Here is a 57671-nt window from a genome sequence, read left to right as displayed (position 1 = left end):
TTGATCTCCAGCGCAGTTGAGGTCCTAGTCTCGGGGCATGATCAACGCTAGAGGTTCAGCGGTATCCCCGCCGGCGGCGCCCCGGATTTTCTCACCACCGCTCAGGGTCGCGATCGTCGGAGCGGGGCCGGCGGGAATCCACGCTGCCGGCGCTCTCGCTGAACTGGCTCCTGGCACCAAGATAGACATGTTCGAGCGTCTACCGACGCCGTACGGACTCGTGCGCTACGGTCTCGCCCCAGGGCACGCCGAGTCCGAAAAGTTCGTCGCTTCTCTGCACACCGTGCTGGTCGCCAGTGACTTCCGGCTGTTCTGCAACGTAGAGATCGGAAAGGACCTTTCCGTCGAGGACCTACGTTCTTCCTACGACGCGGTGATCATTGCAACCGGTGCGCCGCGGGATGCACTACTCGACATTCCAGGCGTCGAGCTTCCCGGTTCATTCGGGGCCGCCGATTTTGTCGGTTGGTACAACGATCACCCCGACGCCCCCCAACATTGGCCCTTGCACGCCGAGTCGGTGGCAGTGATCGGCGGCGGCAATGTCGCGCTCGATGTCACGCGGATGCTCCTCGTAGAGGCGCAATCGCTGCAGGCCACGGACGTCTCCGACGAAGTTCGGGAAGGGATCGCCGGCAGTCGCGTTCGTGAGGTACACATCTTTGTCCGGCGCGGACCCGCCGACGCTCGCTTCTCCCCGAACGAGTTGCGCGCTCTCGGTGAACTACCCGGCGTAGATGTTGTCGTCGATGCTGCCGATGTCGCGCCGGACCGGCATATCGAGCGGATGACAAAACAGTTGGTGCACACCCGACTGGCAGTCGAGACACTCCGTGGTTTCGCGGACACTGCACCTGCCGACCGAACTGCCCAGCGTCGAGTTCACCTGCACTTCTACCGAAAGCCCGTGGAGATTCTCGGTAACGGGAAAGTCGAGGCACTCCGCGTCGAGCGGACTGACCCCGACGGCTACGGTCACGTCACCGCTTCGGGTGTCTGTACCGACTATCCGGTTCAAGCTGTGTACCGGGCAATCGGATTTCTCGGCACGCCACTTGCCGGGGTGCCCTTCGATCACGGGCGCGGCATAGTTTCGCACCGGAGCGGCGCGGTGGTCGACGAGAGCGGTCTACCGATCGCGGGCTTGTTCGTGACCGGTTGGATGAAGCGCGGTGCCGCGGGGCTGATCGGTGCGGCGCGGCCAGACGCTCGCCAAACAGTCGAAACGATGCTGCGCCAACTTGATTCGTTCGGCGGGCGTCGGGTAGATCGCAACCGGATCGAGGAGGTCCTCGCGGCCGGCGATCTGTTTCCCGTCGATTGGGAAGGATGGCTTCGTATCGATGCCGCCGAGAAGGACCTCGGTGTCGAGCACGGACGTCCACGCGTCAAGATCGGTGACCGCGAAGAACTCGTTCGTATCGGCACGAAGTCGGCAGTTCACGCCGAATAGATTCGCTGGGGTCAGAGGTACCGCCGGGGTTACGCTGAAATGAGTCGCCTCGATTCATCGTGCTCGAGGTGCGGAGCAGAACTCATGAATGAACGTGGTGCGCAGGCCAGTGACGCGACAGTCGCGAGCGGGCCCCTGACCGAACGGGGCACCGTCACCGAGTTGCGCCTGTCCGCACTGCCGGTAGTACGCGGCGAATCGAACGATGCCGACGGTCTCGGGCGCCTGGTCGGGGACTGGGAGGCGGGACGAACCCCGTCCGACCTGAGTGAATATCTGCCCGATCCAGCCAAGATTCGTCGGGGCGCGCTGATCGAACTGGTCGGAATCGACATGGAGTACCGCTGGCTGAAGAATGACGGTCCGAAACGACTCACGGAGTATTGCGCCGAGTACCCGGAATTGCTCGAAGAGCCACTACCGGCCGAGCTTCTGTACGAGGAGTTCCGGCTGCGGAAGCAGGGCGGGGAGGACGTCGTAGCGGCCGAGTACCTCAGCGAGTTCCCTTTGCAGGCAGAGGGTTTCGAGCGGTTGTTCGACCGTGATTCGATGGCCGGCCGCGAAGACGTGATGATGTTGGGGCTCTCGGGTTTCGACGAGTTCGAGATCGGGCAGCGCCTCGATGATTTCGAACTGGTGTTGGAACTCGGGCACGGTGCATTCGCCCGAGTGTTCCTGGCACGGCAACTGTCGATGCAGCGGTGGGTTGCGTTGAAAATCTCGCGCAACGTCGGAGTCGAGCCGCAGACTCTCGCCCAACTCGACCATCCCAACATCGTTCGCGTCTTCGATCAACGGCTGCTCGAGGAACGCGCACTGCGAGTTCTGTTCATGGAATACGTGCCAGGCGGGACCTTGCTCGACGTGGTCAAACTTGTCCGCGTGACACCGCAGGCTCAGCGGTCCGGACAACTACTTCTCGACGCCATCGATCAGACCCTGGCGAAAAAGGGGGAGATGAAACCGAGCGAGACGAGTTTACGGAACGAGATCGCAGCGATGTCGTGGCCGGAGACCGTGGCCTGGATGGGAATGAGACTGGCCGACGCCCTCGAGTACGCGCGTGAGCACGGCGTACTACATCGGGACATCAAGCCGGCGAACGTACTTCTCAGTGTCGAAGGCATTCCCAAACTCGCTGACTTCAACGTCAGTTCGAGCGAGGAGGTCTCGACCGAGGACGCTGCCTGTTTTGTCGGAGGCTCGCTCGCCTACATGTCTCCAGAGCAGTTGGAGGCCTGTGCCGTGGGGTCTCCCGGCACACTCGACACCCGTAGCGACATCTATGCACTCGGTGTGATGCTGTGGGAACTCCTCACCGGGAGTAGGCCTTTCACGGACGACGGCACGGGGGAGAACCCACCGTCGCCCAAGAAGGCGCTCGAGGCACGTCGGCGTGGGGTGGATCCCGCGGCCGAGGCCCGGTTACCGGACGACTGCCCGCCGGCGCTGCGCCGAGTACTGGTGAAGTCTCTTTCGCCCGAGAGAGACGGAAGGTGGTCTGGCGGACGAAAGCTTGCCCGTCAGTTCGCACTGTGTCTGGACCGGTCTGCCCGGAACCTGGTGGACCCACCGGAAGGGAGCCCGCGTTCGACGTTGTGGAAGTGGGCACTGCCGATTCTTCTGGCCGCGATCGGAATTCCGAATCTCCTGGCGGCGGGCTACAACTACTACTACAACAAGATGCTGATCATTTCGGGACTCTCGCCCCAGGCTCAGCAGCACCTCGAGCAGGTTCATCTGGTCATCGGGGTGGCCGCGTTCTCACTCGGTGCCGCGGCGATCCTGTATTGGTGCCGGCTTGCGCTCACTGTGCCTCACGGACTGCGTCACGGTCAGACGTACAGCGCGGAGGTCTTGAACAAAGCCCGTACCGCGACGCTGAACGTCGGACACCGCGCGGTGGTGATCGCATTCGGTCTGTGGGTCCTGGCCGGTATCGCATATCCAGTTGCGTTGCAGATTGCCGCCGGAGGTATTCCGCAACGAGCATACGTGCACCTGATGTCGTCGCTGGCAGTGTGCGGCGCCGTCGCAGTCGCGTATCCGTTCTTCATCCTGACGTACTACTCGGTTCGATGTCTGTATCCGATCTTGTTGTCACACGGCGAGTTACGAAGCGACGACGGACGCGATATTCGCTCGTTGGGTCGGAGCAGCACGCGTTACCTCGCAGTCGCGGCGTCGGTTCCACTGGTGGGAATCGCGGGACTCAGTTTTGTCGGTTCCGGGGCCGGGGAGGAACTCAACGCAACCGTCCGTGCGCTGTGTCTGGGCGGGATCGCGGGCTTCATCGTTGTGTATCAACTGTTTCGACGGATCGAAAGTGATCTCCGAGCACTGCTGCGCGTTGTGTCTCTCGAGGTGTCGGCGTCTCCGTAATTGCCTGACAACCGCACCCGGGTTGGCCTATTTGGCAGTGCTCTTGCGCGGTCGGCTGCGACGAACTGCTTTGGTGGGCGGCGGAGACTTCTCTTCTGATTCTTCCTGAGGGTCGTCGCGCCAGTGAATCTCGATTTCTATCTCGACCTCGTTGCCGTCGACTTCGATCTCGAGTTCCCACCGAACCTGTTCCGGAACACTGATTTCGATCGAGTCCCCACCCGACCCCAGTTCCACTTCCGATCCACTGGCGAGGGCCTGGCCGAGGGCGATGAGTCGGTCGGCGACTTCCTGCCGTGAGAGTTGTGACTTCCTCTTGATCTCCAATTTGGGCACGATCACTCCTGACCTCGGCGGATTCTCCCCTTCACCGTAGTTGGAACAAACGGAAGATTGTTACCTTTGGACGATGTCGACCCGCTACCACGTCACCTCCGCCTTGAACCGTGCGTCGATCCAGCGGTATGGATTGGACTGGCGCCGAATGGGCTCGGCTCGCGGAATCGCAGGAAGTCTACGAGCAGAGCAGGAGGGATGCTTCCTCGCCAGCGACGAGGGCGAACGGGACTGGTTTGTCAGAATGAACAACACCGGCGGCGCGGTTGACGTATGGGAAGTCGACGGTATCGACGCTGCATCTCTTGTTCAGTCGCCGGAGGGGCACTACTACTTCCCCGGCGTCATCGCCGCCGCTGAACTGCGACTGGCGCAACAAGACCTACCCCCAGTTCATCTCCCATGATTCCCGGGCCCGTTCGTCCTGTTCGGAGCGCTGACGAATCGGTCGGCAAATCCGCGTAGGCGAGGATTTTCGCGAAAGTCTGGGTTCAGTCCAGAAGATTGCGCAATAGTGGAAAGGTGCCTTCGACGCCGGATTATGCAGCCCAACTGCGTAACGCTGAGCTTCGCGTGACTCGTCCCAGGGTCACGGTGCTCGAGGTTGTGCATGCACGCCCACACGCAGCCACCGAGACTGTCTTCGATGCTGTGCGGGCTGTTCTGCCGGGGGTGTCGCGGCAGGCGGTCTACGACGTGTTGCACGCTCTCACCGACGCCGGGCTGATCAGGCGGATCCAACCGTCCGGATCGGTGGCGCTGTACGAGTCTCGCGTCGGTGACAACCACCATCACGTCGTCTGCCGGTCCTGTGGGGTCGTTGCAGATGTCGACTGTGCAGTCGGAGAGGCACCGTGCTTGACGCCGTCAGCGCACAACGGCTTCGTCCTCGATGAAGCCGAGGTCATCTACTGGGGCCTGTGTGCCGACTGTTCGACAACTCAGAGTTTGCGATCACACCCGTGATCGAAGTCCGTTCTACTCGCTCATGGAGGGATTACCGTGTCCGATAGTTGCCCGGTTGCTCACGATGGAAACACCGCGAGCACCAGCGAAAGTGAAAACCCCGCGATCCCGTCTCCGACACCGACCGGGAATCGTCCGAGAACCAACCGGGACTGGTGGCCGAATCAGCCGGATCTCTCTGTCTTGCATTCACATTCGTCGAAGTCGAATCCCATGGGTGCCGACTTCGACTACGCCCAGGAATTCGCCAAACTCGATGTCGAGGCGCTCAAGCGCGACGTCATCGCGCTGATGACGGCGTCGCAGGATTGGTGGCCGGCCGACTACGGACACTACGGCGGACTCTTCGTGCGTATGAGCTGGCATGCTGCCGGCACCTATCGCATCGCAGACGGCCGCGGCGGTGGCGGTCAGGGCGCTCAGCGTTTCGCCCCGCTCAACAGTTGGCCGGACAACGCCAGCCTCGACAAGGCACGTCGCCTGCTCTGGCCGGTCAAGCAGAAGTATGGAAAGCAGGTTTCCTGGGCCGACCTGCTGGTGTTCGCAGGCAACTGCGCTCTGGAGTCGATGGGGTTCAAGACCTTCGGCTTCGGCTTCGGCCGAGAAGACATCTGGGAGCCCGAGGAGATCTACTGGGGTCCTGAGGACACCTGGCTCGGCGACGAGCGCTACAGCGGAGACCGTGAGCTGTCCGGACCGCTCGGCGCAGTTCAGATGGGCCTGATCTACGTCAATCCCGAAGGACCCAACGGACAACCGGACCCGGTAGCGGCCGCCCGCGACATCCGAGAAACCTTCGCTCGCATGGCGATGAACGACGTGGAAACGGCCGCGCTGATCGCCGGCGGCCACACCTTCGGCAAGACACACGGTGCCGGTCCGGCCGACCTCGTCGGACCCGAACCGGAAGGCGCACCCGTCGAGCAACAGGGACTGGGCTGGAAGAGCGCCTTCGGTACGGGCGTGGGTAAGGACGCGATCACCAGTGGTCTCGAGGTCGTGTGGACTCCCACTCCGACGAAGTGGGACAACACTTTCCTGGAGATTCTGTACGGATACGACTGGGAGCTGACCAAGAGCCCGGCGGGTGCGTGGCAGTGGATCCCGAAGGATGGCGCGGGGGCCGGCACGATCCCGGATCCGTTCGATTCGACGGCCGGACGTACTCCGACGATGCTGACCACCGACCTCTCCCTACGCCTGGATCCGACGTACGAGAAAATCACACGGCGTTGGCTCGATCATCCCGAAGAATTCGCTGAAGAGTTCGCCAAGGCTTGGTACAAGCTCCTGCATCGCGACATGGGACCGGTCACGCGTTACCTGGGACCGTGGGTTCCCGAACCGCAGTTGTGGCAGGACCCGGTTCCCTTGGCCGATGATCAACTGATCGGGGACGAGGACATCGCGATCCTCAAGAGTCGACTTCTCGATTCCGGGCTGTCCGTCTCACAGTTGGTGTCGACCGCGTGGGCGTCGGCTGCGAGCTTCCGCAGCACTGACATGCGCGGCGGCGCCAACGGTGCTCGAATTCGCCTGGAGCCGCAGAAGAACTGGGAAGTCAACGAGCCCGCAGCCCTCTCCGCGGTGCTTCAGACCATCGAGCGAGTTCAGCAGGAATTCAACCAGGCTGGTGGAGCCAAGGTTTCACTTGCCGACCTGATCGTTCTGGGTGGTACAGCGGCAGTCGAGCAGGCCGCGAAGAACGCCGGACAAGACATCACGGTCTCGTTCACGCCGGGACGTACGGATGCAACTCAGGAGCAGACAGACGTCGACTCGTTCGAGGTACTCGAACCCCGGGCCGACGGATTCCGGAACTACCTCAAGGGAGGGGAGAAGATTCCGGCAGAGATTCTGTTGGTCGACCGCGCGTACATGCTGTCGCTGACCCCGCCCGAGGTGACAGTTCTGGTCGGCGGACTTCGCGCGCTGAACGCGAACTTCGGCAAGACCGGCCACGGGGTGTTCACCGACCGTCCCGAGACGTTGACCAACGATTTCTTCGTCAACCTTCTCGACATGGGTACCGAGTGGAAGCCGTCGAAGACGGAAGAGAACGTCTACGACGGGGTTGATCGGGCGACTGGAGATCCGAAGTACACGGCAACTGCGGTCGACCTTGTTTTCGGATCGAATTCGCAACTGCGCGCACTCTCCGAGGTGTACGCCAGCGAAGACGCGAAGCAGAAGTTCGCCGAGGACTTCGCTGCCGCCTGGACCAAGGTGATGGACCTCGACAGGTTCGACGTCAACTGATTCAGCAGATTAGCCGACGGCGCCCCGCGAGCTTTGTTCTCGCGGGGCGCCGCCGTTTCCCGCACGATAGCGTGGTCATGTGGCCGATCAATTTGCGCTGGTACCAGCGGTGTACGTGATGTTTCGTCGAAGCAACCCGGCGCAACGGCCGGAGGTGCTGTTGCAGTTGCGTGAGGGCACCGGTTTCATGGACGGATACTGGGCTCACGCTGCTGCGGGACACGTCGAACTGGGGGAGTCGGCACTCGATGCGGCTGTCAGGGAGGCCGCGGAAGAACTTGGCGTGGAGCTGCTTTCCTCGGAACTGAAGCCACTCACCGTGTTGCATCGCCGACATGCGGAAGGGTCGACCCGGTGGATCATCGAGTGGACTTCTTCTACGAATGCCGCACGTGGTCGGGTGAACCACGCCGGATGGAGCCGTTGAAATCTGCAGATCTGCGGTGGTGGCCGGTTGACGAACTCCCGGAGAAGTTGGTCGACCACGAGCGTTTCGTGATCGAAGCCCACCACGCCGGTCAGCTCGCACCCATCCACAGTTACGGGTTCTGACCGAGCGAGGATCCAATTCAGGCTTCGCTCGCAACGATGACCGGGCAGTGAGCTTTTCGAATCATTGCACTGCTCGTGGTGCCGAGAGCGGTGTCGTCGAACGAACCTCGGCCGCGCCGGCCCACGACGAGAAGCCGTGCCTCGGTGGAGAGTTGTTCCAGAATGGCAACCGAGGGGCCGTCGTACTCGATCTGTCGGATGGTGACGCCGGGGTAGAGCGTGGCCCAACCTGACAGTTGCCACGTCAGCGGCGTCGAATGCTGGGGCGCGTGCCCGGCTGCGAAGTTTCGACTCAGCTCGGCCTCGGGCGGGGCGGCGTGCACGACGACCAGTTCGGTGCTCGCCGCCTCGGCTTCCTTGAATGCAATGGCCAGAGCGCTTTCGCTGTAGGCGCTTCCGTCCAAACCGACGACAACGGGAAGATCAGCCGTAGCCTGGCTTTCACACGAAGTTCCGACTGTTGCGAATGAACATGCCGGGGCGGGTGCAGTGAGATCGTCCTGTGGTGTGACGATCAACGGGTTGACGATCAAGGCAGCCTCGGACGTCAACGCGGTGAGGATTGCGGTGTTCTCCCCGGAGATCAGATCGGTCCGGATCCGAAGATCTGGCGACACCGACTCTGCGATCTGAATGGCTTCCATGAACAGGCCGGTCGGTGATGCCGAGGTATTCGGATCGCCAGTATTCGGAGCTACGAAAACTATTCGCATCCAGAGACTGTGGCGATGCGCGAACTCGGCCGCCCACGTGATCACGTCGGTGCGCAGCGGGGATCCATCGATGCACACGACGACCGCTCCGTCTGCGGACCACTCCGAGGTGAAGACGTCAGTCGAAAGTTGGGAGGTCATTCCGAGCTCCTCGCGTTATGTCTGTCGAAGGTTCTGCTGAATGCGAACTGGCTTGCAGGACAGTGCCGAACAGCAATCCTGCAACTACTATCGAGCAAGCGGCAGTTGTCAGTGGCAACCACACGAGCGTCGTGACTGCGAACATGAGGAAGAGCAACGGCATCAGGAGATGGCCGGGTTTCGCTCGGCGTTCAACCTGCTGACTTTCTGCCCAAGCTCGATACTTCGTGCCGTCATTCATGTCGTTTCACCTCTGTGCTTACCGTGGAAACCGGCTTGTGACCAAGCAGTCCGACGTGCGCCTCGTCGCGCATCCTCTCGACCATGTGGGGGTAGTGCAGTTCGAATGCAGGCCGCTCACTGCGGATTCGGGGGAGTTCGGTGAAGTTGTGTCGTGGTGGAGGGCAGGACGTCGCCCATTCGAGTGAGTTTCCGAATCCCCAGGGATCGTCGACCGTCACGATCCTGCCGTACCGATAGCTCTTGAAAACGTTCCAGATGAACGGAATCGTCGAGGCTCCGAGCACAAACGCGCCGACGGTCGAGATCGTGTTGAGAAGAGTGAAATTGTCAGACGGCAGGTAATCCGCGTACCGCCGAGGCATACCCTGAGCGCCGAGCCAATGCTGGACGAGAAATGTCGCGTGAAAGCCGATCAGAGTCAACCAGAAATGGATCTTGGCGAGCTTCTCGTCCAACATCCGGCCGGTCATTTTCGGGAACCAGAAATAGATTCCGGCGTATGTCGCGAACGCGATTGTTCCGAAGAGGACGTAGTGGAAATGCGCGACAACAAAGTACGAGTCGGTGACATGAAAGTCCAGGGGCGGGCTTGCGAGAATTACGCCGGAGAGTCCGCCGAACAGGAATGTGACCAGGAAGCCGACGGAGAACAGCATCGGCGATTCGAAAGTCAACTGCCCCTTCCACATCGTGCCGATCCAGTTGAAGAACTTGACTCCGGTGGGAACTGCGATCAAGAAGGTCATGAACGAGAAGTAGGGGAGGAGAACGGCGCCGGTTGCGTACATGTGGTGCGCCCACACAGCGATCGACAGAGCTGCAATTCCCAGTGTTGCGTAGACCAATCCGGTGTATCCGAAGATCGGCTTGCGGCTGAAGACAGGGAAGATCTCGGAGACTATGCCAAAGAACGGAAGCGCCAGAATGTAGACCTCGGGATGGCCGAAGAACCAGAACAGGTGCTGCCACAACATGACTCCACCTGTCGCGGGGTCGAACAAATGCGCTCCCAGGTGCCGGTCCACCCACAGCCCGATCAAGGCAGCAGCGAGCAGCGGAAAAACGAGGAGGATCAGCATGCTGGCGACCAGCGCATTCCACGTGAAGATCGGCATGCGGAACATCGTCATCCCGGGGGCCCGTAGGCAGACGATCGTCGAAACGATGTTGACTGCGCCGAGGATGGTGCCGACGCCGCCGAGAGTAAGCCCGATGATCCACAGGTCGGCACCCATACCGGGGGAGTGGAGTTCGCTGGTGAGTGGCACGTAAGCGGTCCAGCCGAAATCTGCTGCACCACCGGGTGTTACGAACCCGGCGGAGGCGATCAGGCCGCCGAAGAGATACAACCAGTAGCTGAACGCATTGAGCCGCGGGAAACACACGTCCGGCGAGCCGATCTGCAGCGGCATGAGGTAGTTGGCGAATCCGAAGAAGACCGGGGTCGCGTACAGCAAGAGCATGATCGTGCCGTGCATGGTGAACAACTGGTTGTACTGCTCGTTTGACAGGAATTGCATTCCCGGGACAGTCAATTCCATGCGCATGAGCAGCGCCATCAGTCCGCCGATCAGGAAGAAGGCAAACGATGTCACGATGTACATCAGCCCGATCATCTTGTGATCGGTGGTCCTCAGGATCTCGACCAGTTTCGAACCCTTCGGAGCGGTCCGGGGAGTTGCGCCGACGTGGATATCGACCTCGTCGACCGGCCGGGGCGCGAGATCAACCACGACGGCCGCCTGTGCGCATCGACGTGACGAAATACCGAGAATTCTTGGGACTGTGGAACATAAACGCAATGATCGCGGCGGCCACGACCTCGGACGAGGGGAAAAGGTCCCGAGGATCGGACAGGGCGGCATGGCGTAGATCACGTGGTCCGGTACGGTCGAAAGACAATTGTCCTTGCGGATGGAAAGCGAGTTGTCATGGCATGTCGTATCAGTGAATTGGTGCTCGGTTGCCGGGATCCTGAGGTTCTGGGGCGGTTCTGGTGCGAGGTCCTGGACTTCGTCGTGCTCGATCGAATGCACGACGGTTCTCTGGAGATCGGCCCGCGCGAAGGGTTCGGCGGTCCGCAGCCGACGATCATCCTCAGTCGCAGAGACGAACCGGAGAAGGGTAAGCCCCGCCTGCATATCGACGTCAACGCCACCGACCGCGATCAGGAAGCCGAACTGGAACGCCTATTGGGTCTTGGTGCGCGGCCGGCCGACATCGGCCAGACGGGGCAGGAACAATGGCATGTCCTGGCCGATCCAGAAGGTAACGAGTTCTGCCTGCTCAAGGCCCAACTGGATCCGCTCTGGCGCTCAACGGTGCTGGATTGACAACGGACTTCGCCTGGGGCTCAGCGGAACTCGCCACACTAATTCGGTGACGCCGTTCTCGCTGGTGATGTTGCTCGAGCCGCCGCACTGACGAGCGCGGGTCGCCAGGTTGTCGAGACCGTGGATTCTGGTTGCCTGGTCGATTCCCACACCGTCGTCGACGATGCTGATGACAAGATCTTCCGTTGCCCGGATGGTGACGTCGATGGCGTTGGCATGGGCGTGCCGCAGAGCATTGCTCAACCCTTCTCGCACAACGGCTTCGGCGTGCGGGGCGAGTCGAGCCGGGACGGAACTGTCGATGGTCCCCTCGAAAGTGACGCTGGGAGTGATCGACGAGTGACCGGACAGACCGTTGACGGCGTCGAGTAATCGGCGTCGCAGGCTTGTGGGAGTCGACATCTCACTCGTGTGGAGGTCGAAGACTGCGGTGCGGATTTCGCGGACCGTTCGATCGAGTTGATCAACGGAGTTGTCCAACACCGTGCGAATGGTTTCCTCGTCGCCGGGACGTTGCAATGCCCCCTGCAAACTCAATCCGGTGGCGAACAACTGCTGAATGACGTGGTCGTGAAGATCACGCGCGATTCGGTCTCGATCTTCGAGGACGTCGACCAGTCGCTCTTTTCGTTGCTGTTCGGCGAATTCGACAGTGACAGCGGCGATGTCGGCCATTGCCGTCAGCTGCTCGATCTCATCGACGCCCCACGGACGATCGCTGCGGCGTGACGCGAAGAGGACGCCGCCGCCGAACGAGGTTCCCGACAATGGGAGTGCGACGACGGATTCCTCGCTGGAAACATGCAGTGCCGGAACAGCACTGGCGCTGGGGGCGGAAATCGTTCGCCGGCTGCGGGCAGCTTCGTCGATCACGGTTCCGGAAAGATCGAGAACTGTGCCGTCCGAGACGGTCATCCCGCGAGTCCGGGATTCTGCGACGTGAACACCCGGCCCTTCGCCGAGGTCGTAGCGAACTATGCACACCAGATTGCCGTCGGTGAGACGGCGCGTCGTGCGAACCAGTTCGGCCAGTGTCTCGTCGCGAGATCCTCCACTGAGCAGGCGTGCGTTTACGGCGGCGACGGCCTTGAGCCACGCTTCCCGCGTTTGGGATTCCTCGAACAGACGCGCATTGTCGATGGCGATGCTCGCAGCGTTTGCCAGAATCTGGAGTACGGCCTCGTCACGGTCGTCGAATGCAGTCCGTTCCGAGCTGTCCGCGAGGTAGATGCTGCCGAACACCTCGCCCCTGACGAAGATCGGAACACCGAGAAACGTGTCCATCGGTGGGTGATTGGTTGGAAACCCCGCCGAGGACGGGTGTGAGGCGATTCGGTCGGTTCGAACCGGACAAGGTTCTTGAACGACCAGGCCCAGCAGTCCGTGACCTTCGGGAAGATGCCCGATCTTGGCAACCTGCCCCTGATTCAAACCGGAATGGATGAAGCGCGACAAGCGGCCGTCGGGAGACTTCACGCCGAGCGCACCGTAGTCCGCTTCGAGCACATGTCTTGCGACGTCGACTATCTGTTGCAGCGTTTCGTCGAGTTGGAGGGTGGACCCGACTGTCAATACGGCACTGAGCAGCTTGGGAATTGCAGTCGGGTTGAGGGCAGTCTGCTCTGCGTTTCCGGCGATGTCGCCGAAAAGGCTGAGCATGAGCGCGTCGCGGCTACCTGGCATGGTGTGTGCCTGTAGTGGCGGAGAATGGTGAACCGGACGGCGTCAGTAGGTGTGTGGTCGCCTGTCCCGATGGATCCGGGTAAGCAGTGCCCGCACGAAGCTTGGTCGCCAGAACTGCAGCCTGCGTTCGACGTTCGAGACCCAGTTTTTCGAGGATGCGTGAGACGTAGTTCTTGACTGTTTTCTCCGAGAGTTCCGCGTGCGTGCTGATCTCTCGATTGCTCAGCCCCTTGCCGATCAACTCGAAGATCAACAGTTCCTGATCGGTCAACAGTGCTGCCGCAGTGCCCGACTCCTGCTCGGATCGGATGCGCCGGACCAAACCGACCACCGCCTGAGTGTTCAACAGCGATTTGCCGGTGGCGACCGTATGGATCGCGGATACCAGGTCGTGGCCGCGGATGTTCTTGAGGACGAATCCGCGTGCGCCGGCGATCAGGGCGTCGAGTAGGGCGTCGTCGTCGGAGTACGACGTGAGCATCAACGTGGCCGCTTCCGGACAGGTCGACGCCAGTTCCCGGCACAGTTCCACACCGTTGCCGTCGGGAAGTCTGACGTCCATGACGACCACGTCGGGTCGGCATTCGGGTATTCCGTCCGAAGCTTCGCGAACACACGACGCCTCGCCCACAACGTTGAGTCCCGATACCTGATTCAACAGGTCTGCCAATCCACGACGGACGATCTCGTGGTCGTCGACCAGATAGATGCCGATCGTCACGGTGGTCACCTCTTCCAGCTCGCGCCTGCCATCGATGTTACCGGACGGTAATGTACTGGCAAGGACGGGTTGTTCGTCAAACGGTCGACAAAAAACCCGCGTCGAACGGTGCGAGACCGAGTGTCGATTGCACAGAGTCAAAGGTCCCGATCGCGACGAGATATGGATCACCGAGGTTCGGCTAGGCGATCAGTGTGAAGTGAATGTGATTGCGCCGGTGCCGTTTCGATCGTTTCAGTCCGTAGGCGCGAGTTCGACCGAAACGTAAACTCCCTTGCCTTTTCGATGTGCGAGGGCTTCGCCAGGACGATCGATACCGTCCAGTTGGAGAACGATGGGGCCTTGTTCCGGATAGAAATTGCGCCACCAGCTTTTCTTGTCCGGCATGGCAACTCCGATCGTCACATGGTCGCCTTTTCTTTTGTAGGACACGGGCGCGCTGAAGGTACGTCCCGATTTGCGGCCGACGTAGGTGATGACGGTCATTGAACGGCCGAGTAATTTGCCCACGATCGGAGCGCCGATCAGTGGTTGGACCACTACGTTGACGGCGGCGGATACACGTTGGAAAGTGTTCACAAGAAGCCCTTTCGCTTCGGATGCTGCACGGATTCGAACGCTGCACGGAAATGGTGCGTGCTGTAGTTCTATCCTGCTCGACGGTGATTGTCGCGTGGCAGAAATTGGTACAAACCGGTGCGCCGAAGCGAGTAGCGTGGGGGTACGTCGAGGGTCATTCGTATATGCGCGGTCAAGCCATGTCGTCCTCGACGCCAACCCGGTCTGTGGTCGAACGGCCGAGAACTGGAGCGCCTGTATGGCGTCGAACCCGTCCGATGTGTCGAATGCACCAGGGCAAGCCGAGTCGACAGACGCGGATCAGAAAACGCCGTCCATTTGCCCTGCGTGTCAGCACAGTATGGAATCCCACGATCCGCTCGGCGTTCGGTTCTGCGCAGTGACAGCCGGCCGCGGTCTCGATCGAAAGTGCATCTGCGCTGCCGATCGTGAGGAGATGCAGCACTATTCGCGATACTGAGCTTTCGGGCTGAACAGCGCCGGAGATCCTTCAATTCGCAACGACTGAACCGCTATTGACGGCGGTACAAACGCGGTCTAGATTAATCGAATCAAATTCGATTAATTGCGGAGGTGCTGGAAGTGGAGGCCGAACTTCTGTTCGTCGGAGGCACGATTCGTACGGGGGATTCGGCCCGCGGTGTCAGTGACGCATTGGCCGTTGCAGGCGGCAGAGTTGTTGCTTTGGGGGATGCGGCCAGGGCGTTGGAGTCGGCCCGTACGGAAGTTGTCGACTTGGCAGGGGGAGCGCTTCTACCGTCGTTCGGCGACGGCCATGTTCACCCGTTGATGGCTGGCCTGGAAATGCGCGGCGCCAAGATTCGTGATTGCGACAGCATCGACGAGGTGGTGCGGGAAGTGCGTCGCTGGGCGGACGCGAATCCGGACGCCGAGTGCATCTTCGGAGAGGGCGTCTCTCCCACTCTGGCGCCGGGCGGACTGTTCGACGCCCACTGGCTCGACGATGTAGTGCGGGACAGGCCGGTCGTCTTGCGCACGATGGACTATCACACCGCGTGGGTCAACAGCGCCGCGCTTCGGAGCGCCGGTCTGACGCGCGATACCCCGGATCCGGTCGGCGGGGAAATTGTGCGAACAGCTGACGGCGAGTTGCTGGGGACGCTGCGTGAATGGGGAGCGATCAACCCGGTACTGGCTCTTCTTCCCGAAGTGACACTTCACGACGGAGTCGATTCGCTTGCTGCGGCATCGAAAATGCTTGCGGCAGCGGGTATCACTTGGGTTCAGGATGCATGGACCGAGTTGGACGATGTCGAGATCTGGTTGGCCACCGCTGAAAGCGGGCGCCTGTCGACGCGAGTGAATCTTGCCTTCCGAGCAACACCTGAGAGCTGGAAAGCCGACCTACCGGCGTTTGTCGAGGCTCGGCAGAAAGTTGCAGAACGGGGCGGTGACACAGTCAGAGCCGAAACGGTGAAATTCTTCGCCGACGGTGTCATCGAGGCGGGCACGGCAGCGCTCCTTGCGCCGTACTCGGACTGCCCGCATTCGCACGGAATCAGTAACTGGACGACGGATGAACTCGGTCGGGTTGCAGCTGAAGTGGACCGGTTGGGCTTTCAGATCCATATCCATGCCATCGGTGATGCAGGTGTACGCATGGCGCTCGACGCGATCGAATACGTCGATCGCTGTAATGGCCCGCGTGATCGGCGCGCCACGATCGCGCATCTGCAATTGGTTGACGGCGACGACCTCGACCGGTTCGAATCATTGGGCGTGATTGCCAATTTCCAGCCGCTCTGGGCTCAGCTCGATCCTCTGATGACGGAACTGACCATTCCGCGTATCGGCGTCGACCGCGGTGAGCTGCAATATCGCATCGGAAGTCTCGCCGAGCGAGGCGCGCGAGTGGCATTCGGCAGCGATTGGCCCATCACGGCCCACGAACCGATCAAGGGAATTGCCACCGCAATTCACCGCCAGACGTCTGCAGGAGTTCCGAGCGAAGGATGGCTGCCTCGTGAACGCGTCGGCCTCGACTGGGCCCTCGCGACATATTCGGCCGGTATCGCCTATCAAGGGTTCGAAGAGAACTCGTGGGGTCGCCTCCTTCCGGGCATGCGAGCCGACATGATCCAGCTGCCCGTCGATCCCCGCCACCTTGCTTCGTCCAAGGAGCTCAGTGACCTGGTCGTGTCCCGAACCTGGTTGGCGGGTAAGCGCGTTCATTGACCTCCCGGCCGGATTCGCGACGGCTACTCGTGCACCTCATGCAAGAGGCGTCGAAAACCTGAAAGCAATGCCGTCCAGCCGAGTTCGAAGGCTTGCTCGGCCCTGGCCGGTCCCCTCGGTGCCGCGGCAAGTGCCCGAGTCAGGGCGTCGTCGGGTGTTGTCGCGTCCGCTTCGATCATGACCTCCGGTGCGGCCGCATCCAGTGCCGCTCCGAGCAGAAAATTCTCCGATGCAGTGATGACGGCCAAGATGTGGTCGTCCGGGAATCCCGCCTCGCACAGACCCGCAGCGGGAGCGCGGTACACCGACAGTGACGTGGGGTCGCGCACCGTCTCCGTGGCGAGGAGGCGGATGGAAGTGGGGTGGCGACTGAACGCGGCTCGATACGACCTCGCCCACTCGGAGAACGCTTCGTCCCATGGCAAGCGCTCAAACGACGACCCGTCGATTTCACGTACGACGCGATCACGAACCAGGTCTACGACCGCGGCGCGGCCCTTGGCGTGGTGATAGATCGACGAGACTTGAACATTCAGGTGTTTCGCCAGGTCAGGCATCGTGAAGTCGCCGTCGCGGTCGACTAGTTCCAGTGCAGCCTTTGCGATCCGTTCGCGGTCCAGGCGTGCGATACGAGGTCTACCCACGGTCCCACCTCTCTAATCGAAGTTGATTCGATTATGCCCTTGTGGCGCCGGTCACAAGGATCTATCATAATCGAAACTGATTCGATTAATCCGGTCGGTGATTCCCGTTCGTGTTTTCTCCTCGTCATGCCCCTTCCTTCACTGGAGAAGTGCCTCATGAAGAAATCTGAAACCTCGCCCACCGTGCAGCTGCAAGGAGGCGTCCTGGGCACTGCCGGGATCGTCTTCTTCGTCGTGGCCGCCGCGGCTCCATTGCTGGTGATGGCAGGGGTCGCGCCGCTGGCCTTGAACATTGCAGGCATCGGGGCTCCGGGCGGATACATCTTGGCGGGGCTCGCGTTGGGAGTGTTCGCAATCGGTTTCACTGCGATGAGCAAGTACATCCACAATGCAGGCGCCTTCTACGCCTACATTTCAGTTGGACTCGGGCCTCGCTGGGGGCTCGCCGCAGCAGTACTCGCGTTGGTGTCCTACAACGCTCTCGAGATCGGAATCTTCGGGGCTCTAGGATATTTCGCCCAAACCACTATGGCGGACCTGGTCGGGGTAGATCTGCCGTGGGGATTGTGGTCGCTGTTGGGTGTTGGATTGGTGTGGTTCCTCGGATCTCGATCGGTACACCTCGGGGCGCGATTTTTGATCCTTTTGCTGACCGCGGAGACAGGGATTCTGGTTCTGCTCGCAGGAGCGGTCCTCTTTCAAGGCGGAGCCGTCGGAATCGATGTCGAATCCTTTGCTCCTTCCAATGTTTTCAGTCCAGGCCTCGGCGGGGTGTTGACTCTGGCCTTCGCTGCGTTCATCGGATTCGAAGCCACCGCCCTGTATCGGGAGGAAGCTAAAGATCCCGCTCGGACGGTTCCGCGGGCAACGTACATTGCCGTCGCGTTCCTCGGACTCTTCTACGCATTCATGGTGTGGATCATCATTCAGGCGTACGGCCCGGATCAGGCTCTCGCGCTTGCTGCTTCCGATCCCGCCGGCATGTACTTCAACGCGATCGAGCAGTACGTCGGCGGTTGGGCGAGCACCTTGATGGAACTGTTGATCATCACGAGCATTTTCGCCAGTCTGCTCGCGTTCCACAACGCGATCACCCGCTACGTCTTTGCGCTCTCGCGTGAACGCGTGCTGCCCCGAGCGTTGGGCAAACTACATCCGGTCTACAAGTCGCCCTACGTTGCCAGCGCAGTCCAGAGTTTCCTCGCGATGGTGGTGATCGTCGTGTTCGTGATCATCGGCGCAGACCCGTACCTCGAACTCCTGCTGTGGGTGAACTCGCCAGGCATTGTCGGCATCGTCGTGCTTCAGGTCATGGCGGCCGCGGCTGTCATCGCATTCTTCTGGAAAGATCGCCGTGGGCATTCGGTGTGGAGAGTCTTGATCGCGCCCGCATCCGCTCTCCTGATGTTGGTCTACGCAACGTATTTGATCGTTGATCAGATGGAGCTGATCACTGCCGCCGGCACGGCAGTGAACGTGGTGCTCGTTGCCGTCACACCGGTCAGCTTGGCTGTCGGCTGGCTACTCGGCTCCCGACTCGAACGACGTGACCCGGCGCAGTTCGCACGGCTGGGAACTACCGACGTCGATGCCGGTCCTTCGGCCTGACTCGGCTTTTACTCCACCAGTGGTGTTCTCCTATTTGTTCGTCTTCGGGAGGCCAGGGGGATTGACCAGCGACTTGTCGACTGCCTCGTTGGTGATCTTCCACCGCTCGAGAACTTGCTCGTATGTGCCGTTTTCGATGAGATGATCTATCGCTTCGCTGATCGGTTGTACCAAGCCGTTGTCTTTCTTGACCAGTACACCGATCTGGCCCAACGCGGCCTCACCGGCCCCGGAGAACTGACCGATCACTTCGTTCTCGCCAGTCTGTGCAGCGTGAAACTGCGATGACGGGTTGGGGCCGAAGTAAGCATCGATTCGACCGGAAGACAGCGGCAGGTAGTAGTCAGTGGTCTTCTGGTACACGGTGATTTCAGCGGGAGCACGCCCGGCCGCGACGTTGTCCTCGTTCCACTTCACAAGCAATGCCTCCTGATTGGTGGCAGCGCCGACTCCGATCTTCAGTCCGGCGATGTCTTCCGGCTTCTCGAGTGAGAGATTCTTGTCCTTTCTGACTTCGAATGCGAGAGTATCGAGGCGGTACGTCGCGAAGTCGTACTTCTCTTTACGCTCTTCGGTGACCGTCACGTTGGAGATGAACGCATCTGCATCTCCCGAATCGATCCGCACTGAATTCTGGGCCCAATCCGCGACCTGAAGGTCGATTTTCAACCCGAGCACCTCTGCGATCAAATACGCGAAGTCGGTCTCGGAACCGATGACCGTCTTGTCGTCGTCGGCATAGAAGCGCAACGGCGGCGCGGTTCCAGCGTTGCCGGTGATTCGGATCGTGCCTCGGTCGCGGAACTCCTGAGGGACCTTCGCTGCGATCGAATCAACCTTGTCGGTACTGATGCGGTTCTGCTCGGCCGACAAGTTGATACCGGATGTTGTTGCACCGGAATGTTGCTCGGTCGATTCTTCATCTGGGCTTCCGCAAGCGGTGCCAAGGAGGGCAACTGTGGCCAGGGCAGAGATCAGAAGTGTCGCGGTGCGAGGACGGGTGAACATCGGGTTCCTTCCGAGAAAAGGGTTTGTCGAAGCAGGTTGTCGAGTTGAGGAAGTGTGAACTAGCTCTTCCACGCATCCACGAAGTCCACCGAGTAGAGATCGGCTTGGATGCGCAGGTCGTGAACCGCGGGAGTCGTCGCGTAGATCAACGAAGAGGCGTGCAACGGGATCGCCAGTGCCTGATCGGCAATCAGCTCCTGAATCTCCTTCAACACTTCGTTTCTCGCATCGATGTCAACGGTCTGAGATTGTTTGACCAGCAACGCATTCAGCTCGGGAGTCGAGGCGATGCCTTTGGTCGAGCCGAGAGTGGGACTGAACACCAGCAGTACGTCACCGTCGGCGCGCAAGCTCTGGAAGTAGATCGATTCCCACGTGCCGTCGGTTCTCGCGGCGTTGTCCTCGGCAGTCGAGCGAGGTTGCAAGTTCACCGTGACTCCGATGTCGCGCAGCTGAGATTGGATCAGTTCGAACTGCGATTGTGGGAGGTGGTTGCGGTAGGCCAATTCCACGGTCAGTTTCTCACCATCCTTGGTTCGGAATCCGTCACCGCCGACTGTCCATCCACTGGCGTCCAGCAGTGACTTCGCACCCGACGGATCATAGGTGTACTCGGACGAGAGATCGGTGTAGCCGGGCGCTTTCACAGACAGGATGCTGCGTGCTTTCTCGTCACTCGGTGTGTAGGTGGTGTCGATGATCTGTTGGGTATCGATGCCCTTCACCAAAGCACGCCGCACGTTCAGGTCCGCAAGTACCGGCGCGAACGTGGGGTTGAGCAAGAGCGAGTCGTTGATGCCGGCAGCAATGGACGGGATGACAGTGAGTCCGGCGCTTTGTGCGCGGTCGACGTCTGTGCTCGGAATGTCGATCGCGGCGTCCAGTTGTCCTGACGTCAAACCGCCGATTCGCACCGAGGATTCGGGGATCACCAAAAAGGTGATCGAATCCAGATATGCCTCTCCCTTGTTCTTGTTGAGTGAGGATCCCCAGTGGTACCCGTCCCGGCGGGCGAGTACGACCTTCGCGTTGGTCTCCAGTTCTTTCTGTACGAACGGACCAGAAGCGATAACGCCCTGGGCGCAGCGTTCTTCGGGCGTCTTCTTCAAGGATTCCGGTGCGATGATGGCGAGCGTGTCGGAGCGGGCGGCTTGAAGGAATCCTGCCGATGGTTCCGAGAAATCGAGTGCGACAGTCGAGGGGTCGAGTACCTCGGCCCCGATGAAGGTCGCGAGATGAGATTTTGCAGTGGTTGCGAAGCCGCTGTCTCCCAGTCTTTTCTGGCTCTCGAAGTTATCTGCCACGACCTGTGCATCCAGACGTTCGCCGTTGCTGAAGGTAACTCCGTCCTGGAGAGTGAAGACGAATCGTCGACCGTCGTTCTGGACCTCCCAGGACGTCGCCAACCAAGGCACGATCTCCCCGGTGTCGAGATTCTGGTCGACGAGTTTGTCGTAGAGGGGATGGAACGCCGTGGCGGTTTGACCGTTCAGGGTCTTGTCGATGCACGGTGGAAACGTATTGATGGCAAAGGTCAGATCGCCCCCGGACGCGGGCTCGGAGTCCGCGCTGGCAGTTGGTGTTGCAGTGCTGCAACCAGCCGCAACTGCAAGCGTCGACGCCAGGATGGCGACTCGGATCGGTGTGGATGAAAGCCGCGACGTCGTCATGGACTGAGTTCCGTTCATCGTGTGGAAGTGCGAGTGGAATCGAAGATGTTGGACCGCAAGGTCGTTCCGGTGTATTCGCGCCGGAACACGCCCCGATCTTGCAGAAGTGGCACAACGGAACTGGCGAAGTCGTCGAGCCCCCTGGGGAAGTGGGTAGCCGTCAGGATGAAACCGTCAGCTGCTCCCGATTCGAAGAGATGGGTCAACTCGTCCGCTATCTCTTGCGGCGAGCCGACAATCTCGGGAGTGAGATCGTTACGCGCGAACAACTGTGCGGCTTCGGCGATAGTGAGATCCTGGGCGTCGATCAGCCGCGCCAGACGACGCGACGGACCTTTTCCCTGATCGACGACGTCGTTGATCGGAGTTGTCGGATCGAACTGCGACAGATCGAGTCCGGCGGAGTGGGAGACCCACTCGATTGCTGCATCCGGATGGATCAGGGATCGCAGATACTCCTGCCGTTCCTTCGCGATGCTCGTCGTCTCGCCGACTATCGGTTGCACGGCGGCGACGAGGCGCACCGAATCAGGGTCGCGTCCAGCCTCTTCCGCGTAGCCGCGAATTGCCTGGCGCTTCGCTCGAAGATCTTCCTCCAACGGGTCGATCGCAAAGACCAGATCTGCCCACCGCCCACCGAACTCGCGCCCTCGCGCCGATTCACCTGCCTGGATGAAGACCGGGCGGCCCTGAGGTGATTGTGGCAAGGTGAGTGGACCCTGCACCGACAAGTATTTGCCCTTGTAGTCGGCCGCGTGAATCTTGCTTGTGTCTGCGTAGATTCCGCTGTCGCGATCGGCCAACACGGCGTCGCCGTCCCACGATGACCAGAGTGCGGTGGTCGCTTCGAGAACCTCGTCGCCGCGCTCGTACAGTTCTTCTCTCGGAAGCCGATCGACTTCGGGAAAGTTGTCGTTTGCCGGACCGGGCGCCGTCATCACGATGTTCCAGGCCGCGCGCCCACCGCTGAGTATGTCGAGGCTGCCCAGAGTTCGCGCCAGGTTGTACGGGCTGTTGAAGCTTGCCGAAAGGGTTACGCCGAGACCGATACGATTTGTTACGCCGGCCACCACTGCAGCCAACTGCGTCGGATCATGTTGAAAGCCGGTCAGCAGACCGTATTTGGTGTGGCCGTCGACGTAGTGCACACGCTCAGGTATCAGTACCAGGTCGAATTTCGCTCGTTCCGCGGCTTGCGCGTATCGCTCGTAGAGCGCTCTGTCCTCGAAGGCATTCTCCGAGTACGAATGTCGCCACATTCCGGCACTGTGCATACTCGGAAACACCATGTAGGCGCCGAGGATCATCTGTCGTGTCATCGCTGGTCCGGATTCCTTGGTGTGTGATGGATGTCAGTGGAGACGGGTCGTTCGGGGTCGGCGCTCCACCCCGACCACGACGCGACGTAGACCGCGGATCTGATGCCGACCGCTGCAAGCGCCAGTGCGTTGTGCGACGCGGCAACTCCGCCGACGCAATAGGACACGACGGTGCCACCACGCTCTATTCCGAACTGGTGGAAGTATTCTCGTAACTCGCGGTCGGGAAGTAGGAAGCCGTTGTCGTCGAGTAGGTCAGTTGCCGGCGCTGAGATAGATCCGGGGATGTGGCCGGCGCGGAAACTGCTCGATCCTCGGGCGTCGAGCAATCTGCCGGCCGATGCCGCGCGCAGGGCGCCTTCTGCGTCGGCGAGTGTCGTGCTAGCGGTGGAAGGTGGTACGGGCATCGAATCGTTTGTCGATATGGGTTTTCGGGATGAAGCCCATGCGGACGATCCGCCGTCCAAGTACCGCACTGAACGTCCCGCCCAGCGAAGCGTGAACCACGCGCGGGCCGCAAGCAGGGGGCAGTCCGAACTGTAGACCACGATGTGAGCATCGGCGGGTACTTTCAGATCGTTCAGTGTTCTTCCGAATGCGTCGAGATCTGGCAGCGGTCGATTCCCTTCAGTCCCGCCGCCACTGCTTTGAAAGTTGTTGATCGACAATGTGATGGACTGCGGCGCAGTAATGATTCCGGCTCCGCCCTCGCTGTTGTCTCGTACCACGTTGACGACGACGAGCGTCCGATCGGAACGAATGAGTTCGCGGAGTTCGGTTGCGGAAACAATGACTGCGCGACGCTCGATTCCCCCTGCTTCTGACATGAAAGATATTGTGTAACAATTGCTTCAGTCAAGAAAGAGATAAGATCGTGGCAATCTTTACTCATGGCGCCACGGCTGCCAGCACTTGTCCGGCATCGATGACATCTCCCACCGTTACTGTCACCGCCGAGACGATTCCGGGTGAGGAAGCACGAAGGGCAGTCTCCATCTTCATTGCTTCTACGACCGCGACGACATCACCTTCCGACACCCGCGTTCCAGTCTGCAGCACTGCCAGCACGGTTCCCGGCATCTTCGATGTGATCTCTCCGTCACTGAGATCGGAATCCTTTGCTGTATAGACTTTCTCGATTACCTTCACGGTCCAGCCACCAACGCACACCCATGTACCGGTGCCGACTCCGAGGCGTCCAGCGGTGGTTGTCAAACCATCGGCGACCAGGCTGAGTGTCACTTCGTCGGTTCCGCCCCTGACGACCACCGAAATGTTCCGGCCGTCGGCGGCGACAATCCAGTGGTTGCTTCGTTGTGAGATGACCGTGGTCGGCACGACGCGGCCGTCGGCAATGAGTTCGCGTCCGATCGGGTCGGATCCCACCTTGCGCAATGTCTCTCGATGTAGTCCGTGGGGGCCGGTCCATGACGACCCGGTGACCGGCGATTGTTCCTCGACGGAAGTCCACACCATCGCAACAGCAGCGGCGGTGGCCTGGAGCTCTGCAGAATCCGGGATCAACCGAGTGAGGTGCTCGTCGACGAAGGAAGTGTGAATGTCATCCGCGCGCACAGCCGGTGTCGCCAAGAGAAGTCGGAGGAAACCGATATTCGAGGTTCCACCGAAGTAACTGGAGTCGGCCAAAGCTCGGTCCAATGATTCCAGTGCGGTTGACCGAGTCGGACCGCTTGCTATGACCTTTGCGATCATCGGATCGTAGAACGGCGCAATGCTGCCGGCACCCTCGAAAGCACTGTCGATGCGAACCGTCGACGGCCAGGTTACGTCCACGGAATGTGAAGGTGCGGGCCGAAATCCGTTCGACGGATCCTCGGCGTAGATTCTGGCTTGCACCGCGAAACCCCGCAGCGCGATATCGCGCTGCTGTAACGGCAAACGGGCGCCGAGGGCGATGTCGAGTTGCAGTTCGACGAGATCGACGCCGGTCACTTCCTCGGTGACCGTGTGTTCGACTTGCAGGCGCGTGTTGACTTCGAGGAAGTAGTAGCGGTTTTCGGCGTCAACCAGAAATTCGACGGTTGCCGCATTCACGTAGCCGACGCCTCCGAGTAGTCGCAGAGCGTCGTGCTGCATGGCTCCCAGGACCGATTCGGGGACAGAACTTGCCGGTGCCTGCTCGATGATCTTCTGGTTCCGACGCTGTAGGGAGCATTCACGGGTGAAGAAGTGAACTCCTGTACCGAAGGAATCGAAGAGGACCTGAACTTCGATGTGACGCGGACGCTCCACCAGCGTTTCGATCATCAGGTCGCCGCGGCCGAAGTTCCTTTCGTTCAAACCGATTGCAGAGGTGATGACCTCTCGTGCGTCATCACCCGGATGTAGTCGAACCATCCCCTTGCCGCCGCCCCCGAACACCGGTTTCAGCAGCACCGGCACGTCGAGAGATCGAACGTGACCGAGGACGGTATCGGGATCGGCGCTTGCCTCGCCCCACGCGGTGAGAGTCGGGATGCCGGCGTCAGCGGCGGCCTTCTTCGCTCTTGCCTTGTCTCCGAGTAGAGCGATGGATTCAGCGGCAGGACCGACGAATGTCAGACCTGCAGCGACGACGGCTTCAGCGAAATCGGAGTCTTCGGAGAGAAATCCGTAACCCGGGTGCACGGCGTCGCAATCCGCGGCCAGCGCGGCCGCAATGATTTGATCCGAATTGGTGTAGGACTCCGAGGGGATGTCTCCGTCCAGAAGCACGGTGTGATCGGCGAGGCGATGCCACTGTGCGTGTGAATCGACGGGGGAGGAGATCGTCACTACCGACATGCCGAGACGACGGGCCGTGCGCGCGATGCGCGTGACGATTTCGCCCCGATTGGCGATGAGAAGTCGAGTCATGTTCTCACATCCTGAAGACGCCGAAGCGCGTAGTTCCGTGATTGCGGGGAAGCATGGACAGCGCGAGTGAAACCCAGGATCGCGTGTCGACCGGGTCGACGATCGCGTCCACCCATAGCCTGGATGCGACGTACACCGACTCGCCCTGCCGGTCGTAACCTTCGCGTATCGGCCGTTTGATTTCCTCGATTTCCTCTTCCGTGAGCGGAGTTCCGCGTGTGCGCGCAGATTCGATCTTCATCAATGCCATCACCGACGCTGCTTGCTCGGAACCGACCACGGTGGTCTTCGCGTTCGGCCACACGGCCATGAAGTCAGGACCTATCGAGCGTCCGCACATCGCGAGGTTTCCCGCCCCGTAGCTTCCGCCGATGACGATGCTGAGCTTGGGAACCCTGGCGCAAGCAACGGCATTGACCAGTTTCGCTCCGTGTTTGGCGATACCTTCCGCTTCGTACTGCTTCCCGACCATGAATCCGTTGACGTTGTGCAGGAACAACAATGGGATGTCTCGTTGTGAGCACAGTTCGACGAAGTTCGCGGCCTTGAGGGAGTCCTCCGAAAAGAGCACACCGTCGTTCATGATGACCCCGACGGTGTACCCCTCGATGTGGCCGGTCCCGCAGACGATGGTTCGGCCGTAATTCGCTCGGTACTCGACTAATTCGCTGGCATCGAGCAGGTGGGCCAGAACGTCGCGCGCGACGATCGGGGTTTTCGAGGAAGCCGGGATCACCGTGTCGAGCGATTCGGGGGAGTGAAGAGGTGGTCGCGGAGATCGTGACGGCGCCCGTACCTCCCGTCGATCACCGCGGGCGACGATGTCGGCGATCATGCTCAGAGCCTCGATGTCGTCGTTGGCGATGTGATCGACGACGCCGCTGATCACCCCGTGCACGTCGGCGCCGCCGAGCTCTTGCGGTTCGACGTCGACACCGGTTGCAGCCTTGACCAACTGAGGGCCGCCCAGATAGACGGTGCCGGTACCGCGGACGATGACGGTCTCGTCGCACATCGCTGGGATGTATGCACCTCCAGCCGTGCAGGAACCCATGACCGCTGCGATCTGAACGATGCCGTCCGCCGACATTTCGGCGATGTTCTTGAACATCTCGCCGAAATGGTGCTCGTCGGGGAAGATCTCGTCCTGCATCGGAAGGAAAACACCTCCGGAATCGACGAGATAGACACACGGCAGCCTCAGCCGACGAGCGACGAATTGCAATCGCAGTTGCTTTTTGACGGTCAGCGGGTAGTAGGTGCCGCCCTTGACGGTGGCGTCGTTCGCGAAGATGGCGCAGAGTGAGCCGCGGATGAGCCCTACGCCCGTGACCAGACCAGCCGACGGGAGTTGCTCGTCGTACACCTCGAATCCTGCCAGTTGTCCGATCTCGAAGAACGGGGACTGCACGTCGAGAAGAGCATCGATGCGTTCGCGAGCGGGCAATTTGCCGCGAGCCCGGTGCTTGGCGACCGACCGCTCGGGTGCCCCGTGAACGGACAAGTGTTGCGCGTCCGCAACTCGCTCGCGAATTTGCTTGTATGCCAGTAAGTTCTGCTCGCGGGTACCGGGGTCGAGTTGTGCGGTGCGTTCAATGACGGGCATGGGACGTACCTACTGTCGGTTCGGAGGAAGCTGTGCGGAGGGAGAATACGAGCGCAGTCGCTGCTGCAGTGATCAGTGCGACGATTGCCGACCACACGCGTTCATCGGATGCGAGAGGTCCGACTACAGAGGCGATGCCGGCAATCCCCTGCTGTACGAGTCCGCAGTACGCGACGGCGATGGCTCCGCCTTCAGCAAAATGCGTCACTGCTGATGCTGCCGAGTTCGGGAAGAGAAGTGATTGCCCAAATGTCAGTGCGATGTATCCGAGCAGGAAGACCGCGAGCAACGGCGTGGAACCGAGTGAGGGATACCAGCAGAGCATGAGGACGAGACCGGCAAGCAGCATGCACAGCGCACCTCGGCGCATCAACTTCTCTGAACCGACGGTTGTGGCCCTTCGATTGACGTAAAGCGCGCCGCTGAAGTAGGCGGTTCCGTAGAGGATTCCGAAGGCTCCGAATGCCCACGGTTGCAGGTCGAATCGATCGCTGAACAGGAAGGGGCTCGATTGCTGCACCAGCACTATCGCGCCGAAACCCAGGCCCCCCGCAATGGCTGGTTTGTAGAACTGGGGTGTCAGGACTATGGCATTCCACCGAACAACGCGTTCGTTGTTGTCGCGGACTGTGGTGTTCTCGGTCCTCAGTGCCACCGCAGCGAGTGCTGCTCCGAGTACTCCGAGCACGCCGAAGCCGGTTCGCCACGAGGTGAACGACGCGAGAGCGCCGCCGATCAGTTGACCACCGCCCAGAGCCACCACAAATGCCATCGACAACAGCGACAATCGACTAGCCAACTCCGAACCAGTGAACTTGTCCTTCACCATCATTCGCACGATGATGGCCGCACCCCCTGCTCCGATGCCTTGAACGATCCGGCCGATCAGTAGTACGGCGACGCTCTGGACCAAAGCCAATGCAACGCAGGCGATCACGAACAATACCAAGCTGGACAACAGTGCCGTCCTGCGTCCGAGTCGATCTGCCAACCGCCCCCACACGACCACCGGAAGTGCGGCACTGATCACGAAGAGTGTCACAGACCACTTCACCACGGAATCTTCGATGCCCAGATCCGTCGCGATCTTCGGCAGTGAAGGGAGGTAGATGGTCGTGGCCATTTGTGCTGTCAACACGACGGCACAAGCCAGAGGTGTCACTGCGACAGTGCGGTCGTCGCTCATTCCGTGACTCTTCGTAGGACGTCGGCGAAGCGCTCGATCGTTGCATGTGGAAGGTCCGCCCGAAGCATCAGTCTCAGCCCGGCTTTGCCCCGGCCGATGACAGGGAAGAAGACCGCCGATGTGTAGAAACCGCTAGCCAGCAGTTTCTGTGCTGCGGTGATGGTTTGTTCTTCCTCGTGGAGCGTGACGAAGCGGATCGGGAGTCCATCGCCCGATGCCGGCGTGTCGACGAGCGAATCGAACAGTTCGACAACCGTGCGGAGTTGCCGCTGCCGCTTGTCGACCTCTCCGCTGCGGTGGAGCTCCACGGACGCCGCAATAGCACCCAGCCCGGCTACGTTCACACGCTGCGACCACGTCAACGGGCCGCCGTAGCGAAGTGCGAGATCACGATTTCGACTGCCCCCGTTCCGACCGAGGGCGATCGCGCCGCCGGAAGCACCGAATCCCTTGTTCAGTGATGTCAGCAAGAATGTTCGATCATTGAGGCTGCCGATGAGATCCAGGACCGCGCCACGCCCGTTGTGTCCGATGACCGAGGTGCTGTGCGCCTCGTCGAGAACGAGAATCAGTCCGTATTTGGCCTGTAATGCAAACAGTTCGTTCAGCGGCGCCTTCCCGCCTGTGCTGTAGACGGTGTCCGCCACGTATGCCACCTGAGAATTTGTTCGGCAAAGACTTTCGAGTTCATCGACGTCGTCGTGCCGAATGGTCACGATCGTCGTTTCGTCGGCGACGCTCGCCTTCATGGCATTGAGGCAGAAGTGTGCGTTCTTGTCGAACACCATGAGGGGAGGTTCACCGCCGGTGAGCAACCCGGACGCAACGAGGGGGAGCAAACTCCACGCAGCGTTTGCGGCGGATCCGAGGGTGAGCACATGTGCGTCAAGCAGTTCGCTCAACGCGGCCTCTGTGTCGTCGAGAAGGCTGGAGTGGACTCTCATCCGCGAGATGGAACTGTTCAACGTTCGTTCGCGCTCGAGAGCGGCGATCGCACCCGAACGAATTCGGTCGTCGGTGTCGAGCCCCAGATACGAGTACGTGGAGAAGTTCTCGAATTCGTATCCTTGGATCGTCCGGTGTTCGAAACCTGCGACGCGATCGGCGGTGATATCGGCCAGACCCTCACTGACTGCGCGATCCCAGAATGGGTTGCTCAAATCAGCAGCACGCCTGAGGTTGGAGTACAGATTCCTATCTTTCAAGCTCTCGGCAACCGTCATTTCGCGGCTGGTCCCTTCACTGGATTCGATAGCGGAATTACTGCGTTGATGCACTGAGATGCATCATCGTCAGTTGACATCGCTCATTGAGAACGAAAGACAATTCGATGTCAAGCATTACGGATTCGAGACGCCGAGAAAAAGGAAGAAACCCCATGGTTTGGAACTAGTTGAATCTGTAACTTAAGGCGTTGTTGCACTTCAGTGACGGTGATGATTTATCACGATTTCCCGTGATAAATCGGATAATGTCGTGAGTCACAGGCTTGTGTGCGCATCCACGTGATGTCCGAAGAATATTATGATCCGCATGCGTCAAAGGGTTGGCAGGGAAGCGATAAGGCTTCTGTCTGATATTTTTCGAGGATCTCGTGGAGGTTCGGCAATCAGGCAATTAGGCGATCGTGTATCTGGAATCGATTTTCTTCTTAATGAATTTCAAGACGTGTTAGGTCCGCTTATCGAATTCTTTACTCGTTGGATGGATGATCCGGCAATGATTCATTCTCGTCGCGACCACTTGCCGCGCAGAAGCATCAGTGCGGTAAGGGTGAGGCCCCATCCGATCGTGGACAGTGCGACGCCCACGCCTGCCTGTCCGGTGGCATCAGTACTGGCGTCGATACTGAATGCTGTGGTGAATCCCGCAGCCGTGCCGGCAGCTGCAGTCAGGCCGCCTGCCTTCATCCATTGCGACCGATGTGCGGAAACGAAACACGCGAGGATCACCGTTAATCCGCAGGCAAACACCTGCCAGGGAGGAAACTGCGTCGGGGCAGGCAGGCCGGGGCCGCGGAATCCGCCTTTGTAGTCGGCTGACCAGCTGAGCCAGCCCACACAAGACAGAAAGCCCAGCGCAAAGGCCAACAGGCCGGTGCGCCACAGTCCGAGTGGGCCCGATCCCGTGCGCCCGGCGTCGAGGGCGGTCGTGGAGTGCTCCACGCCAGTTCGTTCCGAACGCCAGATTGTCCAGATGATGCTTGCGCCGATAGTTGTGGGTACGCCGACGAAGATGAATGCAATCCAGAGAAACTGCGGCCAGGAAAACTCGAGATCGACAGTCATGATCGGAGTATGCGCGAACTTCGAATCCTGTGCGCCCATCTACCGATCTGGCGAGTTGCGGGTCAGCCTTCCTCGACCTTCTCCACATGTGTACTTGCCGGGTCCAGGTCGATATTCCGTGCGTTGATCAGTCGAAGCCTGGGCACCGGATCGCCCGTGGTGTCGTCGATCAAGATCGAGTGTGGCTCACCGTCATCGAAGGCGTGGCGCTCTCCCCATTGCCGCAGGCTCGTGATCACGATGAACAGATCCATACCGCGTCCGGTCAGGATGTACTCGTTGCGGGTCCCTTGTTCGTTCGGTCGGACTTCGAAAATTCCTTGCTCGACAAGGGTTTTCAGCCTGTCCGTCAAGATATTCTTTGCGATGCCCAGGTTTCGCTGAAACTGACTGAACCTCGACGACCCGTCGAAGGCGTCTCGCACGATCAACAGCGACCATCTGTCGCCGATGATGTCGGCCGCTCGGGCCGTCGGGCAGTGCGGGTCCGTCCATTGCGTGCGATCAGGCATCGGGTTCCTCATTGGTTGCGTTTTGAAACTGTATTGACATAGTCTTCAAATGGTATCAAAACGCAACCAAATTGAGGTGGAAGTGACTGCACGTCAATCTGTCGAGAACGCACGGGACAAGTTCAAAATGCCTCGTGGACTTCGCCTGTTGCTCGCGGTGCTCTGCGGTGTCTCGGTAGCCAATATCTACTACGCACAGCCGCTCCTCGGGCAAATCGGTTCAGATCTTTCCATCCCTCCGGCCGGCCTCGGCTTCGTAGTCGCACTCGCCCAAATGGGTTACGTGGTGGGGTTGATCGTGTTGGTGCCACTGAGCGATCTCGTGAATCGCAAAAAATTGATCGCAATCCAGATCGTCTCTGCTGCAACAGGAACGATGCTTGTTGCTCTTGCAGCCACGAATCTGCAACTGCTGATCGGGATGGCTGTCGCAGGCACGTTCTCGGTCGTCGTTCAAGTCGTAGTCGCCTACGCTGCGGCAATCAGCGACCCAGATGAGCGGGGCGCAAACATCGGTGTGATCACCAGCGGCGTTGTCGTCGGCATCATCCTCGCTCGGACTGTCGCCGGCGCAGTTGCGGATCTGGCAGGCTGGCGGGCTGTCTACGCGGGATCCACCTTGATTTCGGTCCTGATCGCGGCGCTCGCGTTGACGATGCTGCCGAAAGACCCTCGTTCGCAATCGGATCGGGGTTCGTACGTGGGTGCAATGGGATCGGTCGTGACATTGACTCTTACGAACCGACTATTTCGCACGAGGGCTCTGATCACCCTGTTCCTGTTCGCGTCCTTCGGTGCGCTCTGGAGCGGTATGGCATTACCACTGAGCGAGGAGCCATGGCGATTGTCGACCACACAGATCGGGCTCTTCGGAATCGCCGGATTGGTCGGAGCATTGGGCGCGATCGGTGCCGGACGTTGGGCCGATCAAGGCAAAGCCCAACGCGTCACCGGGGCGTCGTTGGTCGTTCTCTTGCTGTCGTGGGTTTTCAACGCGCAGGCGACGCACTCGCTGGTGTTACTCGTAGTCGGTGTTGTTGCTTTGGACTTCGCCGTGCAGGCTGTTCATGTCTCGAGCCAGAACCTGATCGTCGCGGATGAACCGGAATCGGCCGGGCGGACCATCGGTAGTTACATGGTGTTCTATTCGTTGGGCAGCGCGGCTGGGGCGGTTTCCACCACTATGGTTTTCGACGCGGCAGGGTGGGGCGCTGCAAGTATTCTCGGCGGCGCCTACGCGTTTGCAGCCTTGATCGTGTGGACGGTCGATCGATTGCGGACCCGCAACACCCTAGGGAGTTGGGAGCCACGTCCTGGCCGCGACGACCAAGGCGTTCACACCGATGGTCAGGGTCGGCTCGATCACGGGAGCGTAGTGCGGGGAGTGGTTCGACGGCACGGTTCGCAAAGCCGGATCGGTCATGTCACCTGTCGTGAACAGTGAAGGGTCGGTACCGCCCAACAACCAGTACGACAGTGGCGCACCGGCACTGGTCGCGAGAATGCCGACGTCTTCACTACCTGCTCCTGCGCCGGGATCGAGAATCTTGTTCGTCCCCAACCATTCGGCGAAGGCATCGAGTGTCTTGTCCAGCGCCGCCGGGTCGTTGACGACGATCGGAAAGTGCTCCGTCTCGGTGATGGTCGGTGGAGTGGGAGCGCCGGCGGTGGCCGCTTCGCCCTGGACGATGCGGTCGACGCTGTCCAGGATGCGCTGACGCACAACTGCGTCGTAGCTGCGGATGTTGAGTTGCAGTTCTGCTTCGCCGGGAATGACGTTGGCGGCATCTCCAGCATGGATGGAGCCGACGGTGAGGACAGCTGTTGCAGTACTCGGAACCTCGCGTGAGATGACAGTTTGCAAACGCAACACGGTTTCGGCTGCCATGACCACGGGATCGACCGAGTTCTCCGGCATAGATCCGTGGGCGCCCTTTCCGACCAGTCTCACACGAAGTGAGTCCGATCCCGCATACGAGGGGCCGGCGTGCCCGGCGATCGTGCCTGCCGGTAGCGGCGATACGTGTTGGCCGAGAACGATGTCGGGCTTCGGGAATCGCTCGAACAGTCCGTCGTCGACCATGGCTTGCGCACCCGCGCCAAGTTCCTCCGCCGGTTGGAAGACGAGGACAAGAGTGCCGGACCAGGTCGTCGTGTCCTGCGAGAGGATCCGGGCTGCACCGAGTAAGCAGGTCGTATGCAGGTCATGGCCGCACGCGTGGCTGACCGAGACGGTCTTCCCCTGATCGTCGGTCGTTGTCACGGTGCTGGCGTAGTCCAATCCGGTTTCTTCCCGAACCGGGAGGGCGTCCATGTCCGCACGCAGCAGCGCTGTGGGGCCCGCTCCGTTCTTCAGGACTCCGACGACTCCGGTTGTCCCGACGCCGGTAGTCGTGTCGAATCTCAGTGCTGTCAAATGTCCTTCCACCAGACTGGATGTTCGATGCTCGTGAAATCCAAGTTCCGGGTTGCCGTGGAGGTCTTTGTACAGGTCGATCAAATCCAGATCCACTGCGATCGTTTCGTGCACTGACGAGGTCATGAGAGTCCTCTCGGTAGCGTCTTTTCAGGCTAACCGGGATGACGGGTCGGTAAACAGGACCTTAGGCCCCACCGCGTCCGCGATGCGGAGTTCTGGTGCTACGGCACGTAGAACGATGCGACACCTGGGGTGATGATGGATCCGGCCACAGACGTCACGGCGACAGCGACTTGACCGGTCCCGGTCTGCACGATCGCCCCTGCCGGGACTCCGTTCAGGCCGTCCGAGAGACGAGCGGAGCCGGAGACCCCGGTCGAAAGGTTCAGCCAGCGCACTTCGGACGAGAGCAGGCATCCCCAGCGGTCTTCCTTGCCCCCGGTGATCGTCACCGTGCCGGGTAGTTCGCCGACTACAGCTACGCAGCGGACCGCCGGCGCATCGAAGCTGCCGTTCGGGTTGCCGTACGGCGCAGGGTTGATCTGGAATGGAATGGTCACCGCAGCGGATGCGAGCGCTACCGACGTCAGAGCCGACGTGATCACGACGGATGTGCAGACGCTCAGTCGGCGAACGAGATTCATCACGGAGGCCTCCAGCCATATCCAGGCGATTTGCTTATTCCCCGACATAACGTCTTGGTCGTAACTTCCCTTCTTGCACCGCCGCATTGAAGACGACAGCCTCACCATATCCGGTTGCACAGGAGAATTCAGGTACTCGTCGCTATTCGATACCTGTAGCGGCCTCAGATGCCGTCCGTCGAACCGCTCGAGGGGATCAGAACGCGCGGATTCAAGATGTTGTTGGGGTCGACAGCGTTCTTGATGGTCCTGTTCAGTTTGCTGACGACGGGATCGAGCGAGTTCGACAAGCGATCTCGTTTATCTTGTCCTACACCATATTCTGTTGCTGCGAATCCGCCCAGAGTGCTCACGAGTTGATAGATTTCTTGTCGCGCCGCGGAGGCGGATTCAGCGGCGGCCACGTCTCCGACGGGGTAGTTGAGGACTGGGTGCGTGAGCTCGTCGGCGGCGTGGGTGTAGCTGACGATGGTGGTGCTGTAGCGCTTCGCGATGTCGGCTATACCGTCGGTGAGCTCGGGGAGTCTGTCGATGGGTACCGCGACGTCGTCGCCGATGACCACCCCTTTCTGCTCGAAGGCTTCGTAAACGGCATAGCGGGGGCGGATGAACAGTTCGCCTTCGTGAGGGTCGTCGGTAGCGTATGTAGCTGTGGCTCGATGCTTTTCGCAGAGAGTGCTCATCAATTTCATCTCTGTCTCTGCGCCGTTACCGGCGTCGGATCGCCCGATCAGGAGTGCTCCGGCATCGGTGTCCAGTTCCATGTTGAGGAATTCTTCCGCCACCTTGATGGCTGCGTTGTCGAGGATTTCGAGTTCTGAAGGGCGTATTGAACTTGTGATATCTCGGGCAGCGGCAACTGCGTCGGCCATGAGTGGAAAGAAGGCCACCAATGTGTGGGGAGTCGGAGGCTGAGGGATGAGTCGCAGCGTCAGTTCGGTTATCACACCGAGCGTTCCTTCACTGCCGACGAATAGCTTGGTCAATGCAAGCCCTGGGGTGTCTTTGATCCGTTTTCCGCCCAGTTCGGCGACGGATCCATCAGGCAGCACAACCGTCATACCCAGGATGTAATCACTGGTGACGCCGTATTTTATGCTGCACGGTCCGCCTGCGTTGGTGGCGGCATTACCGCCGATGGAACAGATTTCATAGGACGACGGGTCTGGTGGATAGTACAAACCTTCGCGCGCGGCAACAGCCTTGACGTCATTGGTGATTGCCCCTGGTTCGACGATCGCGGTTCGTGACGAGACGTCCACTCGAATAGATTTCATTCGCTCGAGGCTGAGGGTGATAGCGCCGTCGACGGCGGTGGATCCGCCGACGACGCTCGTGCCGGCGCCCCGTGGAATGACCGGGACATTGTGACTGTTGGCGAAGCGCAAGGTCTCCTGGACATCTGCCGTCGTCGAAGCACGTACGACGGCGATCGGAGTGCCGGCTGCGGGATCGAAACTCCAGTCCTGCCGATAGGACTGGAGTAGATCTGGATCTGTGATCATCGCACCCGGCGACAATCGTCGGGCGAGCGTGTTCAAAGCGTCGACATTGACCATGATCTGGCTTCAGCCTTCCGATCCGAGATGTGAAACTCATTGTGTCCAAGGCATGTCCGTGGACCTAAGAGCTGAAAGTTAGTATCTCGAGTGCGGTTGAGATCCACCGAATGTGGCGTACGTCATATGTTGCTGAGGTCGGTCAGTACCTGATCGAAGGCACCGGTACGTCCAGGTGTCACTACCTTCTGAAACAGTGTCAGGACACATTCGTCAAGGGTGTCCGTTGCCGTGAGGGTTCTTCTGGTGACGATACTTCTACCGGACCATCGCCCACGTTCCATGTGAGCCAATGCGATTCCGTCACGTCGGGCTGTTGCCTTTCGGCCCGATGAATGAACGAAGAGGTATCTTCTGCCCGCGATATCGACTTCGCACAGCTTGTTCTTGCGGCGCATGGCCTTGGGTCTCTGGTCGATCAGAGTCCCGATCGTTCCGTCGGACAATCGAAGTGATGCAGGTCGGCCTTTGCGGAATGTGAGCCTTGGTCGATCCTGCTCGGCTGTTGACGATTTCCTCTTCCGCCCGCCGGAAACGCTCTCCAATTCGTCGTCGGGTGCGGGAATCAGTTCGCCTTGGACGCTCCCCGACGGATCGAATATCGATACGGCCGAACCACCTTCGGCAAGGTTCACGAACCAGCCGGTCTCTGTAGGGGTGTTCCATTTCATGTAGATGATTATTCTTCATCGGTGCCGAGGAACGTCAGCAGATAGTCCGAGACGAGGATCGCAGTTGTCGGGAAAGACCTCGACGGACTCGAGCACCAAATCGCGCAGTGCATCGATCACTTCGCCTCGTGACTGAGCTTCTTCGCTGAATTCGTTGACAATCGCTTCGACAGCCAGACGATGAAGAGCCTCGTGCTGGTCGAAGACGTGGCGTAGGCGGGGCATCATGCCGCGTACGGTGTCAGGCTCGAGTGAGTGGGCGATAAATCCGACGGCTCGCCCGTCGAGGTTGCAGGTCAGGCTGTAGTAGTCCTCGTCCAATCGCTCACCGTCGGACAAGATGTAGTGCCCGCGGACAAGGGTGCCGAGCGCTTCGTCAGTGATGCCGAAGCCGGAGTCTGTCGTCACGAGAGCAGCCTAAAGGTCGACGAGGGCAAGGCGTAGTTCTACTGAGACGGCCACAACGTCCGAAGCGTGGCAGGAGCTGTTTTTCGCCAATCCACTCGCAATGTCCCGCTGACTGGGCATCCGGAACCTTCTGCGCCGCGACTGCCTTAGCGTTCTACGTCGATAACCACGTGAAGGGATTTGTTCAATGGCTAAGAATCAGGCACCCCCCGCGACACAAGCCAAGGACATCGTTGTCGATCTATTGGTGATCGGGTCCGGTACCGGCATGGCTGCCGCTCTCACCGCGAACGAACTCGGCTTGTCCACGCTGATCGTGGAGAAGACGCAGTACGTCGGCGGTTCGACGGCGCGGTCCGGTGGGGCGTTCTGGATGCCTGCCAACCCGATCTTGGCGAAAGCCGGTGCGGGCGACACCGTTGAGCGAGCGAAGACATACGTGCGTTCGGTGGTCGGTGATACTGCCCCTGCCCAACGAGGAGAAGCATTCGTCGACAACGGTGCGGCCACTGTCGACATGCTCTACCGCACGACGCCCATGAAGTTCTTCTGGGCCAAGGAATACTCCGATTACCACCCCGAACTGCCGGGCGGTAGCGCCGCCGGACGTACCTGCGAGTGCCTGCCGTTCGACGCGTCGGTACTGGGAGCGGAACGCGGTCGCCTGCGCCCAGGTTTGATGGAAGCCGGACTGCCGATGCCGGTGACGGGTGCGGATTACAAGTGGATGAACCTGATGGTGAAGAAGCCGAGCAAGGCTTTTCCCCGCATCATCCGCCGCCTGGCGCAAGGCGTTTACGGCAAGTACGTCCTCAAGCGTGAATACATCGCGGGCGGTCAGGCGCTCGCCGCCGGACTGTTCGCCGGTGTGGTCCAGGCCGGTATCCCGGTGTGGACGGAAACGTCGTTGGTTCGGCTCATCACCGAAGATGGCCGCGTAACGGGTGCAGTTGTGGTGCAAGACGGACGTGAAGTGACGGTGACCGCTCGGCGCGGTGTCGTCCTGGCAGCCGGCGGGTTCGACCACAACATGGAGTGGCGCCACAAGTACCAGTCGGAGAGCCTCGGTGAGCATGAGAGCCTGGGCGCAGAGGGCAACACCGGCGAAGCGATCGAGGCAGCACAAGAGCTCGGTGCAGGTATCGGATCGATGGATCAGTCCTGGTGGTTCCCCGCGGTGGCAAGCATCAAGGGCCGCCCGCCGATGGTGATGCTCGCAGAGCGTGCGCTGCCCGGCTCTTTCATCGTCGACCAGACCGGTCGTCGATTCGTGAACGAGGCGACGGACTACATGTCGTTCGGCCAGCGCGTGCTCGAACGGGAAAAGGCTGGCGATCCGGCCGAGTCGATGTGGTTTGTTTTCGACCAGGAGTACCGCAACAGCTACGTGTTCGCAGGCGGTATCTTCCCCCGTCAGCCCCTTCCGCAGGCATTCTTCGAGTCCGGCATCGCGCACCAGGCGAGCAGTCCGGCCGAACTCGCCCGCAAGGTCGGTCTCCCCGAGGATGCGTTTGCCGAGTCCTTCCAGAAGTTCAACGAGGCCGCTGCTGCAGGTAGCGATGCGGAGTTCGGTCGCGGCGGCAGCGCATACGATCGGTACTACGGCGACCCGACAGTGTCTCCGAACCCGAATCTGCGCCAGCTCGACAAGAGCGCCCTCTATGCGGTGAAGATGACGCTCAGCGACCTGGGCACCTGCGGCGGTGTGCAGGCGGACGAGAATGCACGCGTGCTTCGTGAGGACGGCAGCGTCATCGACGGCCTGTACGCGATCGGCAATACTGCGGCCAACGCATTCGGTCACACCTACCCAGGCGCCGGCGCGACGATCGGCCAGGGGCTGGTTTACGGATACATCGCGGCCCATCACGCAGCAGAGAAGTAGCTCAAACCGTAGATGCACTAGCTAGTAGATCGACCTGACGGGAGATCAGCGCGCGTTTCCGATGCCGGAACGTGCACTGGTCTCCCGTTCGGCGTGTAGCAGCAATGCCAGCTGTATGTCCCATCTCGGTAACGCTGACGTGCCGGGTGACCGAGGCGCGGTATCGTCTCCAGAAGTGATGTGAGGCACTGATTTTTTCACCAGATGCCGTGGAATGAAGTGGCGCCTGATATCGACCGGTCGGGTCGAAAGCGCAAAAACAGGTACGTACCCAGGTAATTCAACCGTGGCGTGGAGCGTCGTGAAGCGACAGCGTATGAGGTGATTCCTCATCCGCAACGCAAGGATCTCCATGTTCCACCCCATTTCCGACCATCCGGGTAGACACCCACCCTGTCGATCTTCGAACGAAATGCCCTCAGTTCGGTCCGGCATTCGTAGTCCTCGATCAACGATCGATTCAGGCACTGCCTCGATGTAGAACCCGTATCTCCTGTGCTGTCACCAGGAGATACAGACCTGCGGGTCTATGCGCGCAATCGCGTTCGAGAGTGGTCACCGTACTTCTCTCCATGGCGCAATCCGAAAATTTCACTCCAACGGAGTCTCGGTGCGATGCACCGCGTAGCTCAGCACGTACTGAGTGCTGTCTGGCGGTAGAGCCTGCGCCGGCTCCGAGCACATCAGTCAAGGAAAATATGAGTAAGCACAGAAAGCACAAGCCTTCCAGCACAAAACGATTCATCGCCGTAACTGCAGGACTGGGCGCCCTTGTGGGGGCCGGAGCAGTTGTCAATGCAGGTACCGCCGGTGCGCAGGGCTGGTCGGCGAGTTGCAGTTGGGAGTGGCCGGTAAGCGGATCACTTTCGCAGGGGTACCACGCGGGACATGACGGAGTCGACTTCGCTGTCAACGTCGGCACCGCGCTTCACGCGCCGACATCGGGCACGATTTCTGTTGCCGGACCCAATGATCCGGGTGGATACGGAACGTACATCCAGTTGGAAGCGGACAGTGGCGAGCAGATTCAGATGGGCCACCTCTCCGAAACCTGGGTCGGTGTGGGGCAGCACGTCGAGGTAGGCGACGAGATCGGGGCAACGGGTAACACCGGTAGCTCCACCGGCCCACATCTGCATCTCCGCATTCACAGTGGTGGCGCCGTCGATCCCATGTCCTTCCTGAGTTCGATCGGGGCGTGCGATACCGGGTCGAGTATCGTGCCCGCACCCGCACCCGCACCCGCACCCGCACCCGCACCCGTGCCGGCACCGGAAGTAGCACCCGAATCCACACCGGAACCGGCGCCAGTTCCCGTCGTCTACTCTGAGGCAGCCGAATCTGCACCGGTAGAGAGCATTCCGGAGTCGAAGGCTCCAGCGTCTGGCGAAGAGGTAGTCGTTGCGGCCGGTGATACATTGTTCGACCTCGCTGCAGAACGAGGTCTCACCTGGCAGCAGCTGTGGGACATCAATCCACAGATCGCCGATCCCGACCAGATCTTTGTGGGCGACGTAATCAATCTGTGAGAGTGGATAATTCGATACTGATCCTGGGATGAGTCAAAGATTCGTATACGACCGGTTCCAGTACCCGAGTTAACTCCGAGTTCCAGTTGGTGCGTGTGAGCGCTGCAGCCGGGCCGTGCATTTCACGGTCCGGCTGTTTGCGCGCTCCGAGAAGTGATTCCTACCGAAGTGCTGATGCGTGGCGGTTCGCTTCTTGGGCAGCCACGGCCAATCGCGGGGGATCTTGCCGATACTATTGAGCCCGTGAACCGATCCGCGATCACCTCCCTACGTCGACGTTGGTCAGATGAGGGCGTCGACAATTTACGGGCGCAGCTGCTCGATCAGTCGCGGATCGTCAAGCCGCCCCACACTCTCGTCTCCCCCTGGGCGGAGACCGATGACGGGCTGATCGATGTGCGTGGCCTGACAGCGGGTAGCGGTGGATTGGACATCCGGTATCTCACGTTGGAACGGATTGATCTGAGTTTCGCTCGGGGTGCGATCTCCGCCTTCGAATCCGAATTATTCGACTGCCGTTTCGATTTCGTGGCACTGACCGGACAGCCCCGTTTCAATCGCCGATTCGAACGGTGCAGTTTCCGGGGTGCCACGCTCTCGCGTCTGGCGCTCGGACCGAGGGTGGTCGATTGCGATTTCACTGGAGCCAAAGCACGCGGGCTCCGCTCCGTGCCCAATACTGTGTTCGAACGATGTGCATTCGACGACACAGACCTGCCTGGTGCGCAGTTCGCCGATACCTCTTTCGTGGAGTGCACTTTCGGCGGCTCACGATTCTCGGCGGCCACGAGTTTTGTGCGGTGTTCCTTCACCCGGACCGCTGTCGAGTTCTCCGAGGCGCGAGTGTCACGAACAACGGGTGACGGCGCCGCGATTCCGGATCAATGGGCAGGTGAGGCCGATTCCGCAGTCGCACTGGAGCGGTATGCCGGTCGATATGCCCGAGCACTTGGCATGGGCGACACAGAGGGTATGGCCCTCGATCCTGAAATGGATGATTCGTAAAGGGGGAGATCGATGACTCGCGGGGTCACGTTCAGAACAGTGTTCGGTGGACCGTCGGTGCCGCTCGACTTCATCGAGGAGTTGACTCGGCTCAGACACCGGCTGAGGCGCATCGCGATGCAGTACGACTTCGATCTGTTTGTTGTCGTTGGTGGCGACATCACCGTGGTGACCGATCCGACCGGGATCCGGCTTCCACGTGTGTTTCTGGGCCGGCGCACCGCTACGGCGCAGGTACAGATGAACACTGACGACGTGATGGGGGTGTCCGACCCGCGTGCATTTCTGTACACGACGATCCATGCGGCACTGACGGAACTGATCGCGCGTGTCTCAGACCGCGACAACGACTTCGATGCGGACGGGGAGCGAGCGAAGATCGAGTTCTTGATCCCGGAAGACAGACGCGATTGACCCATTGGTATCGATCTGTGGGTATTGGCCCTGGACCGCCGATTGCAGTGCCGCGGCCGTCAGGGTGACGGTCGCTGTGGTCCGACCCCGACGGTCAACGGCGAAAGCTTCGCACCCGAAGGATAATTCGCGCCGAACATCATCGAACCTGCAGGGGTAACCCTGACCTCGGCGCACACGGTTGATGCTGGGCTCTCGACAACATCGAGGGTCGCAATCACGATGTGGTCCGAACCGTCGAGGGTGGTCCTGACGCTTAGTTGACCCTGTTTGTCGTTGATACGAACCTCGGGATCGGCAATGACGATGTCGAGAAGCCCGTCGTGGGCCCGGAGGTGAATCTCACCACGGTACTGGGCAATTCGCGCCCCATCGGGGTCGTGGCGATCGGCGACGAGTGGCCAGTGGAGTTCGTCACCTTGTTCGGCTAGGCCGTAAGCGTATGAAATCTCGCCCAGGGCTCGAACATATTGCAGTAAGGAATCTTTCACTGACCATCTCAGTGACGTGGCGGTAGTGTTCTCCGATATGTCCACTGTGGCTCGCTTCTTTCCTGTGGTACCGACCGTGTTCGATCGGTCCGACCAATCTTGTGCATTCAATTTCATTGTGCGGCAGTAACTTCGGCGATATGAACTAGTCGTTCGTTCAGTGGTGAGTCAGGACGATGAACCGTAGGCGCGACTACCTGTCAGCAGAACTGCTTTGAGATTTGACGCCCCCGAGGACTAGATCGACGACCGACTCGATATATTTATCGATTCCGGCTTCGAACTCTTTGAGTTTCGAATTCGGGGTCATCAAATAATGGTGTTCGATCGTTCCTGCGACGGCATCAAGTATCAGAGCTGGCGAAGTTCCCTTCGCTATCTCTCCGCGTTCAATCGCGCGGAAAATGATTTCGCGACCGCCGGTTATGCCTTCAGCGCGCACCCCAGCGATTTCGCCTTCGAATAGTTCTGGAAAGACTTTGGCGTCGATCATGGCCCGCATCCGTACTGTGCCATGGTTCCCGAACAACCGCTCTGCAGTTTCTTGGCCGACGGCCACCAGGTCCCCCCGCAGTGTTCCAGTATCCAAGTCACCGAGAGATCTTTGACTGAATCGCAACGCGGCTGACATTATCTGTTCTTTGGTTTGCCATCGCCGGTAGAGGGCGGCTTTTCCAACCTTGGCGTGTCGCGCAATGAGATCGAGATTCAATCTTGCCCACCCTAGATCCCCGTACAATTCCAGAGTGGTGGACAGAAGACGTGTTTCTATGTCGGGGTCGATGGGGCGGCCGCGCCCAGACGGTTGTGAGGCGGCGCGTGGCATGACTCCATCATGCCACGCACCACCTGGCGATCTCCTTAGGGCATCTCGTCAGTTCCGGTCTAGCCTGGCGTAGTTGCGAGGTTCAGTGTGCTCCCTTGTTCGGAACTGCGGCCAAAGGCTCTCGTTCCGAATCATGATGATTCTCGGACCGGAAGATTGATCATTTGCTCCGGAGTCTCTGGCTGGTAGGCCTTTCCGCCCAGTTTGTTGAGGAATGGGGCGAGAACAAAGATCAGAACGGAAACACCGATACAGATGGCCCAGATCGTTATGAAAGCACTCTCGCTAGGTATTTGCGACCCGCTGATCAGCATGCTGGACATGATTGCAGCGAACGTGGCGCCGGCGACGGCCCCAGCCATCGTTCGAGAGGTGTTGTACAGAGCGCCGGCGATTGCGGAGTCTTCTGGACGTGCACGAGAAACGATGAGGGCGGGGAGGAGTGCCGCGATAAAACCGACACCGATACCACCAATAGCACCCATCGAAATGAAAACGGATAGATTGTGTCGAAATGTAATCAGCCCAACGAACCAGATGGCAATCAAAAGGGAAGACATCTGTAACGTGGTTCGATTTCCGAATCGTCGCGAAACGCTGTCGGCGAGGGACGACGAAATCATCAGGGCAATCGGCACCGGACTGATAGCAAACGCCACGCCCACTGAGTCGAGACCGAATCCGTACCCGACGGCTTCGGGTTTGGATGCGAAGAACAGTACTGAGACGGTGGCCGCTCCGTAAAATTGTAAGCCGAATAGTCCCGTCAATCCCATCAAAAATCCCACCCCGCCCTTGGTCAACAAGCTCACATCGACCAGTGGGGCGCTGATTCTCTGCTCGAGCGCGACGAAAGCGACAAGTAGCGCCAAGCCGCCACCAATCGCCATGAGCGTTGTTGCAGAAGTCCACCCCAGTTTGCTTCCGTTGCTGATCCCGACAAGGAAGATCGCGAGGCCGATGCCAAGCAGCGCTGCACCTGTCAAATCGATGGACCCAGCTGCACGGGTGGAGGTTTCGGGGACGAACAGCGCGATGGTGGCAAGGCTTACCAGTGCGAGTGCGGCGGGTATGAAGAGGACCAGAGTCAGGTCGGCGTTGGTGCCGAGCATTCCGACCAAAAGGGTTCCTGCCGCTCCTCCGGCGCCAAGGCACCCGACGAGAATTCCGATTGCGCGGCCTGAATTAGCTCCCGCTCGTTCTCGGAGAATTGCAAGTTCCAGCGGAAGTAGAGCTCCCAGGGATCCTTGAATTACCCTGCCCAACAGAAAGATTCCGAAGGACGGAGCTGCTGCTGTCAGGATCGTTCCGAGGGTTACGGAGCCAAGCACAATCAAAACCATGCGACGATGACCGTATCTGTCGCCCAGTTTGGCTAGCAATGGGACGAAAATTACGGTGGAGAGTAGGTATGACGCCAGGACCCAGTTGAGTTGTGCCGGGTTGACGTCGAGCCTCTGCCCGATTTTGGGAATGAGCGGTATATACCACGACTGCAACATTCCGCTGGTGACTTCCGAAAATGCGAGGAACCCAACCGCTGCTAGTCCTCCGGCCTGGAGAGGCGCAGTGGCAATACCCGACTGGACGTTCGGTGTGGTCAATGGAGCCCTCCGGCGATAAGCCCACTGCGGGTTCGGTTGTTGCGCATCAGTTCTCGGTTCCTTGTCTGCGGGAGATTTGGAGTCGACCGAATAAGAGACGACTATCGTCCGTTGAACAATATTGAGTGTGTTGCTGATGTGTCAAGGCTCACAAAATTACTACTGGGTGGTAGCTAGACCGGGCGCTCGGACTCCGGTGCTCGGCAGGTGCGGCCGTGCGTGCGGACCTGCGCTCAGTGGCGTGTGGTCCGACGTCCGGACTTCACTTGTCGGCACAGTCAGCCTGCAGGGCTTGCTATTTCAGCGATGGTTCGCTCGACGGTGTGGGCGATTTCGCCGGCTGGGGGGAGATGCTCGGCATCTGTCTGGATTCCGATCCAGAAGTTGTCGTTGCAACACGCCGCCGTGAAGCCGACGCGGGGATTGCCCGCCAACGGGCCAAGCGGCCAGCGCTAGACGAGCGCGGCCTCGAGCGTGAGCGGAAAGGTTGTTCCTGCCGCACGTGGAGACGGCTTGCGACCGAAGTTTGCTTCGCGACGATTGCGACGGCACGTTCGAGGTCTGTTTCTTGAAATGGGAGGTCGATGATCATGAATCCGACGGCGTTGCGTGCGTCACCGATCGCTGTGACGGAGACGGGGACCGGAACGGCGATCGTTTTCAGAATGGACTCGCCACGATCTTCGAGGATGAATCGCAGTCGGGTGCCCGCTGCAACGAGGTAGGCATCGTTCAATGTGCCTCCCGCACTTTGCCAACCGGCACGACCGGAGCGGTCTGGGCGTTGACGGACGCGATGGATCTAGTGGTGCCGATTGTGCCTAGCAGTGGCCGTGATCGGATCGGCCGGTGTAGGAACGTCCTGATTCGAAATCGGAGGAGGTTCGAGAAACTGGCCTTTTGCGGGATGTGGTGTCGACCCTCTGCTGAGCTTATCGAGGCGACACGGTGGACGACGCTGGTTTCGGCTAGCGGATCACCAAGTCGTGGTCGGTGGCGCTGAGCGTGATCGCGGCAATGTGGTTTCCGCGCATCCAGTCCTGCACGTACGCGTCCAGAGCGGGGTTCGATGCCCGATCCGCGTACGCGTCCGACGGGATCTCGATTGCCCCGACGAGGTGGCGCGGATCGGCATCGAGGCCGGATGCGCGGGGAGTCATCCGTAGTCCGTCGGCGGTGTGCAGGACGACCGGAAGAACCGTGCCATCCGGTGCAGTCACGGTCGCGATCCGGGTGGTGGCGACCGGATCGAAATGGTCCACGTCCAGTCGGTATCCGGACGGTTGTGCGTGCTGGCCGATCGCGTCGAGCATGCGCGGATCCACCACAGAGTACGGAAACCCGATGTCGATCAGAGTCTGACCGTCGATGGCGCCGTCGCGGGCGGGCAAGGTCGTGGACAAGTGCCAGGGGGCAGCGGGGGACAGGGTATCCGTCGACCGGTCTGTCGGCGCGTTTTCGATCAGTGTGCCGAGGAGGGACGCGCCGGTCGGCGTGAACTCCCAAGCATCCCCGACGAGATCCTTGTGCCAGAAACCGGATTCGGCGCCGCGGCGGCCCTCGACACGCAACTCCCGCCGGTTCGGGCCGGGGCCGAGTGAGTGCACACTGATCGCGGATGTGACTTCACCGGGAATCTTGGGCTGGTGCACCCAGTCCGGTGCCGGAAGTTGGATCGCTGCGGTGCTGCGGTCCAGCGTTTCGGCCACGAGGTTGGGTGCCGACGGCTTGTCCGACTGATCTTCCCAGCTGTAGCGGAAGAAGATCGAGTCCGATCCCGAAGAATCGAAATCAAATGTGCGGGTGTACATGTCGCCGTACTTGTTCATCACGAAAGTGGTTGATCCGGCCGCCGACAGCGAGTCCGCCTGGAATCGCCCGCCGAGGGGGCCGCCGATCTCGTAGCTTTCGTCGTTGGGCAGCCACGGGTCTGCGTAGGTTATTCGGCTGCCGTCCGCGGTCAGCGTGGGGATCATCGTCATCTTGGCGAGTCCGACGAAGTGAATCCGTCCCGCGATGTCGGTGAAAGTTTGATTGTCCCAAGGCGACGAGACGCTCAGCGCCCACCCGTTCGGCCGGTCTCCCGGAAGTTGTCGGCCTGGACCACTCCACAGGGGCGCACCCCACGCGGAAGTCCAGTTCCACACGAGCGGGTCCTGGGAGGCGTTGTCCATCGTGTAAATCCAGCCGTTGTCGTCGACTACGACGAGTTCGTCGTCGTCCAGTGATATCCCGACCAGTCGTCCACGTAGGCATTCGGGCATCGGCACGAAACGCCATGGCTCGGTCGTTGGTTCGCCGGGTGCCCGCGGACGAGCGAGTAAGTCGTGGTCGACCAGTGCAAAGTCCCAGAATCGATTGAATTGAGTTGTTGGCGTCCGAATCTCGATGGAAGAGGGGGTCGCCGTGCCGTTGAACAACGGAAGGTTTTCCAACCCGACTCGTCCGCCTCCCGAGGGTGCGCCGGGTGGCAGTTGGGCGGTTCCGAATGGTACGCAACTGGCCGGCCCGGTTTCGGTGGGCGTGGCTGCGGAGAGGGGAGTGGACCACAGCAGGCCGGCGGCGAAGAGGATGCCGACGGTCGACAGTCGCGATCGGTACGGGTGCGAAACTCCACTCGCGGTCTCGTTCACCGTCCGATTGTCGCATGATCGGCACGTTGAATCTGCGGATTGTGAGGTTTGTCCATCTGTGTCGGTTGCGCCGAGAGTGCCGATCGCTGCGTTGGTTGTTGTGAGTGGAACGAGAGTGCTTGTACTGCAAAGGTATTCGCCGTGTAGCTGAGTTTGCCATGACCTGCAGATACGGAGGGGTGATGAGAAGGCCGAAGTCGCTGGGTGAATGGTTGGTAGCTGACCCTCCGGAGTCGTCCAAGCCACCGGGGCCGATTCTTTTGGCATTCACCGTTGTTCCGCTTATTGCGTTGGTCTGCCGGCATTACGGGTGGTGGCCTTCGCCATTCGGTGACTTCAGGTGGTTCGATCCTCTCCTCGTCAGCGCTGCGGCTCTGCTCACCTTGATCGTTGTTGGTCTGGTGTGGGCGGTTCGTACGCTCTACGTTCTCGGCCAGGACCGACGGTGGTCGTGGTGGATCCTGCCCTCTCCGGTTGCCGTTATCGCCGCGGTCGCTGCGGTGTTGTTGATGCCGCCGGCAACTTTCCTCGACAAGAGCGGAGAGTTCGAGACCGTCGCGATTGCTCTCCTGGAGCAGCCTGGATCGACCGTGGAAGAGCTCGAGATCGGCCAGTTCGAGATCAGCAGTGCCCATGTCGTACGTCCCGATGAGGTCTACTTCATCGACAACGACAGCATGTTCACCACCACGAGTGGATGGGTGTACTCGCCCAGCGGCGCACCAACGGGGTTCGACGATTTCTCCGCAAAGCACCTCGGCGGACCTTGGTACGAGTTCACGGCGGTCTGGCGTGACTGATTCACCGCGCCATTTCACGCATGAAGTGCGTCGATAAATCGAGTGGCCCGTGTCGAGGACCTGTGGCTACCATCGGGGTGTGGACATCGTGATGCCCCATGGGCGTGAGGGGGTTGTCGGCGTCGTCTTCGCCGGCAGCAGATAGCGCATTTCGGACCCGACAGCACTAGGTGCTGGTCGGGCCATGAGCTGTACCCACCTTCACCGATCCACGATTGGCATACACCCATGATCATTTTGACCGATACATCTACCCGTTCCAGCCTCGTCAACGCGAGCCGTAAGGAGAAGACTGATCTCACGTTGCCGGATGGCTTCGACACCATCGACTTCGACGCTCTCGACTATCTGGGCTGGCGAGATCCCAAAATGGGCCGACGCGCCTACGCGATCGTCCCGACACTCGACGGGGAGATCATCGGAGTCTTGCTCGTTCAAGCGCAAGCCACTCCGCGGTCGCGTGCCCAGTGTTCCTGGTGCCGTGACACGCGCCTTCCCAACGAGGTCGTCTTCTACGGCGCCAAGTTGGCCGGGCCCGCTGGTCGACGTGGCAGCACAGTCGGAACACTGATCTGCCGAGACTTCCAGTGCTCGGCCAATGTTCGTAACGACCCCCCGCTCCCGTATGCCGGCTACGATGCCGCCGCTGCGCGCCAGGACCGGAAAGATGAACTGGTGCTGCGTGCTTCGAGTTTTGTCGAGCGAGTGGCTCGGCAGTAGCGAGGGCCATCCAATCGGGAGCGAGTCGCGTACTGTTGCGAAGTTCGACCCCCTTCCTGCCATAGGGAGGGGGTCGAACTGCCTGGACGGTGTCGATCCGAGGGGCACTCGGAGACGGTGCGACATCTGGCGTCGCACATGATTACTCGGTCAGGGCGTTGCTCGACGTAAAGTGACCCAGGCTCCGGCTATGCAGGCGATGGCCAGGGCCAATGGAAGTAGTGCCATCGGCACCACTCGGGAAGTATCGGCAAACCACGAACCGATCGCCGGCCACCAGTTGGCCCAGGTGATTACGATCGCTGACAGGCCGAGCACACCGAAGAGACCGGTGAGAGAGGCGAGCAGGCCGGTGGTCCTCCATCGCTGGTAGATCGCACCTGTCAGCATTGCGATCGAACTGGTCAGCAGCAGCGTCGCGAACAGCGCGAGCAACTGAACGGCTGCGCTGTCGGTGAAATAGCGTGCGATGCCGAACATCCGCATGTGCACACCCCAGCCGTTGGTGGCGGACTCCACCACTGACAGCAGTTGTAGCGCGATTGCGAAGATTGCGGACTGTGCCAGCGCCATTATCGTGGTGGCAGTGAAGAACTCGCGGCGAGTCACGCTCAGCCCGAGCGCGAACGGGAACGTCTGGGTCATCGACTGGAGGTAGAACGCCAGCACGAAACCGTAAACGGAGAACACACTGCCGGTGAATCCCTCACCCTCATCGTTCCGGACGATCGCGTAGATGGTGAAGCTGATGAGGAAAGAGATCAAAAGGATGCCCACCGGCCAGGCGATCAGCAACGGCCACGCGACCGTGTGCAGTTGGAGGACGGAACCGATCCTGGACCGGGTGGGCGCCTTCGGGACCGTCCGTGGCGCTGTCGTTGCGATGCTCATGCGGTGATCTCCTTACGCTGCGTCGAAGTCGCGATGACAAGTTCCTGCAAAGATGCCGGTTCCACTTGGACTCCGGCCTCCCGCAGTCGGATTCGCTCGGTCTCTGTCACATCGGCCTGCAACATGATTCGGCTGTGGGAGCCTAGTGTCTCCCGGCGCAGGACCCTGCCGGACGCGGCAACAGCATCTACCGCATCAAGGGGGCCGGATACAACTACGGCGCGACCTCGCAGTGCGTCCGCGTCCTCGTCGACGACAATCCGGCCGCTGTCTACGACGATCACGTGCTCGAGCAGATTGGCTACCTCGTCGATAAGGTGAGTCGAAAGCACTACAGTGCGAGGATGTTCGGCGTAGTCGGCAAGCAGTCGATCGTAGAATAGTTGGCGTGCAACGGCATCGAGGCCGAGATACGGCTCGTCGAATAGCGTGAGCGGTGCACGGGAGGCAAGTCCGATAATCACTCCCAACGCTGACCGCATGCCGCGCGAGAGCTTCTTCACCTTGCGGCACAGGGGAAGTTGGAAATCGTCAAGCAGTGTCTCGGCGAACGCGTGGTCCCAATTCGGGAGCAAATGACCGGCGGCGACGAGTACATGCTTGACCTTGAGGTCTTCGGGGTACGTCTGGCTTTCCTTGACGAAGCACACGTTCGCCAGGACGTCGGCATTTTCGAAAGGGGCAGCGCCGACTACCTCGACGTCGCCGCTGGTGTGCAGGTCCTGTCCGGTCAGTATCTGCATGATCGTGGTCTTGCCTGCGCCGTTACGGCCGAGCAGGCCGTAGATCTTGTTCTGGCCGATCTCGAACGAGACGTCCGAGAGCGCATCGACGTCCCCGTAGCTTCTGTTCACTGCTCGCATCGAGGCGACGAGTTCAGTCTCGTCGAAACGCCTGACGTGCGACTTGGTCGTTGTCGTGCTTGAGTTCATCGGTCCGCCTTCCTGTCGTCCAGCATGGATTTGAGTTCGTCGAGGGAAATCTGAAGGCGGTCGGCCTCCATGACCAGCGGCTCGATGTATTGGCGCGCGAACGCTTCTCGTCGTCTGAACCTGAGTGCGTCGCGGGCGCCGACGGTGACGAACATTCCGATTCCCCGTTTCTTGTAGAGGAGCCCCTCGCCTACGAGTTGATTGAGGCCCTTGGCTGCCGTCGCCGGATTGATTCGGTGGAACGCCGCCAGTTCGTTGGTTGAGGGCACCTGCCCGTCTTCCGGCAGTGAGCCGTCGATGATCGAGCCTTCGATCTGCTCGGCGATCTGCTGGAACAGTGGTCGTCCGTCGTCGATCACGATGATCGGCGCCCGGTGTTCACTGGTTCATTACTCATGTAATGAACCATAGAACGTCGTGGGGCATGTTGGCAATGAGATCGCGGAATCTGGCACCGATGACTTGGGTCTCCGAGCGCTACCCATCGGGAAATTCATCGCAGAGGCTGATGGAACAGCTTGGATGCAGACCAGCTACGACTTCCAGATCCCGGGGCGTTGCGCACAGGCATTGAGCTTCTGCGGAACCGTGGAACCGCCGATCTAGGTGGTCGACCACGGGACGGGGTACCTTGGGGTGGCCGGTAGTTATTGCCTCAATGAATTCGGCCACCTCATCGAAGACGGCAACTATGTCGCGGGGGTCATTCTGCATGGACGTTGTCGATGGAGAGTTCACGTACGCGTTGACCGAAACACCCGTCAGCATCGGCAATTCGCCACCCAACGTGAACAGGCGAAACCCGCGGCCTCGGCTTCGGGGCGTAACCCGGAGTCGTAGAACAGAAGCCGGACCGCACGCCGCGGTCGGGCTGTTCTTCGTCAACCCAAAGACGGAATCGCATCCACCGCAAGTAGGGACTTAGCGCCTCGTTTTGGTGTTTCTGTACTGATTCACGATCCCGATACGTACGCTTCCGACCAGGGAATCGGACACTCGACCAACAGGGGTATCTATGCCGAATGTGACAGTGAAGTTCGGGGGTTCAGACCCGGAAACAGCAGACCTCGCACGCCGGGCACTGCAACCAGTACTCGACAGCATCTACCGCACATACCGCAGGAAACCGCTCCCATTCGTCGAAGCCGCACTGAAACGCGCAGGCCGAGGGAGCTTCTCACAAGCAGGAATTGAACGATTCGCCAATTACATTTCAAGAGGCGACCGACCGATCCTCACCAAATAGTGCGGCCGCCCGTAATCAGGCCGAAGACCGAAGCGTTTCCACCGGCTACCTGGTCGACGACTAAATTTATCGGTGCCAACTAGGTACAGGTCCATCGTGGTCAACATCGGAGACAGCTCCCGCTCGCGTCCGAGATCGGTAGCTGCCTCAACGTGGCAAGGGCACTCGCGCCAGCAGACGTATTCGATCACCTGGAGCTGAGAATGCTGTTTGAGCAGATGCACATTATATCGACCTCTGTGTGAATTCTGCTCACGGTGCATACTCGCGTGATCAAACCGGCGTCGCTGTGACATTTGGTTGCTGATCCTATTCGGGGCGGCCTCCACCGACTATTTGGGACCTGTCAAACACAATCTCCCCTTCCTGGACAGTTAGGGGAGATTGTGTTTGTGACCACCGCACGATCCACGCATCTGCTGATATGCAAGTTTCAGGCAGAGCTGAAACTGTCATCCACATGCGGTCGGCCGATCTTTTCTACAAGTCGGGTGCGGTTAGTGGCCCTGCGCCTTCTACTGAGAAGGGGATCGTGGAACCGTTCGCCATCGCCACGATCACGTTGACGATAGCAAAGAGGACGTTATTCATTTCAAATTCACCTCCTCTCTCCGTCTAGGGCCCGGCAGCATTCGCTACTGCATACAGGGCAGAGGTCCTGCTATCGAAATTGGGACCTGCAATGTAAGCGGGCGAGCCTGGACCGAATGAGGTGACTGTCCTGATATATCCGAGGCCATTCGAGGAGTTGTAGTCCACCAACCAAGGTCCACCAGAATCGCCTCCGCCAAAGTTGCCCGGTTTGGGAGTTGCGTGAGAAGCCGTAGCTCCGAACGTCATAACCAAGGAAGACGCTGCAGTGCTTGCGAGGAATAAGGTTTCGACTCTGGGCACCTACGGCCTTCTATCGAATTGGGGCCAACCTGCCGGTTTTTAAGATCTTCGGGAGGTAGCGCGGCGCTAATGTGACAGTCCTCCAAACTGGGGTATTTCTTCGAGCTTTATCCGGCTCTTTCGGATCCGGAGTGTATGAGTCGAACCACGGATGATCCGAGCAGGCACAAGATGTAGGTCGGTGAGGGTTTTTAATGTGCAGGCCGATGGTCGTGCATTGGGACTTACGGTTAGGGCTGTCCGATACTGAGGAAGAATACGTACTTGATGCTTTTCGAAGGTGATTTTTGACGGACTTGGGTATTTTCACAGTTGTGATTGTGAGAAGACCTGCATTCTTGCGTGAGTTGTGGTTCCCGGCGTCCGGGTGCGCTACGGCAGATCGGTTCTAAAAACTTCAACTGATAAGCGCGCGGAGCCCGAGCAGTGAATCGGACCGGAGTTTCCGGTACTTCATTCTTTGGGAAAGATGGAGTGATGTCGTCAGCAACGAACAAGAGGTACCCGCCCGAGTTGCGTGAGCGTGCGGTGCGGATGGTCGCCGAGGTCCAGCACGAATATCCGTTGGAATGGGCCGCGGTCGAATCCGTGGCCGACAAACTCGGTATCGGAACAGCGCAAACATTGCTCAACTGGATTCGGAGAGCGCAAACTGATGCCGGCGAGCGGCCTGGTGTGACGAGCGAAATGGCTGCGGAGATGCGCAAGCTTCGCGCTGAGAATCGGGAACTCAAGCGTGCCAACGAGATTCTGAAGTCGGCATCGGTTTTCTTCGCAGCGGAGCAGGGCCGCAACAACAAGTGATCATCGACTACATCAACCGAAACAAGAGTGAGTACGGCGTCGAGCCGATGTGCAGGGCGCTCAGCGAGCACGGCTGTTCAATTGCGCCGTCCACCTACTGCGAGGCCCGCAACCGTTCCGCTTCGCGGCGGGCCGTGCGCGACGAAGAGCTGAAGATCGAGGTCAGCCGTGTGCATGCCCAGAATTATTCGGTCTACGGCGCCCGCAAGGTGTGGCTGGAAATGCGTCGAGAGAGCATCGACGTGGCCCGGTGCACGGTCGAACGGTTGATGGGTGTTCTCGGGCTCGAAGGCGCCCGTCGAGGCAAGCCCAAACGCACCACCATCGCCGATCCACAAGGTCGTCGCGCGGAGGATCTGGTGCAGCGAAAGTTCAACCCGGTTGCGCCAAATATGTTGTGGGTAGCCGACTTTACCTACGTTTCGACGTGGTCGGGCTGGGTGTACGTCGCATTCGTGATCGATGCGTATTCACGCCGAATCCTCGGGTGGCGAACCGCGACGACGATGCCGACACCGCTGGTGCTCGATGCGATCGAGCACGCAATCTGGACCCGCCGCCGAGAAGGGATTACCGACCTGTCCGGGCTCATTCATCTTTGGCGATCGCGGGTCGCAAAACACGTCAATTGTGTTCACCGACAGTCTCATTGAGGTCGGAATCGATGCCTCGATCGGGGCGACCGGGTCGAGCTACGACAATGCTCTCGCCGAACGATCAATGGTCTCTATAAGACCGAGTTGATCAAACCGCGCGGGCCGTGGCGAACGGTCGAACATGTGGAAATCGCCACGTTGGAGTGGGTGGACTGGTTCAACCACCGACGTCTCTACGAGCACTGCGGCGATGTGCCGCCGGTCGAACTCGAGGCGTTTTACTACTGTGAACACAGAACTACGCGAATTGCGGAGTTCTCAAATCAGTAAATCTCCGGACTCGCCGGTGCGATTCATTGAAACCTTGTGACAATACTTTGGGTACAGGTAGGCATGCGTGTGCCTGGATAGCGCATACTGAAAGGTGTCCGTTGTGCCTATTTTCAGCTCGTCGACCGTTTCTGGCGAGCCCAGAGCGATCGAGCATCTATGGGGTGCCGGCCCGCAGTGTCGACAGCCACCAGGACTGGCGCATACTTCGTCCTCCCAGTACTGAAAATGATCGACTGAGCTGGTCAGCGGTTCGGTGCCAGAGCGTAAGTGCTTGACAGAATCGCCTGTTCGACCGTTCGTCACGGCCCGTGAGGTTTGATAAACTCGGTCTTGTAGAGCCCGTTGATCGTTCGGCGAGCGCGTTGTCGTAGCTCGACCCACGGATGGACGCGGCCGTTCACCCTCAGGCCCGGTCCTGGCCTTGGCTCGCAGCGAGTAGGAGAGGGTAGGTCAGTTGGCGAGTCGCCGCGTATGCGCCTGTCGTAGATCGGTATTGGCGCGCCGGGTCTCGGCGAGTTTCTCTTCTTCGACGTCGATGATGCGGCAGGCAGCACCGAGGGGTGCGCGGGCGGCGATACGTAATCGACGGGCACCACTATCTGCGGTGCCCACCTTCTGAACGGTGCGGGGTGATCAGGTTCGTGCCGGCGAGGCTGCGCCGGAAGGCATCCCGAGATGGTTTCTCGTGTCGACCGATGGGAATATTCGGCCTGGTATCAGGCACGCCGACGGCCGAGCAGACGATCGCTGCTGGCGAGTTCTGGGACAAAAGGCTCGACCCCACTGCGGTTTTCGGCCCACGACGGGGCTTGGTACAGCGTGCTACGAGCAGCGTAGATAGAAGCCGTCTCTGTGTGCGTTGACCGCCCCTCGTGATTAGACCATCCTTCACGTCGTTCACTGACGTCTCGACAACGGCGACTGCGCCGCCGTGACTTACGTGACTCGGCACCATGTGACGGAGGGTGGGGGCCGTTTGTTGTTTCTCAGCTGCGACCGGAGAAGTTCGTGCGACGGGCTATTGCGCCGACGCCGAGAAGTATGACGCCGACGCCGATCAACAGGATGACCGTGTTCTCTCGATTGCTGATTGTCTGAGCGCAGTCGCCCGCGATGATTCGGGGCATGTCGGGGAGCGTGATTCCGTTGGAGCGGGCGGGCAGCATCTCTCTGGACTTCCACGCGGTTGCCCACTCGACGGCTTCACTGTCGTCGGGTGACCACATGGTGCCGCACGAGAAGGAGAGATCAGTCGGGTTTGATCGCCCGCTGGCTTCGATGTTGATCGTGGTACTCATCGTCGACAGGGCGATACCCCACACGATCGACAGGACACCCAATCCCAGGAGCAGCTTGACCCACGGAGAGGTGGCTCGCTTCGGCTGCTGCTGTCCCGCCTGCTGTACCGGCTGCTGAGCGGTCGTGGAGTCTGGGTCGACGGGACGTGTCATAAGTGATCTCCTGTGCGCGTGCGTGAGGCTGTCCCGAGATCGTTACCCAAGGCATCGAACGAACGCAAATACGGACAAAGTGACCACCGGTTTAGGGTGCGGTGCAGGCGTCAGCAGAAGGCGGCTGTGCTGTAGCTACAGCGTCGACACGAAACGTCTGCTGTACTTGCTGCTGTACTTGGGTCTCCGTGGGCGGTAACGTTGTTGGTGCTGAGGAGAGCTACGGTGCAGGTGGGATGCCGTTTCGGGCAGTGGAGCCGATGACGGGAATCGAACCCGCGTATTCAGCTTGGGAATGTGACTGAATGGCGTTGCCCCAGGTTGGTGGGCTTGCACTGCGGGGTGTTTCGAGGGGGTTCAGGCTGCTCGTTGCATCTGTGTGTACCTGTGTGTGTACCTGTCGGTGTTCAGATGCGGTTGTCGGTCTGGCATGCATTGGCGTCATTCAAACAGGTCAGCGACAGCCGGAAGATCTGGCCGCTACGGGTAGCGTCGTTCCCGGTTATTTATGAAACCACCGCCCCGCGCGTCGATCTAGCGAATCACGCGCACTGCGTGTGCAACGAGGAATGGCTTGCGCAGCGCTGAGTCGAATACTTTCGCTCCAGTGAGGAATGGGCGGCGGACCTCCACATAGATCGCAAGGTTGCTGCCAGGTTCGACGTCTCCAAGATCAGGTCTCAAGCCGATGATGGGTACGTCGACGGAGTTCAGACTCCAGCTGACTATTGGACCGAGGTCATGCCAGCTGACGGTGGCGTCGAAGTAGGTGCCACCGGTGGCGGTTTCGTATCCTGATGGAAGTCCGTCGACTTTGCCATAGAGAACAACACGGGAGCCCACATAAGGGTACGGATACTCTACGAGGTTCCCTGACGGATGCATTATCTTCTTGAATTCGGATTCGTCCAGGGTTCTGTAGCTGTTCAGGTCGCCGAAGGACGTATCTCCGACTGTGGGAAGAGCTGACGCGAGACTTTGTGGGTCTGTGGGCCCTTCGACGGTCTTGGTTGCTTCGGTAGTTGAGCTGCCGCTGGAATTGTTCGCCAGAATTGAGCCGAAGAGTCCGACCACAAAGATCAGTCCGGCAATCCAAAGGACGGTGAACTGCTTCTTTTTCGGCGCCGTAGCGGTCTTCGACGTACTGAGGCTACAAGCCTGTGCGGAGCTGTAAGGGGGAGCTTGCCAGTGACCGGAATTTGTTGGACCCGGAGATGCGAACTGTGTCGCCTCTGAGGCCGTGGTGCCAGTTGGGCGATTCGAGGCTGGTGCCCACCGATCGGACCACTGAATACCATCCCACCAGCGGAGAGACGGCGAATCCGGGTCGGGGTACCAACCGGGTGGTTGCGGCATCGGTCCTGCACCGGGTGGAGTCATGTGTTAATCCTCAGTCCTGAGGGCGAAGGCTTTGCCAGAATCTAGCACCATTCGCGAACCCGTTATGGACTGCTGTGCGCCGCGAATGGCTCTGGTGCGTTTCTGTTATCGGAATGCAGGTTGTTTCGAAGCGACACAAGCGGGGCGGCGACCGCCCTCGTCCCTCTGCTCATGCTGCACACTCGTGTGATACAAGCCGGCGTCGCTGCGGCATTCGGTTGCTGATCCTGGCATGACCCCCATCAAGTGACCCGCAAGCTATGAGAATCCTTCCGCCCTGAT

49 protein-coding genes and 3 pseudogenes are annotated in these 57671 nt (G+C 60.0%); 19 read left to right on the top strand and 33 right to left on the bottom strand.

The window, feature by feature from the left end; translation table 11 throughout:
• Positions 1-37 precede the first annotated feature (37 nt).
• A complete protein-coding gene (locus tag ACKAMS_RS29170) occupies positions 38-1453 on the top strand; it encodes an FAD-dependent oxidoreductase (protein WP_029254647.1) in 1416 nt (471 codons plus the stop codon).
• A gap of 84 nt (positions 1454-1537) precedes the next feature.
• On the top strand, positions 1538-3835 hold the full coding sequence (locus tag ACKAMS_RS29165) for a serine/threonine-protein kinase (RefSeq protein ID WP_029254648.1): 2298 nt from the start codon (positions 1538-1540) through the stop codon (positions 3833-3835).
• A gap of 27 nt (positions 3836-3862) precedes the next feature.
• Here the strand turns inward: ACKAMS_RS29165 and ACKAMS_RS29160 are convergent, their stop codons facing one another.
• Positions 3863-4171, bottom strand: a complete 309-nt coding sequence (locus ACKAMS_RS29160; protein WP_024487387.1) for an amphi-Trp domain-containing protein — start codon at positions 4169-4171, stop codon at positions 3863-3865.
• Between the two features lie 73 nt (positions 4172-4244).
• Here ACKAMS_RS29160 and ACKAMS_RS29155 point away from each other — a divergent pair, with 73 nt between their 5' ends.
• The 5 genes from ACKAMS_RS29155 (at position 4245) to ACKAMS_RS29135 (ending at position 7948) form a co-directional block, all read left to right on the top strand.
• A complete protein-coding gene (locus tag ACKAMS_RS29155; protein WP_037119238.1) occupies positions 4245-4577 on the top strand; it encodes a hypothetical protein in 333 nt (110 codons plus the stop codon).
• Between the two features lie 116 nt (positions 4578-4693).
• Positions 4694-5137: a Fur family transcriptional regulator gene (locus ACKAMS_RS29150; RefSeq protein WP_020906505.1), complete on the top strand. Its 444-nt coding sequence runs from the start codon at positions 4694-4696 to the stop codon at positions 5135-5137.
• Between the two features lie 36 nt (positions 5138-5173).
• Positions 5174-7396, top strand: a complete 2223-nt coding sequence (gene katG / locus ACKAMS_RS29145; RefSeq protein ID WP_029254650.1) for a catalase/peroxidase HPI — start codon at positions 5174-5176, stop codon at positions 7394-7396.
• A 79-nt stretch (positions 7397-7475) separates the two neighbouring features.
• Positions 7476-7823, top strand: a complete 348-nt coding sequence (locus ACKAMS_RS29140) for an NUDIX domain-containing protein (protein ID WP_408989942.1) — start codon at positions 7476-7478, stop codon at positions 7821-7823.
• A complete protein-coding gene (locus ACKAMS_RS29135) occupies positions 7820-7948 on the top strand; it encodes a hypothetical protein (protein WP_261779309.1) in 129 nt (42 codons plus the stop codon). Before ACKAMS_RS29140 ends, ACKAMS_RS29135 begins: the two co-directional genes overlap by 4 nt.
• A 17-nt stretch (positions 7949-7965) precedes the next feature.
• On the opposite strand, the gene ACKAMS_RS29130 is transcribed toward ACKAMS_RS29135, so the two are convergent.
• Together ACKAMS_RS29130 and ctaD are read right to left on the bottom strand one after the other, a co-directional pair.
• Positions 7966-8802, bottom strand: a complete 837-nt coding sequence (locus ACKAMS_RS29130; protein WP_029254651.1) for a universal stress protein — start codon at positions 8800-8802, stop codon at positions 7966-7968.
• A gap of 233 nt (positions 8803-9035) precedes the next feature.
• Entirely contained in the window at positions 9036-10778 is a 1743-nt protein-coding gene (gene ctaD, locus ACKAMS_RS29125) for a cytochrome c oxidase subunit I (protein WP_020906509.1), read from the bottom strand.
• A gap of 198 nt (positions 10779-10976) precedes the next feature.
• Here ctaD and ACKAMS_RS29120 point away from each other — a divergent pair, with 198 nt between their 5' ends.
• Positions 10977-11378 (top strand): VOC family protein, encoded by a 402-nt coding sequence (locus tag ACKAMS_RS29120; protein ID WP_408989941.1) that lies wholly within the window; start codon positions 10977-10979, stop codon positions 11376-11378.
• Here ACKAMS_RS29120 and ACKAMS_RS29115 read toward each other — a convergent pair.
• The 3 genes from ACKAMS_RS29115 to ACKAMS_RS29105 all read right to left on the bottom strand — a co-directional run bounded on the left by ACKAMS_RS29115 (position 11361) and on the right by ACKAMS_RS29105 (position 14361).
• Positions 11361-13061: a GAF domain-containing protein gene (locus tag ACKAMS_RS29115; RefSeq protein WP_408989940.1), complete on the bottom strand. Its 1701-nt coding sequence runs from the start codon at positions 13059-13061 to the stop codon at positions 11361-11363. The two genes, ACKAMS_RS29120 and ACKAMS_RS29115, sit on opposite strands and share 18 nt — an antisense overlap.
• Positions 13051-13782, bottom strand: coding sequence for a response regulator transcription factor (locus ACKAMS_RS29110; RefSeq protein ID WP_046379799.1), 732 nt, complete (start codon positions 13780-13782; stop codon positions 13051-13053). Before ACKAMS_RS29110 ends, ACKAMS_RS29115 begins: the two co-directional genes overlap by 11 nt.
• A 234-nt stretch (positions 13783-14016) precedes the next feature.
• The gene (locus ACKAMS_RS29105; RefSeq protein WP_019747516.1) at positions 14017-14361 is read right to left on the bottom strand and encodes a nitroreductase/quinone reductase family protein; all 345 of its coding nucleotides are present in this window, start codon (positions 14359-14361) and stop codon (positions 14017-14019) included.
• Here ACKAMS_RS29105 and ACKAMS_RS29100 point away from each other — a divergent pair.
• Both ACKAMS_RS29100 and ACKAMS_RS29095 read left to right on the top strand, forming a co-directional pair.
• On the top strand, positions 14258-14821 hold the full coding sequence (locus tag ACKAMS_RS29100) for an RGCVC family protein (RefSeq protein ID WP_408989939.1): 564 nt from the start codon (positions 14258-14260) through the stop codon (positions 14819-14821). The two genes, ACKAMS_RS29105 and ACKAMS_RS29100, sit on opposite strands and share 104 nt — an antisense overlap.
• Positions 14822-14943: 122 nt before the next feature.
• Positions 14944-16557: an amidohydrolase gene (locus ACKAMS_RS29095; protein ID WP_029254654.1), complete on the top strand. Its 1614-nt coding sequence runs from the start codon at positions 14944-14946 to the stop codon at positions 16555-16557.
• 23 nt (positions 16558-16580) lie between these two features.
• On the opposite strand, the gene ACKAMS_RS29090 is transcribed toward ACKAMS_RS29095, so the two are convergent.
• A complete protein-coding gene (locus ACKAMS_RS29090; RefSeq protein WP_029254655.1) occupies positions 16581-17201 on the bottom strand; it encodes a TetR/AcrR family transcriptional regulator in 621 nt (206 codons plus the stop codon).
• A 156-nt stretch (positions 17202-17357) separates the two neighbouring features.
• Between ACKAMS_RS29090 and ACKAMS_RS29085 the strand changes: the two genes are divergently transcribed.
• The gene (locus ACKAMS_RS29085) at positions 17358-18809 is read left to right on the top strand and encodes an APC family permease (RefSeq protein WP_317830852.1); all 1452 of its coding nucleotides are present in this window, start codon (positions 17358-17360) and stop codon (positions 18807-18809) included.
• A gap of 30 nt (positions 18810-18839) precedes the next feature.
• On the opposite strand, the gene ACKAMS_RS29080 is transcribed toward ACKAMS_RS29085, so the two are convergent.
• The 10 genes from ACKAMS_RS29080 to ACKAMS_RS29035 form a co-directional block, all read right to left on the bottom strand.
• Entirely contained in the window at positions 18840-19817 is a 978-nt protein-coding gene (locus tag ACKAMS_RS29080; RefSeq protein ID WP_020968685.1) for an ABC transporter substrate-binding protein, read from the bottom strand.
• Between the two features lie 59 nt (positions 19818-19876).
• A complete protein-coding gene (locus tag ACKAMS_RS29075; RefSeq protein WP_158630208.1) occupies positions 19877-21487 on the bottom strand; it encodes an ABC transporter substrate-binding protein in 1611 nt (536 codons plus the stop codon).
• Positions 21488-21501: 14 nt separating this feature from the next.
• On the bottom strand, positions 21502-22806 hold the full coding sequence (locus ACKAMS_RS29070) for an NtaA/DmoA family FMN-dependent monooxygenase (RefSeq protein ID WP_046378075.1): 1305 nt from the start codon (positions 22804-22806) through the stop codon (positions 21502-21504).
• Positions 22803-23633 carry a sulfurtransferase gene (locus ACKAMS_RS29065; protein WP_408989938.1) on the bottom strand — a complete coding sequence of 277 codons (831 nt, stop codon included), beginning with the start codon at positions 23631-23633 and terminating at the stop codon, positions 22803-22805. Before ACKAMS_RS29065 ends, ACKAMS_RS29070 begins: the two co-directional genes overlap by 4 nt.
• A 61-nt stretch (positions 23634-23694) precedes the next feature.
• A complete protein-coding gene (locus ACKAMS_RS29060) occupies positions 23695-25662 on the bottom strand; it encodes an acetyl/propionyl/methylcrotonyl-CoA carboxylase subunit alpha (protein ID WP_408989937.1) in 1968 nt (655 codons plus the stop codon).
• A gap of 4 nt (positions 25663-25666) precedes the next feature.
• Complete coding sequence (locus tag ACKAMS_RS29055) at positions 25667-27268, bottom strand: carboxyl transferase domain-containing protein (protein ID WP_408989936.1); 1602 nt, start codon at positions 27266-27268, stop codon at positions 25667-25669.
• Positions 27255-28454, bottom strand: a complete 1200-nt coding sequence (locus tag ACKAMS_RS29050; RefSeq protein ID WP_046378077.1) for an MFS transporter — start codon at positions 28452-28454, stop codon at positions 27255-27257. Before ACKAMS_RS29050 ends, ACKAMS_RS29055 begins: the two co-directional genes overlap by 14 nt.
• Entirely contained in the window at positions 28451-29677 is a 1227-nt protein-coding gene (locus ACKAMS_RS29045) for an aminotransferase class I/II-fold pyridoxal phosphate-dependent enzyme (protein WP_020968692.1), read from the bottom strand. The genes ACKAMS_RS29050 and ACKAMS_RS29045 overlap by 4 nt, the downstream gene beginning before the upstream one ends.
• A 501-nt stretch (positions 29678-30178) precedes the next feature.
• Positions 30179-30781, bottom strand: a complete 603-nt coding sequence (locus tag ACKAMS_RS29040) for a hypothetical protein (RefSeq protein WP_080945630.1) — start codon at positions 30779-30781, stop codon at positions 30179-30181.
• 23 nt (positions 30782-30804) lie between these two features.
• Positions 30805-31254 carry a helix-turn-helix domain-containing protein gene (locus ACKAMS_RS29035; RefSeq protein ID WP_046379802.1) on the bottom strand — a complete coding sequence of 150 codons (450 nt, stop codon included), beginning with the start codon at positions 31252-31254 and terminating at the stop codon, positions 30805-30807.
• A gap of 49 nt (positions 31255-31303) precedes the next feature.
• Between ACKAMS_RS29035 and ACKAMS_RS29030 the strand changes: the two are divergent.
• Positions 31304-32488, top strand: a pseudogene (locus ACKAMS_RS29030) (MFS transporter); the annotation flags it as partial.
• 57 nt (positions 32489-32545) lie between these two features.
• Here the strand turns inward: ACKAMS_RS29030 and ACKAMS_RS29025 are convergent.
• The 5 genes from ACKAMS_RS29025 to ACKAMS_RS29005 form a co-directional block, all read right to left on the bottom strand.
• Positions 32546-33796, bottom strand: a complete 1251-nt coding sequence (locus tag ACKAMS_RS29025; RefSeq protein WP_408989935.1) for an amidohydrolase — start codon at positions 33794-33796, stop codon at positions 32546-32548.
• Positions 33797-33894: 98 nt separating this feature from the next.
• The gene (locus tag ACKAMS_RS29020; RefSeq protein ID WP_029537826.1) at positions 33895-34317 is read right to left on the bottom strand and encodes a hypothetical protein; all 423 of its coding nucleotides are present in this window, start codon (positions 34315-34317) and stop codon (positions 33895-33897) included.
• 164 nt (positions 34318-34481) lie between these two features.
• Positions 34482-35876, bottom strand: a complete 1395-nt coding sequence (locus ACKAMS_RS29015) for an FAD-binding oxidoreductase (RefSeq protein ID WP_408989934.1) — start codon at positions 35874-35876, stop codon at positions 34482-34484.
• A gap of 122 nt (positions 35877-35998) precedes the next feature.
• Positions 35999-36547, bottom strand: coding sequence for a hypothetical protein (locus ACKAMS_RS29010; protein ID WP_030535912.1), 549 nt, complete (start codon positions 36545-36547; stop codon positions 35999-36001).
• Positions 36548-36562: 15 nt separating this feature from the next.
• Entirely contained in the window at positions 36563-36955 is a 393-nt protein-coding gene (locus ACKAMS_RS29005; protein WP_408989933.1) for a hypothetical protein, read from the bottom strand.
• A 187-nt stretch (positions 36956-37142) separates the two neighbouring features.
• Between ACKAMS_RS29005 and ACKAMS_RS29000 the strand changes: the two genes are divergently transcribed.
• The 4 genes from ACKAMS_RS29000 (at position 37143) to ACKAMS_RS28985 (ending at position 41788) form a co-directional block, all read left to right on the top strand.
• Positions 37143-38840, top strand: coding sequence for a 3-ketosteroid-delta-1-dehydrogenase (locus tag ACKAMS_RS29000; protein ID WP_019747506.1), 1698 nt, complete (start codon positions 37143-37145; stop codon positions 38838-38840).
• A 698-nt stretch (positions 38841-39538) separates the two neighbouring features.
• Positions 39539-40369, top strand: coding sequence for a peptidoglycan DD-metalloendopeptidase family protein (locus ACKAMS_RS28995; RefSeq protein ID WP_408989932.1), 831 nt, complete (start codon positions 39539-39541; stop codon positions 40367-40369).
• Positions 40370-40612: 243 nt separating this feature from the next.
• The gene (locus ACKAMS_RS28990) at positions 40613-41374 is read left to right on the top strand and encodes a pentapeptide repeat-containing protein (RefSeq protein WP_029254668.1); all 762 of its coding nucleotides are present in this window, start codon (positions 40613-40615) and stop codon (positions 41372-41374) included.
• 12 nt (positions 41375-41386) lie between these two features.
• The gene (locus ACKAMS_RS28985) at positions 41387-41788 is read left to right on the top strand and encodes a hypothetical protein (protein ID WP_042951001.1); all 402 of its coding nucleotides are present in this window, start codon (positions 41387-41389) and stop codon (positions 41786-41788) included.
• Positions 41789-41847: 59 nt separating this feature from the next.
• Here ACKAMS_RS28985 and ACKAMS_RS28980 read toward each other — a convergent pair whose 3' ends face one another.
• The 4 genes from ACKAMS_RS28980 to ACKAMS_RS28965 all read right to left on the bottom strand — a co-directional run bounded on the left by ACKAMS_RS28980 (position 41848) and on the right by ACKAMS_RS28965 (position 47342).
• Positions 41848-42396, bottom strand: a complete 549-nt coding sequence (locus ACKAMS_RS28980) for an HtaA domain-containing protein (RefSeq protein WP_408989931.1) — start codon at positions 42394-42396, stop codon at positions 41848-41850.
• 76 nt (positions 42397-42472) lie between these two features.
• Positions 42473-43105 (bottom strand): TetR/AcrR family transcriptional regulator, encoded by a 633-nt coding sequence (locus ACKAMS_RS28975; protein ID WP_024488222.1) that lies wholly within the window; start codon positions 43103-43105, stop codon positions 42473-42475.
• Positions 43106-43236: 131 nt separating this feature from the next.
• The gene (locus ACKAMS_RS28970; protein WP_408989930.1) at positions 43237-44709 is read right to left on the bottom strand and encodes an MFS transporter; all 1473 of its coding nucleotides are present in this window, start codon (positions 44707-44709) and stop codon (positions 43237-43239) included.
• A gap of 968 nt (positions 44710-45677) precedes the next feature.
• Entirely contained in the window at positions 45678-47342 is a 1665-nt protein-coding gene (locus ACKAMS_RS28965; protein WP_408989929.1) for a hypothetical protein, read from the bottom strand.
• A 182-nt stretch (positions 47343-47524) separates the two neighbouring features.
• Between ACKAMS_RS28965 and ACKAMS_RS28960 the strand changes: the two genes are divergently transcribed.
• Positions 47525-48142, top strand: a complete 618-nt coding sequence (locus ACKAMS_RS28960) for a hypothetical protein (protein ID WP_031331749.1) — start codon at positions 47525-47527, stop codon at positions 48140-48142.
• Positions 48143-48370: 228 nt separating this feature from the next.
• On the top strand, positions 48371-48862 hold the full coding sequence (locus ACKAMS_RS28955; protein ID WP_019747493.1) for an FBP domain-containing protein: 492 nt from the start codon (positions 48371-48373) through the stop codon (positions 48860-48862).
• 150 nt (positions 48863-49012) lie between these two features.
• On the opposite strand, the gene ACKAMS_RS28950 is transcribed toward ACKAMS_RS28955, so the two are convergent.
• From ACKAMS_RS28950 to ACKAMS_RS28940, 3 genes are read right to left on the bottom strand one after another with little or no spacing between them, the layout of a single operon-like run.
• Entirely contained in the window at positions 49013-49753 is a 741-nt protein-coding gene (locus ACKAMS_RS28950) for an ABC transporter permease (protein WP_211918053.1), read from the bottom strand.
• Positions 49750-50685 carry an ABC transporter ATP-binding protein gene (locus tag ACKAMS_RS28945; RefSeq protein ID WP_408989928.1) on the bottom strand — a complete coding sequence of 312 codons (936 nt, stop codon included), beginning with the start codon at positions 50683-50685 and terminating at the stop codon, positions 49750-49752. The genes ACKAMS_RS28950 and ACKAMS_RS28945 overlap by 4 nt, the downstream gene beginning before the upstream one ends.
• Positions 50682-51044, bottom strand: a complete 363-nt coding sequence (locus ACKAMS_RS28940) for a GntR family transcriptional regulator (RefSeq protein WP_019747490.1) — start codon at positions 51042-51044, stop codon at positions 50682-50684. Before ACKAMS_RS28940 ends, ACKAMS_RS28945 begins: the two co-directional genes overlap by 4 nt.
• A 2258-nt stretch (positions 51045-53302) precedes the next feature.
• Here ACKAMS_RS28940 and ACKAMS_RS28935 point away from each other — a divergent pair.
• A pseudogene (locus ACKAMS_RS28935) lies at positions 53303-54555 on the top strand (IS3 family transposase).
• Positions 54556-55008: 453 nt separating this feature from the next.
• Here ACKAMS_RS28935 and ACKAMS_RS28930 read toward each other — a convergent pair.
• The 4 genes and pseudogenes from ACKAMS_RS28930 to ACKAMS_RS28915 form a co-directional block, all read right to left on the bottom strand.
• On the bottom strand, positions 55009-55170 hold the full coding sequence (locus ACKAMS_RS28930; RefSeq protein ID WP_338479763.1) for a hypothetical protein: 162 nt from the start codon (positions 55168-55170) through the stop codon (positions 55009-55011).
• Positions 55171-55544: 374 nt separating this feature from the next.
• A complete protein-coding gene (locus tag ACKAMS_RS28925) occupies positions 55545-56009 on the bottom strand; it encodes a hypothetical protein (protein WP_408989927.1) in 465 nt (154 codons plus the stop codon).
• 534 nt (positions 56010-56543) lie between these two features.
• A complete protein-coding gene (locus ACKAMS_RS28920; RefSeq protein WP_408989944.1) occupies positions 56544-57083 on the bottom strand; it encodes a hypothetical protein in 540 nt (179 codons plus the stop codon).
• A gap of 189 nt (positions 57084-57272) precedes the next feature.
• Positions 57273-57365 (bottom strand): annotated as a pseudogene (locus ACKAMS_RS28915) (DUF2510 domain-containing protein); the annotation flags it as partial.
• Positions 57366-57671: the final 306 nt, after the last annotated feature.

This window comes from Rhodococcus sp. 5A-K4, from assembly GCF_046097995.1.
Lineage (GTDB): Bacteria > Actinomycetota > Actinomycetes > Mycobacteriales > Mycobacteriaceae > Rhodococcus_F > Rhodococcus_F erythropolis.
The sequence above is the reverse complement of the archived record's forward strand: the minus strand, read 5'-3'. Positions and strand labels throughout refer to the sequence as shown.

Coding starts and splice junctions, on each gene's coding strand:
- ACKAMS_RS29170 (WP_029254647.1), top strand. CDS start 38: ATGATCAACGCTAGAGGTTCAGCGGTATCCCCGCCGGCGGCGCCCCGG.
- ACKAMS_RS29165 (WP_029254648.1), top strand. CDS start 1,538: ATGAATGAACGTGGTGCGCAGGCCAGTGACGCGACAGTCGCGAGCGGG.
- ACKAMS_RS29155 (WP_037119238.1), top strand. CDS start 4,245: ATGTCGACCCGCTACCACGTCACCTCCGCCTTGAACCGTGCGTCGATC.
- ACKAMS_RS29130 (WP_029254651.1), bottom strand. CDS start 8,802: ATGACCTCCCAACTTTCGACTGACGTCTTCACCTCGGAGTGGTCCGCA.
- ACKAMS_RS29120 (WP_408989941.1), top strand. CDS start 10,977: ATGGCATGTCGTATCAGTGAATTGGTGCTCGGTTGCCGGGATCCTGAG.
- ACKAMS_RS29115 (WP_408989940.1), bottom strand. CDS start 13,061: ATGCCAGGTAGCCGCGACGCGCTCATGCTCAGCCTTTTCGGCGACATC.
- ACKAMS_RS29100 (WP_408989939.1), top strand. CDS start 14,258: ATGACGGTCATTGAACGGCCGAGTAATTTGCCCACGATCGGAGCGCCG.
- ACKAMS_RS29085 (WP_317830852.1), top strand. CDS start 17,358: ATGAAGAAATCTGAAACCTCGCCCACCGTGCAGCTGCAAGGAGGCGTC.
- ACKAMS_RS29080 (WP_020968685.1), bottom strand. CDS start 19,817: ATGTTCACCCGTCCTCGCACCGCGACACTTCTGATCTCTGCCCTGGCC.
- ACKAMS_RS29075 (WP_158630208.1), bottom strand. CDS start 21,487: ATGACGACGTCGCGGCTTTCATCCACACCGATCCGAGTCGCCATCCTG.
- ACKAMS_RS29070 (WP_046378075.1), bottom strand. CDS start 22,806: ATGACACGACAGATGATCCTCGGCGCCTACATGGTGTTTCCGAGTATG.
- ACKAMS_RS29065 (WP_408989938.1), bottom strand. CDS start 23,633: ATGTCAGAAGCAGGGGGAATCGAGCGTCGCGCAGTCATTGTTTCCGCA.
- ACKAMS_RS29060 (WP_408989937.1), bottom strand. CDS start 25,662: ATGACTCGACTTCTCATCGCCAATCGGGGCGAAATCGTCACGCGCATC.
- ACKAMS_RS29055 (WP_408989936.1), bottom strand. CDS start 27,268: ATGCCCGTCATTGAACGCACCGCACAACTCGACCCCGGTACCCGCGAG.
- ACKAMS_RS29050 (WP_046378077.1), bottom strand. CDS start 28,454: ATGAGCGACGACCGCACTGTCGCAGTGACACCTCTGGCTTGTGCCGTC.
- ACKAMS_RS29045 (WP_020968692.1), bottom strand. CDS start 29,677: ATGACGGTTGCCGAGAGCTTGAAAGATAGGAATCTGTACTCCAACCTC.
- ACKAMS_RS29040 (WP_080945630.1), bottom strand. CDS start 30,781: ATGGGCGCACAGGATTCGAAGTTCGCGCATACTCCGATCATGACTGTC.
- ACKAMS_RS29035 (WP_046379802.1), bottom strand. CDS start 31,254: ATGCCTGATCGCACGCAATGGACGGACCCGCACTGCCCGACGGCCCGA.
- ACKAMS_RS29025 (WP_408989935.1), bottom strand. CDS start 33,796: ATGACCTCGTCAGTGCACGAAACGATCGCAGTGGATCTGGATTTGATC.
- ACKAMS_RS29020 (WP_029537826.1), bottom strand. CDS start 34,317: ATGAATCTCGTTCGCCGACTGAGCGTCTGCACATCCGTCGTGATCACG.
- ACKAMS_RS29015 (WP_408989934.1), bottom strand. CDS start 35,876: ATGGTCAATGTCGACGCTTTGAACACGCTCGCCCGACGATTGTCGCCG.
- ACKAMS_RS29010 (WP_030535912.1), bottom strand. CDS start 36,547: ATGAAATGGAACACCCCTACAGAGACCGGCTGGTTCGTGAACCTTGCC.
- ACKAMS_RS29000 (WP_019747506.1), top strand. CDS start 37,143: ATGGCTAAGAATCAGGCACCCCCCGCGACACAAGCCAAGGACATCGTT.
- ACKAMS_RS28995 (WP_408989932.1), top strand. CDS start 39,539: ATGAGTAAGCACAGAAAGCACAAGCCTTCCAGCACAAAACGATTCATC.
- ACKAMS_RS28985 (WP_042951001.1), top strand. CDS start 41,387: ATGACTCGCGGGGTCACGTTCAGAACAGTGTTCGGTGGACCGTCGGTG.
- ACKAMS_RS28980 (WP_408989931.1), bottom strand. CDS start 42,396: ATGAAATTGAATGCACAAGATTGGTCGGACCGATCGAACACGGTCGGT.
- ACKAMS_RS28975 (WP_024488222.1), bottom strand. CDS start 43,105: ATGCCACGCGCCGCCTCACAACCGTCTGGGCGCGGCCGCCCCATCGAC.
- ACKAMS_RS28960 (WP_031331749.1), top strand. CDS start 47,525: ATGAGAAGGCCGAAGTCGCTGGGTGAATGGTTGGTAGCTGACCCTCCG.
- ACKAMS_RS28955 (WP_019747493.1), top strand. CDS start 48,371: ATGATCATTTTGACCGATACATCTACCCGTTCCAGCCTCGTCAACGCG.
- ACKAMS_RS28950 (WP_211918053.1), bottom strand. CDS start 49,753: ATGAGCATCGCAACGACAGCGCCACGGACGGTCCCGAAGGCGCCCACC.
- ACKAMS_RS28945 (WP_408989928.1), bottom strand. CDS start 50,685: ATGAACTCAAGCACGACAACGACCAAGTCGCACGTCAGGCGTTTCGAC.
- ACKAMS_RS28925 (WP_408989927.1), bottom strand. CDS start 56,009: ATGACACGTCCCGTCGACCCAGACTCCACGACCGCTCAGCAGCCGGTA.